The organism is Asaia sp. VD9 (genome assembly GCF_037150015.1).
In the GTDB taxonomy this organism is placed as follows: domain Bacteria; phylum Pseudomonadota; class Alphaproteobacteria; order Acetobacterales; family Acetobacteraceae; genus Asaia.
The window spans coordinates 1-55,889 of the sequence record NZ_JBBCQM010000009.1 but is presented as its reverse complement, the minus strand read 5'-3'; the positions used below and the strand labels follow the sequence as shown (position 1 = coordinate 55,889).

Annotated in this window: 54 protein-coding genes, 1 tRNA gene and 1 other RNA gene; 31 read left to right on the top strand and 25 right to left on the bottom strand. The window is 61.4% G+C overall.

Annotated features, from left to right (window positions below; translation table 11 throughout):
* Positions 1-201: 201 nt before the first annotated feature.
* From WFJ47_RS11760 to WFJ47_RS11745, 4 genes are all read right to left on the bottom strand, one after another.
* A tRNA-Ser gene (locus WFJ47_RS11760) sits at positions 202-292 on the bottom strand.
* 17 nt (positions 293-309) lie between these two features.
* Positions 310-966, bottom strand: a complete 657-nt coding sequence (locus WFJ47_RS11755; RefSeq protein WP_336763198.1) for a phosphoribosylanthranilate isomerase — start codon at positions 964-966, stop codon at positions 310-312.
* A complete protein-coding gene (pyrF, locus tag WFJ47_RS11750) occupies positions 963-1,667 on the bottom strand; it encodes an orotidine-5'-phosphate decarboxylase (protein ID WP_336763196.1) in 705 nt (234 codons plus the stop codon). The genes WFJ47_RS11755 and pyrF overlap by 4 nt, the downstream gene beginning before the upstream one ends.
* A gap of 65 nt (positions 1,668-1,732) precedes the next feature.
* The gene (locus WFJ47_RS11745; protein ID WP_127103390.1) at positions 1,733-2,077 is read right to left on the bottom strand and encodes a LapA family protein; all 345 of its coding nucleotides are present in this window, start codon (positions 2,075-2,077) and stop codon (positions 1,733-1,735) included.
* 176 nt (positions 2,078-2,253) lie between these two features.
* Between WFJ47_RS11745 and WFJ47_RS11740 the strand changes: the two genes are divergently transcribed.
* The 6 genes from WFJ47_RS11740 (at position 2,254) to WFJ47_RS11715 (ending at position 9,393) form a co-directional block, all read left to right on the top strand.
* Positions 2,254-2,544 (top strand): hypothetical protein, encoded by a 291-nt coding sequence (locus WFJ47_RS11740; RefSeq protein ID WP_336763192.1) that lies wholly within the window; start codon positions 2,254-2,256, stop codon positions 2,542-2,544.
* Between the two features lie 157 nt (positions 2,545-2,701).
* Entirely contained in the window at positions 2,702-3,202 is a 501-nt protein-coding gene (locus WFJ47_RS11735; protein ID WP_336763190.1) for a protein-export chaperone SecB, read from the top strand.
* Positions 3,203-3,249: 47 nt separating this feature from the next.
* Positions 3,250-6,237 (top strand): hypothetical protein, encoded by a 2,988-nt coding sequence (locus WFJ47_RS11730; RefSeq protein WP_336763188.1) that lies wholly within the window; start codon positions 3,250-3,252, stop codon positions 6,235-6,237.
* Positions 6,230-7,618 carry a M20/M25/M40 family metallo-hydrolase gene (locus WFJ47_RS11725; protein WP_336763186.1) on the top strand — a complete coding sequence of 463 codons (1,389 nt, stop codon included), beginning with the start codon at positions 6,230-6,232 and terminating at the stop codon, positions 7,616-7,618. The genes WFJ47_RS11730 and WFJ47_RS11725 overlap by 8 nt, the downstream gene beginning before the upstream one ends.
* Before the next feature lie 60 nt (positions 7,619-7,678).
* Positions 7,679-8,665 (top strand): 4-hydroxythreonine-4-phosphate dehydrogenase PdxA, encoded by a 987-nt coding sequence (gene pdxA, locus WFJ47_RS11720; RefSeq protein WP_336763184.1) that lies wholly within the window; start codon positions 7,679-7,681, stop codon positions 8,663-8,665.
* A complete protein-coding gene (locus tag WFJ47_RS11715; RefSeq protein WP_127103384.1) occupies positions 8,662-9,393 on the top strand; it encodes a pyridoxine 5'-phosphate synthase in 732 nt (243 codons plus the stop codon). The genes pdxA and WFJ47_RS11715 overlap by 4 nt, the downstream gene beginning before the upstream one ends.
* Here WFJ47_RS11715 and WFJ47_RS11710 read toward each other — a convergent pair.
* Together WFJ47_RS11710 and WFJ47_RS11705 are read right to left on the bottom strand one after the other, a co-directional pair.
* On the bottom strand, positions 9,374-9,964 hold the full coding sequence (locus tag WFJ47_RS11710) for a hypothetical protein (RefSeq protein WP_127103383.1): 591 nt from the start codon (positions 9,962-9,964) through the stop codon (positions 9,374-9,376). The genes WFJ47_RS11715 and WFJ47_RS11710 overlap by 20 nt on opposite strands.
* Before the next feature lie 115 nt (positions 9,965-10,079).
* Positions 10,080-10,559 carry a hypothetical protein gene (locus WFJ47_RS11705; RefSeq protein ID WP_127103382.1) on the bottom strand — a complete coding sequence of 160 codons (480 nt, stop codon included), beginning with the start codon at positions 10,557-10,559 and terminating at the stop codon, positions 10,080-10,082.
* 159 nt (positions 10,560-10,718) lie between these two features.
* On the opposite strand from WFJ47_RS11705, the gene WFJ47_RS11700 reads away from it, so the two are divergent.
* Together WFJ47_RS11700 and WFJ47_RS11695 are read left to right on the top strand one after the other, a co-directional pair.
* The gene (locus WFJ47_RS11700) at positions 10,719-10,943 is read left to right on the top strand and encodes a DUF3126 family protein (protein ID WP_127103381.1); all 225 of its coding nucleotides are present in this window, start codon (positions 10,719-10,721) and stop codon (positions 10,941-10,943) included.
* A 344-nt stretch (positions 10,944-11,287) separates the two neighbouring features.
* Complete coding sequence (locus tag WFJ47_RS11695) at positions 11,288-12,337, top strand: glycosyltransferase family A protein (protein WP_336763180.1); 1,050 nt, start codon at positions 11,288-11,290, stop codon at positions 12,335-12,337.
* A gap of 73 nt (positions 12,338-12,410) precedes the next feature.
* Here WFJ47_RS11695 and WFJ47_RS11690 read toward each other — a convergent pair whose 3' ends face one another.
* Positions 12,411-12,986: a DUF2939 domain-containing protein gene (locus WFJ47_RS11690; protein WP_127103379.1), complete on the bottom strand. Its 576-nt coding sequence runs from the start codon at positions 12,984-12,986 to the stop codon at positions 12,411-12,413.
* A gap of 211 nt (positions 12,987-13,197) precedes the next feature.
* Here WFJ47_RS11690 and WFJ47_RS11685 point away from each other — a divergent pair, with 211 nt between their 5' ends.
* The 6 genes from WFJ47_RS11685 to WFJ47_RS11660 all read left to right on the top strand — a co-directional run bounded on the left by WFJ47_RS11685 (position 13,198) and on the right by WFJ47_RS11660 (position 19,236).
* Entirely contained in the window at positions 13,198-13,998 is an 801-nt protein-coding gene (locus WFJ47_RS11685) for a HesA/MoeB/ThiF family protein (RefSeq protein WP_336763178.1), read from the top strand.
* Positions 13,989-14,363, top strand: a complete 375-nt coding sequence (locus WFJ47_RS11680) for a DsrE family protein (RefSeq protein WP_127103378.1) — start codon at positions 13,989-13,991, stop codon at positions 14,361-14,363. Before WFJ47_RS11685 ends, WFJ47_RS11680 begins: the two co-directional genes overlap by 10 nt.
* A 13-nt stretch (positions 14,364-14,376) precedes the next feature.
* The gene (locus WFJ47_RS11675) at positions 14,377-15,366 is read left to right on the top strand and encodes an SH3 domain-containing protein (RefSeq protein ID WP_336763176.1); all 990 of its coding nucleotides are present in this window, start codon (positions 14,377-14,379) and stop codon (positions 15,364-15,366) included.
* A gap of 42 nt (positions 15,367-15,408) precedes the next feature.
* Complete coding sequence (gene pyk, locus WFJ47_RS11670) at positions 15,409-16,881, top strand: pyruvate kinase (RefSeq protein ID WP_336763173.1); 1,473 nt, start codon at positions 15,409-15,411, stop codon at positions 16,879-16,881.
* 196 nt (positions 16,882-17,077) lie between these two features.
* The gene (locus WFJ47_RS11665) at positions 17,078-17,719 is read left to right on the top strand and encodes a gluconate 2-dehydrogenase subunit 3 family protein (RefSeq protein ID WP_336763171.1); all 642 of its coding nucleotides are present in this window, start codon (positions 17,078-17,080) and stop codon (positions 17,717-17,719) included.
* The gene (locus tag WFJ47_RS11660; protein WP_336763169.1) at positions 17,716-19,236 is read left to right on the top strand and encodes a GMC family oxidoreductase; all 1,521 of its coding nucleotides are present in this window, start codon (positions 17,716-17,718) and stop codon (positions 19,234-19,236) included. Before WFJ47_RS11665 ends, WFJ47_RS11660 begins: the two co-directional genes overlap by 4 nt.
* Positions 19,237-19,354: 118 nt before the next feature.
* Here WFJ47_RS11660 and WFJ47_RS11655 read toward each other — a convergent pair whose 3' ends face one another.
* Together WFJ47_RS11655 and WFJ47_RS11650 are read right to left on the bottom strand one after the other, a co-directional pair.
* Positions 19,355-20,242: a prephenate dehydrogenase/arogenate dehydrogenase family protein gene (locus tag WFJ47_RS11655; RefSeq protein WP_336763167.1), complete on the bottom strand. Its 888-nt coding sequence runs from the start codon at positions 20,240-20,242 to the stop codon at positions 19,355-19,357.
* Positions 20,239-21,294, bottom strand: coding sequence for a lysylphosphatidylglycerol synthase domain-containing protein (locus tag WFJ47_RS11650; protein WP_336763165.1), 1,056 nt, complete (start codon positions 21,292-21,294; stop codon positions 20,239-20,241). Before WFJ47_RS11650 ends, WFJ47_RS11655 begins: the two co-directional genes overlap by 4 nt.
* Positions 21,295-21,549: 255 nt before the next feature.
* On the opposite strand from WFJ47_RS11650, the gene hpnA reads away from it, so the two are divergent.
* The 3 genes from hpnA to hpnC are packed head-to-tail and all read left to right on the top strand — an operon-like array spanning position 21,550 to position 24,577.
* Positions 21,550-22,551 (top strand): hopanoid-associated sugar epimerase, encoded by a 1,002-nt coding sequence (gene hpnA / locus WFJ47_RS11645; protein ID WP_336763163.1) that lies wholly within the window; start codon positions 21,550-21,552, stop codon positions 22,549-22,551.
* Positions 22,548-23,702 carry a glycosyltransferase gene (locus WFJ47_RS11640; RefSeq protein WP_336763161.1) on the top strand — a complete coding sequence of 385 codons (1,155 nt, stop codon included), beginning with the start codon at positions 22,548-22,550 and terminating at the stop codon, positions 23,700-23,702. Before hpnA ends, WFJ47_RS11640 begins: the two co-directional genes overlap by 4 nt.
* A complete protein-coding gene (gene hpnC / locus WFJ47_RS11635) occupies positions 23,702-24,577 on the top strand; it encodes a squalene synthase HpnC (protein ID WP_336763159.1) in 876 nt (291 codons plus the stop codon). The genes WFJ47_RS11640 and hpnC overlap by 1 nt, the downstream gene beginning before the upstream one ends.
* Positions 24,578-24,714: 137 nt before the next feature.
* Here the strand turns inward: hpnC and WFJ47_RS11630 are convergent, their stop codons facing one another.
* The gene (locus WFJ47_RS11630; protein ID WP_336763157.1) at positions 24,715-25,896 is read right to left on the bottom strand and encodes a pyridoxal phosphate-dependent aminotransferase; all 1,182 of its coding nucleotides are present in this window, start codon (positions 25,894-25,896) and stop codon (positions 24,715-24,717) included.
* A 92-nt stretch (positions 25,897-25,988) separates the two neighbouring features.
* Entirely contained in the window at positions 25,989-26,405 is a 417-nt protein-coding gene (locus WFJ47_RS11625) for a cupin domain-containing protein (protein WP_127103462.1), read from the bottom strand.
* A gap of 347 nt (positions 26,406-26,752) precedes the next feature.
* Between WFJ47_RS11625 and hpnD the strand changes: the two genes are divergently transcribed.
* The 5 genes from hpnD (at position 26,753) to WFJ47_RS11600 (ending at position 33,389) form a co-directional block, all read left to right on the top strand.
* Complete coding sequence (gene hpnD / locus WFJ47_RS11620) at positions 26,753-27,622, top strand: presqualene diphosphate synthase HpnD (RefSeq protein WP_336763155.1); 870 nt, start codon at positions 26,753-26,755, stop codon at positions 27,620-27,622.
* 3 nt (positions 27,623-27,625) lie between these two features.
* Complete coding sequence (gene hpnE, locus WFJ47_RS11615) at positions 27,626-28,906, top strand: hydroxysqualene dehydroxylase HpnE (protein ID WP_336763154.1); 1,281 nt, start codon at positions 27,626-27,628, stop codon at positions 28,904-28,906.
* Positions 28,907-29,003: 97 nt separating this feature from the next.
* Entirely contained in the window at positions 29,004-30,926 is a 1,923-nt protein-coding gene (gene shc, locus WFJ47_RS11610) for a squalene--hopene cyclase (protein WP_233582214.1), read from the top strand.
* Position 30,927: 1 nt separating this feature from the next.
* Positions 30,928-31,560, top strand: coding sequence for a hypothetical protein (locus WFJ47_RS11605; protein ID WP_336763153.1), 633 nt, complete (start codon positions 30,928-30,930; stop codon positions 31,558-31,560).
* Between the two features lie 668 nt (positions 31,561-32,228).
* Positions 32,229-33,389 (top strand): iron-containing alcohol dehydrogenase, encoded by a 1,161-nt coding sequence (locus WFJ47_RS11600; protein WP_336763152.1) that lies wholly within the window; start codon positions 32,229-32,231, stop codon positions 33,387-33,389.
* A gap of 115 nt (positions 33,390-33,504) precedes the next feature.
* Here the strand turns inward: WFJ47_RS11600 and WFJ47_RS11595 are convergent, their stop codons facing one another.
* The 11 genes from WFJ47_RS11595 to efp all read right to left on the bottom strand — a co-directional run bounded on the left by WFJ47_RS11595 (position 33,505) and on the right by efp (position 48,048).
* Entirely contained in the window at positions 33,505-34,701 is a 1,197-nt protein-coding gene (locus WFJ47_RS11595; RefSeq protein ID WP_336763150.1) for a M20 aminoacylase family protein, read from the bottom strand.
* Between the two features lie 145 nt (positions 34,702-34,846).
* Positions 34,847-36,208 carry an NCS2 family permease gene (locus WFJ47_RS11590; protein WP_336763148.1) on the bottom strand — a complete coding sequence of 454 codons (1,362 nt, stop codon included), beginning with the start codon at positions 36,206-36,208 and terminating at the stop codon, positions 34,847-34,849.
* A gap of 105 nt (positions 36,209-36,313) precedes the next feature.
* Positions 36,314-37,555 carry an ectonucleotide pyrophosphatase/phosphodiesterase gene (locus WFJ47_RS11585; protein ID WP_336763146.1) on the bottom strand — a complete coding sequence of 414 codons (1,242 nt, stop codon included), beginning with the start codon at positions 37,553-37,555 and terminating at the stop codon, positions 36,314-36,316.
* Between the two features lie 49 nt (positions 37,556-37,604).
* Positions 37,605-39,662 carry an AsmA family protein gene (locus WFJ47_RS11580; RefSeq protein WP_336763144.1) on the bottom strand — a complete coding sequence of 686 codons (2,058 nt, stop codon included), beginning with the start codon at positions 39,660-39,662 and terminating at the stop codon, positions 37,605-37,607.
* 209 nt (positions 39,663-39,871) lie between these two features.
* Positions 39,872-41,422: a glycosyltransferase family 2 protein gene (locus WFJ47_RS11575; RefSeq protein ID WP_336763142.1), complete on the bottom strand. Its 1,551-nt coding sequence runs from the start codon at positions 41,420-41,422 to the stop codon at positions 39,872-39,874.
* Positions 41,423-41,460: 38 nt separating this feature from the next.
* Complete coding sequence (gene lepA, locus WFJ47_RS11570) at positions 41,461-43,263, bottom strand: translation elongation factor 4 (RefSeq protein WP_127103461.1); 1,803 nt, start codon at positions 43,261-43,263, stop codon at positions 41,461-41,463.
* Positions 43,264-43,362: 99 nt separating this feature from the next.
* Positions 43,363-44,370, bottom strand: a complete 1,008-nt coding sequence (locus WFJ47_RS11565) for a peptidoglycan -binding protein (RefSeq protein WP_336763140.1) — start codon at positions 44,368-44,370, stop codon at positions 43,363-43,365.
* 15 nt (positions 44,371-44,385) lie between these two features.
* Positions 44,386-45,558, bottom strand: coding sequence for a flagellar motor protein MotA (locus tag WFJ47_RS11560; RefSeq protein WP_127103357.1), 1,173 nt, complete (start codon positions 45,556-45,558; stop codon positions 44,386-44,388).
* The gene (locus WFJ47_RS11555; RefSeq protein ID WP_336763138.1) at positions 45,555-46,391 is read right to left on the bottom strand and encodes a hypothetical protein; all 837 of its coding nucleotides are present in this window, start codon (positions 46,389-46,391) and stop codon (positions 45,555-45,557) included. The genes WFJ47_RS11560 and WFJ47_RS11555 overlap by 4 nt, the downstream gene beginning before the upstream one ends.
* A gap of 143 nt (positions 46,392-46,534) precedes the next feature.
* Positions 46,535-47,365 carry an inositol monophosphatase family protein gene (locus tag WFJ47_RS11550; protein ID WP_336763137.1) on the bottom strand — a complete coding sequence of 277 codons (831 nt, stop codon included), beginning with the start codon at positions 47,363-47,365 and terminating at the stop codon, positions 46,535-46,537.
* 116 nt (positions 47,366-47,481) lie between these two features.
* Positions 47,482-48,048, bottom strand: coding sequence for an elongation factor P (gene efp / locus WFJ47_RS11545; protein ID WP_127103354.1), 567 nt, complete (start codon positions 48,046-48,048; stop codon positions 47,482-47,484).
* Between the two features lie 187 nt (positions 48,049-48,235).
* Between efp and WFJ47_RS11540 the strand changes: the two genes are divergently transcribed.
* Positions 48,236-49,177 carry a DNA/RNA non-specific endonuclease gene (locus WFJ47_RS11540; protein WP_336763135.1) on the top strand — a complete coding sequence of 314 codons (942 nt, stop codon included), beginning with the start codon at positions 48,236-48,238 and terminating at the stop codon, positions 49,175-49,177.
* Here the strand turns inward: WFJ47_RS11540 and WFJ47_RS11535 are convergent.
* On the bottom strand, positions 49,166-50,251 hold the full coding sequence (locus tag WFJ47_RS11535) for a lysine-2,3-aminomutase-like protein (protein WP_336763134.1): 1,086 nt from the start codon (positions 50,249-50,251) through the stop codon (positions 49,166-49,168). The genes WFJ47_RS11540 and WFJ47_RS11535 overlap by 12 nt on opposite strands.
* 52 nt (positions 50,252-50,303) lie before the next feature.
* On the opposite strand from WFJ47_RS11535, the gene epmA reads away from it, so the two are divergent.
* The 3 genes from epmA to WFJ47_RS11520 all read left to right on the top strand — a co-directional run bounded on the left by epmA (position 50,304) and on the right by WFJ47_RS11520 (position 52,515).
* The gene (epmA, locus tag WFJ47_RS11530) at positions 50,304-51,287 is read left to right on the top strand and encodes an EF-P lysine aminoacylase EpmA (protein WP_336763132.1); all 984 of its coding nucleotides are present in this window, start codon (positions 50,304-50,306) and stop codon (positions 51,285-51,287) included.
* Between the two features lie 113 nt (positions 51,288-51,400).
* Positions 51,401-51,817 carry a hypothetical protein gene (locus WFJ47_RS11525; protein ID WP_370265776.1) on the top strand — a complete coding sequence of 139 codons (417 nt, stop codon included), beginning with the start codon at positions 51,401-51,403 and terminating at the stop codon, positions 51,815-51,817.
* Positions 51,811-52,515, top strand: a complete 705-nt coding sequence (locus tag WFJ47_RS11520; protein WP_336763130.1) for a fasciclin domain-containing protein — start codon at positions 51,811-51,813, stop codon at positions 52,513-52,515. The genes WFJ47_RS11525 and WFJ47_RS11520 overlap by 7 nt, the downstream gene beginning before the upstream one ends.
* On the opposite strand, the gene WFJ47_RS11515 is transcribed toward WFJ47_RS11520, so the two are convergent.
* A complete protein-coding gene (locus WFJ47_RS11515; RefSeq protein ID WP_127103349.1) occupies positions 52,484-53,074 on the bottom strand; it encodes a thiamine phosphate synthase in 591 nt (196 codons plus the stop codon). The two genes, WFJ47_RS11520 and WFJ47_RS11515, sit on opposite strands and share 32 nt — an antisense overlap.
* Positions 53,075-53,100: 26 nt before the next feature.
* Positions 53,101-53,511, bottom strand: a complete 411-nt coding sequence (locus tag WFJ47_RS11510; RefSeq protein ID WP_336763128.1) for a hypothetical protein — start codon at positions 53,509-53,511, stop codon at positions 53,101-53,103.
* A 67-nt stretch (positions 53,512-53,578) separates the two neighbouring features.
* Between WFJ47_RS11510 and WFJ47_RS11505 the strand changes: the two genes are divergently transcribed.
* The 5 genes from WFJ47_RS11505 to WFJ47_RS11485 all read left to right on the top strand — a co-directional run bounded on the left by WFJ47_RS11505 (position 53,579) and on the right by WFJ47_RS11485 (position 55,688).
* Entirely contained in the window at positions 53,579-53,788 is a 210-nt protein-coding gene (locus tag WFJ47_RS11505) for a hypothetical protein (protein ID WP_127103347.1), read from the top strand.
* Positions 53,789-53,790: 2 nt separating this feature from the next.
* Positions 53,791-54,132 carry a cell division protein ZapA gene (locus WFJ47_RS11500; RefSeq protein ID WP_127103346.1) on the top strand — a complete coding sequence of 114 codons (342 nt, stop codon included), beginning with the start codon at positions 53,791-53,793 and terminating at the stop codon, positions 54,130-54,132.
* A 10-nt stretch (positions 54,133-54,142) separates the two neighbouring features.
* A non-coding RNA gene (ssrS, locus tag WFJ47_RS11495) (6S RNA) lies at positions 54,143-54,299 on the top strand.
* 1 nt (position 54,300) lies between these two features.
* Positions 54,301-54,876 carry a 5-formyltetrahydrofolate cyclo-ligase gene (locus tag WFJ47_RS11490; RefSeq protein WP_336763127.1) on the top strand — a complete coding sequence of 192 codons (576 nt, stop codon included), beginning with the start codon at positions 54,301-54,303 and terminating at the stop codon, positions 54,874-54,876.
* Positions 54,873-55,688: a TIGR00282 family metallophosphoesterase gene (locus WFJ47_RS11485; RefSeq protein WP_127103344.1), complete on the top strand. Its 816-nt coding sequence runs from the start codon at positions 54,873-54,875 to the stop codon at positions 55,686-55,688. Before WFJ47_RS11490 ends, WFJ47_RS11485 begins: the two co-directional genes overlap by 4 nt.
* Positions 55,689-55,889: the final 201 nt, after the last annotated feature.

The window sequence follows — 55,889 nt, the reverse complement described above, 5'->3', positions numbered from 1 at the left end:
AAGTGTTACCCCTTTGGGGCGGCAGATCCTACTTGCTTGTGGAGTTCGTCGTACACCGCTCGATGGAAACTGGCGACGCTCGAACGACGCCATGATCGCGCGGTTTGCTCAGGCTGGGTCGGTTCGAGGCGAGCCGCGGGTGCAAAAACGTGACTGCTTTTGCAGAGCGAGAACGTTCTTTGCGACTTGTTCGGAGCAAAGTGGCGGAGAGAGTGGGATTCGAACCCACGGTACGCTATTAACGTACACACGCTTTCCAAGCGTGCGCCTTAAGCCGCTCGGCCATCTCTCCAGCGCGGGCGGACCATATCAGTTTCTCTCAGGTGCGCAAGTACCCACAGACGCGCTTCGGGCGTTTTTGATGAAGTTTCGAATCAGCTCTGGTGATTTCTGGCCCGGAGCAGTTTCCACCCCAGATGAAACATCCACAGCCTGTGCCCCGGAGGCAACGATGGCGTCGGCAACGCTCTCCGGGGTGAGGCCGCCTGCGAGCATCCATGGAGCGGGCGCCTGCCAGCTGCGCATCAGGCGCCAGTCAAGGGTCACCCCGTTACCGCCCGGGCGCGTCGCGCCCGCCGGTGGACGGGGTTCGATCACATATCCATCGATGTCGGCTTCGGTCGGCAGGTCCCCTGTGCCGCTCACGGCGCGGGACAGCCAGACGGGCAGAGAAAAGCGCTCGCGGATGCTGCGCGCGCGTTCAGGTGTGTCGTAGATCTGCAGGACCGAGAGGGGGATCTCGGTCAAAGTTGCGGCGATCTCTTCATCCGTTGCCTTGACGAAAAGTCCGACCGTCTCAGGTAAAGGGGTGGAGATCGAACTCACCAGGCGTGCCGCTTGGACAGGGGTCACAAAGCGTGGTGAGCGGGCAAAGAAGACGAAGCCAATCCATTCTGCCCTCTCGTCACAGGCGGCTCTGAGCCCCTGCACCTCGGTCAGGCCACAGATCTTGACGCCTCTTTTCACGCCAATGCCAGTTCCGCCTGAATGGCCGCGGCAGCCTTTGCGGGATCCGGGGCCTGTGTGATCGGGCGACCGACCACAATCCAGTCAGCGCCTGCCTGGGCTGCTTGCCTGGGTGTCATAATGCGCTTCTGGTCATCCGCGCTGCTTCCTGCTGGACGGATGCCGGGTACGACTAGAACGGGTGCCTCGCCCAGTGCGTCGCGCAGGGGCGCAATTTCCTCGGCCGAGCAGACAAGGCCATCAGCGCCAGCCGTCATCGCGAGGCGGCCAAGGCGTACGACCTGCTCACGTGGTGTCGCGGCGACACCGATCTCGTTCAGCGCTACGCTACCCAGGCTTGTCAGTACCGTGACGGCAAGAAGGATAGGACGGTGCAGGGGCGGATAGGCGGCGTCGATCGCCTGGCGCGCCGCCCGGATCATGGCGGAGCCTCCGCTGGCATGAATGGTCAGCAAAGATGCGCCGATTGGGGCGAGGCTCGCCAGCCCCTTGGCGACCGTGTTGGGGATATCGTGCAGCTTGAGATCGAGGAAGAGCGTCCTGTCACCGGCCACGTCCCTGATAGCGGACAAGCCTTGCGCATAGGTAAATTCCATCCCGAGCTTGATTGCATCGACCGATCCGTCCAGCGCGCGCGCCCAGTCTCGGGCCTGTCCAAGATCCTGTGTGTCGAGGGCGGCAATCAGACGGGTGCGTTTCATGAGGTCTCGATCGGTATTAGCTGAGGGGATCGTAGCGGTTGCGGCTTGCGGGAGCGACCTGCCGCTCAGACAGCGGGGGCTGAGGGAACGGGGGCTGTATCATAGGGAGCGCGGCTGGGATCCGTACCCACGGTCAGGCGGTCGATGCGCTGATGCAGATCGAGTACCTGGGTTTCGAGGGCGCGCACCTGCTGCTCTGCCTTGCGGGCGCGTGAGCGCTGCTTGAACTCGCCGATCAGCATAACAAATCCGCCAATCAGGAAGCTGGCCGCGCCGACGCCGAGTACCAGCATGCCGACCGAGAACTGCCAGCCATAGGAGACGATCCAAAGCGGCTGGGCGTCGGGATTGCTCAGGGCGAAGGTGATGAGGGCCACGAGAAACACGACGATAACAAGAAGGCGCACCATCAGGGTAGTCTCCGCAGAACGGGTTGTCGGCGCAAGGATCTCGTGCCGCAGATTGAGCGTATCGCCTTACATTGGGTTCCTGCAGGCAGCAAGGTTTGTTGCCAACCCTTGACGATACTGCCCGCAACGTGATCCGCTCGCTGGCACAGGAATGAATATCCGGGGGGCGGCGATCGATGTCTCAACTGCTGATGTTCCGACAGCCTTTGCCTGCGACCGACCGGCTCTGGGCGGTTATCGCCTGGCAGGGGCGCAAGAGCCGGATTGCCAATATCCATGCCAGCCATGAAGCTGCCTGGGCGGATTGTGCGTGGCGTAGCCGGCAGGTTCAGGAATACAGGGCATTTCTGGCCTCTGAGCAAAAAGCGCCATTGCGTTATGATGTACGACAGATACGGCGTGCGGAGCTACCAAAGAGCTGGTCTCCGTTGCCCGCACTCGGGTTCATGCGCGGCCAGATCTTTTAGAATCTGTCTTTCCGGACTGTATTAAAGAATGAACGGAAGGCCTGTTTGTCCTCCCTTGGCTGGTCTTGAGCGGCAAGTCATGACAAAAGCGAGGCCTGTAAATGCTTTCTGAACAGTAAGCATTGGCGTGTTCAGGACAGCAAGAGGACGGGATATCATGTCAGAACAGGACGACCAGACAATAGCTGCCCCTGCCGAACGGACCGCCCCCGAGGCCGCCCTCGTCTGTGGAACGCAATATCTCAAAACCTCCGGAACGGTGTCATTCGGTGCCCCCGAGGTATTCTATACCCTGCCACCGCGCCCCCATATGGCGCTCCGGCTCGATGTAACAGCGCGTCAGATTGCCGAGGATCAGCCGAATTTTGAGGTGAGCCTCGCAATCTCGGCCACGGGGTATCGGCAGGCGCCGACGCCCGATAATGCGGAGCCTGATCGGCTCTATCAGATCGATATGGTCTATGCCGGGCTGTTTGCCTTGCAGAATGTCCGTCAGGACAGGGTCGAGGCCTTGCTGCTCATTGAGGCGCCGCGTCTCCTGTTTCCTTCGGCGCGTCATCTCCTGCTGAGTTTGATCCGTGAATCGGGCTTCCCGGTCGTCAATATCCAACCGGTCGATTTCGGGGCGCTTCTGCAAAGCCGACGTGCCCAGTCCTGAGCCTGTCGTTCCGATTTCCGACGTCCTAAACCTGGCATAGCAGTCCCATGACCCTGATATCCGATATCGTCTGTGCGTACGGCCCCGGTGACGAGCCCAAGGCCCATACACCGCTTTGGGCGGTCTTCGATCCAGACTGGTACCGGTGGCGCTACCAGGCCTCGATCATCGAAATTGCGGGCAGCCTGCCGGAGGATGACAGGGGACTCTACGCGTTCTGGCAGCGCGACGGCGCGCGTCACGCCCATGCACCCAACCGGTATTTCGACGAAATGTGGTACCGACGGGTTCATCCCGATGTCGAGAACGGAATCCGTATGGGTGTGTTCGATTCCGGGTTCCAGCATTATTGCGAGACGGGCCACAGAGGGCGGTCTTGCCACTGGCTTTTCTCAGAGAGCAATTATTTCTGGCTCAACCAGGATCTGACACCCGCCTTGCTCAGAGAGATGGGCTACAGCAACGGGTTCGACCATTATCTCGCGGTCGGGCAGTCGGAGCGGCGGGTCAGTTCGTGTTTCTTCTCACCCGATGTGTTTCGTTCATCGCTCGTACAGCAGCGCCTTCCGCTCGATTCCGGAATGGGCGATTTCTCGCGGATGATCGATGATCCCGATGCACGGGCGCTCCGCAGTTCCTGGTATTTTGACCCGTCCTGGTATCTCGAAACCTACCCGGAGGTTGCGGAGAAGATTGCTTCTCGCGAATTTGCCTCTCCGCTTCATCACTATCTCTCCAATGATGCTCCAACGGTTTTTTCTCCCAATCCCTGCTTCGACGAGAGCTGGTATCTGGAGGCTTATCCCGATGTGCATGACCTTGTGCGGCTTCGCGGATTCCGGAATGGCTACGATCACTTCGTACGCAACGGTCTTTTCGAAGGCAGGAGCCCGTCAGAGGGGGTGAGCCTGCCCGCGACAATGCGTGCGGGGGAAGCGCCGTCCTGGGGGACTCTGAGTCAGAATGCGTTCCTCGAGCATGTGCGTCGTCTCGGGCAGGAAGTCCCGAAAACCACCGTTGAGACGCCGCATCTGACCCAGTACGAGCAGCTCCATGCGGCCAAGGTCGAGGCCATGCTGCCGCTCCTTGCGCGTACCCCGCTCGACTTCAGGTATGTGGGCAGACCTGAGCTCAGCGTGCTGATCAGCGCGCGCGGCGGCGTCCAGCCTCTGCTCACCACGCTGGCCTCGTTGCATGAAGGCAATACGGGCGCGATGCAGGTCATCCTGATCGATGACGAGGCAGGGACGCATAGCGCCGAGATTGCCCGCTATACGCAGGGCATCGACAGGGTCATTACGTCTGAAGACATGCTCTCCAGACGCTGGCAGCGCGGTGGGGCACGGATTCTGGCGCCAGTTACTCTGGTTATCGAGCCGGGCGCGCATCTCTATTACGGTGCGCTCGCGTCAGCGATGAGCCGTCTGGATGCTCACGGCATCATTGGCGTGGCGCCTCAATGCCTTGGGCCGGATCTCAGGGTGATCGAGGCGGGGCTTTCAGTCTCGCGTGACGGAACCTGCCTCGCTCATGCGGTTGGAGCCGAAGCCTTCTCGGCGGAAACGGATTTCCTGCGTCCCTGTGACACCGTGGGTGGCGGTGCGCTCCTGTGCCGGACTGAAATCCTTCAGGCCGTGCCCATGAAGGAGGATGAGGGCGGCTCCCTGCGCAGCATTCTGCATGTCTGGGCGGTATTGGGGCTCAGCCTGCGTCAGGCGAAGCCGGAAGGGAGGATCCATTATGATCCTTCCTTCCTGTTACGGGTCACGACTCCCGATGATCCTGCCGCGCATCGACGCGATGAGGAGGCGCTCGTCCTGCGTCGTCTCTTTTCTGATCTGCTGCGGGGCAATCCCTATAAGGGGGCGGCTCTGCGCGATACCGTTCATCGTTCCGCACGGTGGGGACGACGCGTCCTCGTGCTGATGGGGGAGTGGCCTGTCGGCCGGGAGTGCCCAGCGCGCATCCGGACATTGAGCGATGTTCTGATCGATACCGGGGCGCAGGTGACTGTCTTCTCGCTGACCGGACAGGCCCTCTCCCAGGGAGCGGGCCAGGACCGCCCTGGCTCTTCCCTGCCTGAGACGGTGGAGTATCGGAGCGGATCGATCGAGCAGCTGGGCGGTCTGATCGAACGGCGTATGCGCGGATTCGATCATGTCTGGATTTGCGGGGGGCAGATTCTGAACCGGGTATTTCCGCTCATCAACGAGAAAGCTGCGCTTTTGCCTGAGGAGGGGTTCACCCTCGATCTGCGCGATATCGAGGCGTTTGGCCTGCTCAACGATCGCAGGCAGGTGGGAGACAGGCCCAGTGAGCAAGATAGAGCACTCTGCGCGGAACAGCTCGACGACGAACTCCGTAATGCCTGGTTTTGCCAGAATGTAGTGGTAAGGGACAACGCGCAGAAGCAGGGTCTGCAAGAGGCTGGACTTGTCGATCTGACGGTTCTGGGCGATTGGCATGCGCCCTTGGCCGGGAGGCGCTATGAAGCGCGCCGCAACCTCCTTTTTGCGGCGCCCTCCGCAACGGGACAGAGTTACGGCCTGCGTTTCCTCAAATGGTTCGTGCGTGACGTGTTCCCCCGGATCGAGGGACGCGTGGATGGAGCGCCCAGACTGATCATCGGGTGTGACGGGCTGCAATCGATCGATCTCTCCATGATGACCCATTATCACGGGGTCGCGCCACTTCTGGACGGGCGTCGTCCCCTGCCATCCCTTGCTGCGGAATGCCGCGTGCTGATCGTGCCTGATGACATGGACGGGGCCGTGGCCTCTCCCTGTTCATTGGCTGCGGCCTCTGCCTTGCCTTCGGTTCAGGGAGGGATGCTTGCGCAACCTGGTGTCGATGTCTCGCCCGTGGTGGCCGACCGGTTTGCAGAGGCGGTCATCAGGCTCTATCAGGACGAGAGCGCCTGGCAGCAGCTTTCGGATGAGGCTTCGGCAGGCGCCGCCGCGAGCAACGCACGGTATCGCGAGACGCTGGCAAGGCTGATGGGACAGGAACAGGTGAGGGAGAGCACACTTGACTGACAATACGGGAAAAGTTCTCGACCGGGTCGATCAGGATCTGGAACAGAGTCTCGAGCGCCTCTTTGCCCTTCTGCGCATTCCCAGCATCTCGGCTCAGCCAAAACATGCGAAGGATTGCCGCAAGGCTGCCGAGTGGTTGCGTACCGAGCTGACCGCTCTGGGTTTCGATGCCAGCGTACGCGAGACACCGGGTCATCCGATGGTTGTCGGTCATGATGCGGTCGGGCAAAGCGGCCCGCATGTGCTGTTCTACGGACATTATGACGTGCAGCCTACCGATCCGCTCACGCTCTGGAAGAGCGATCCGTTCGCGCCCGTCATCACCACCGAGGGTGATGGACGTCGCATTATCGTCGCGCGTGGTGCGTCCGATGATAAGGGGCAGCTTCTGACCTTTATCGAGGCCTGTCGGGCCTGGAAAGCAGTGCATGGCACATTGCCGCTGAAGGTCTCGATCCTGATTGAAGGCGAGGAGGAAAGCGGCGGCGCCAATCTCATGCCCTTCCTCGAGGCCAATGCGTCGGAACTCAAGGCGGATGTCGCGCTGATCTGCGATACGGGTATGCCGGATCGTCGCACCCCGGCCATCACCACGGGCTTGCGCGGTCTGGTTGGTGAAGAGGTCGTGATCGAATGCGCAACGCATGATCTGCATTCGGGCATGTTCGGCAACGCCGCGCGCAATCCCATCGAGCTGCTCTGCAAGGCGCTTGGGAGTGTTCGCGATGCCCAGGGACGGGTGACGCTGCCTGGATTTTATGACGGCGTTAGCGTCCCTTCCGAGACAGTGCGCGCCCAATGGCGGGCAATCTTCCCAGATGACGCGCTCACCCTCGCGCCTGTCGGCCTCAGCAAGGCGGCCGGTGAGGAGGGCTTTACGGCGATCGAACAGATCTGGGCGCGTCCGAGCTACGAGATCAATGGCATTTCCGGCGGGTATGAAGGCGATGGATTCAAAACCGTCCTGCCTGCCCGCGCCATGGCCAAAGTCTCGTTCCGCCTCGTGCCGGGACAGGATCCGCAGGCTGTCCGCGATGCCTTCCGTGCCCATATACGTGCCGTTCTCCCCCCGGACGCGAGAGTCAGCTTCACGGAACACGGTGCCTCGACGGGATTTGCCGTGCCGGAGGATGGCCCGCTTCTGCGCACGGCGTTGGGAGCGCTTGGCGAGGAATGGGGTGTGCCAGCCGTCTCCATCGGGTGCGGCGGGTCGATTCCGGTCGTAGCCGAAGTCAAGGAGGCACTGGATATGGATTCCCTGCTCATCGGATTTGCGCAGGATGATGATCGTATCCATTCCCCCAACGAGCAATATGGCGTGGACTCCTTTCACAAGGGTATTCGCTCCTGGGTGCGTATCCTGGACGCCTTCGCTCGGTAACACGCCCGGGGGGCGGCTGTTTTTGCGCCCTGACATCTGATCGGGTCGATAGGAGGCTTCATGCTGCCTGCTCTGACGATGGGGGATCCTGCCGGTATAGGCCCGGATCTGACAATCAAGGCCTGGGAAACGCTCAGAGGACGAAACGAGGCTTTTCTCTGGATTGGCGACCCCGCGCTGCTCGAAGGGCGGGCGCCTTTTGCCGTGGTTGAAAATGTTGATCAGGCCTTGGCAGTTTTCGACGAGGCTCTCCCCGTTCTCCCCTGCCTTCTTCCCGGGAAGGTCATTCCGGGCCAGCCCGATACGGCGATGGCGGGGGCAGTCATCGCCTCCATCGAGCAGGCGACGCGTCTCGCCTTGCAGGGAGATGTGACTGCGGTCGTGACCAATCCGATCAGCAAGCTCGTGCTCAAGCAGGGCGGCTTCGGGTTTCCCGGCCATACCGAGTTTCTCGCCTCGCTCTGTGGCGTGCCGGGGGAGGAGATCATGATGCTTGCCTCCCCCCGCCTGCGCGTGGTTCCGGTCACGGTGCATGTGGGGCTGCGTGAGGCGCTCGATACGCTCTCGACGGTGCGTATTGTCGAGACCGGGCGTGCCCTGGCCCTGGCCTTGCGACGCAATTTCGGGATCACTTCCCCAAGACTTGCCGTGGCGGGGCTGAACCCTCATGCGGGAGAGGGCGGTGTGATGGGCAGCGAGGAGCAAACCCTGATCCAGCCGGCAATCGACCTGCTGCGAGCCGAAGGGATCGCAGCGACTGGGCCCTATCCACCGGACACGCTGTTTACCGATCTGGCGAGGCCGCTCTATGACGCAGCGCTATGCATGTATCATGATCAGGCGTTGATTCCGCTCAAGACGCTGGATATGGCCAGCGGTGTCAATGTGACGCTGGGCCTGCCGATCGTGCGGACATCGCCCGACCATGGAACGGCCTTTTCGATCGCAGGCACCGGAACCGCCGATCCGGCCAGCCTGCTCGCCGCGCTGCAGATGGCGCGCGATCTCGGCGCGAGACGCGCCATGAGCAAGGAGACCTCTTCATGATCCGATTGGGTGTGAATATCGACCATGTGGCGACTGTGAGGAATGCGCGCGGGGGTATGCATCCCGACCCCGTGGGCGCGGCGCTTCTGGCAGCATTGCATGGCGCAGATGGCATCACTGCGCATCTGCGCGAGGACAGACGGCATATTCGTGACGAGGACATGCTGCGCCTGCGCCGTGAGTTGACCGTGCCGCTGAATTTCGAGATGGGGGCCACAGAGGAAATGGTTGCGATGGCCTGTAGCCTGCGCCCTCACGCCTGCTGTCTGGTGCCTGAGCGGCGCGAAGAGGTCACGACCGAGGGCGGGCTGGATGTGCGCGCTCAGGAGGAAGATCTGCGCAGGAAAGTGGCCCGGTTGCGCGATGCCGGTATTCGCGTCTCACTCTTCGTCGATCCCGATCCGGCGCAGATAGAGGCTTCGGCCCGCATCGGCGGCCAGGTTGTCGAGTTGCATACCGGAGCCTACGCCCATGATCCGGGGGAGGCCGAGTTCGGGCGTCTCTATGCCGGAGCGCTGGCCGCGACCGCGCATGGGCTTGAACTTCACGCAGGTCATGGCCTGACCTTTGCCAATGTGGGGCGCGTGGCGGGTCTGCCGGAATTGACCGAGCTCAATATCGGTCACTTCCTGATCGGTGAGGCGATTTTTCTTGGACTCCCCGCTGCGATTGCCCGCATGAAGCAGGAAATCGCGACAGGGGCGCTGTTCAAGGTCTCGGGACGATAACCGGTTTGGTCGGGTCAGTGTAATTGGGCACTGTCTCGCCGGACTGCGTATTATAGGTCGCCGTCGTGCTCTGGTTCGGGGCGGCCGGCGAGTGGAAGGCCGAAACCGGTCCGAACGGGCCGCCGCTGACCTTGCGCATGCTGGCTTCAGGCTGACGGGCGCATCCACGGGTGATGATCGAGCAGATACCGTCCGATCCGATGATCTCGTCATCATCTCCCGTGTAATGGACTTCTGAAACACGGTCATGATCGAGGCGAATGACGGCTTTGCAGGTCGTCCCTGCTCCGCCAAGCGTCACCTGCGTCATGTTCAAGAGTTGTTGAACAGGGATGATCGTCGAGTCACTTGCCGTGGGCAGATTCATCGTTGCAGTATACTGATAGATCTGGGTCGTATTATTGAGAACCTTGGTCGAGGCAGGAATGCCGGCGCAGGCCTGGAGGTCGTTAGAGGTCATGCCGATCATGGCGATCTGGGCACGGTGGGCTTCACGCGAATCGAAATAGCCACAGGCGGACAGACCTGCCAGAGGCAGGACGCCCAGGATGAGACGCAGGGTGGAAGTCAAAGATTTTCCTCGATGCGGAATTGGAAAGCACGACGTCCTGCAGGCAGGATTCATGATGCAAACAGAACGACGCGGGAATAGTTCTCTGTGCCTGCTCTTTCCGATCGATTCAACGTCAGGAATGTAACCGTAATGCCTTGAGGCATGATTCGCGTTGCAAGGCGTAAACGATGTCATGGGTGGCCATGACGCCCGGTCCTACCTGATGTTTCCATCGTGCTTCCCCCCCACCGCAGATGATCCGGCCCGAATAGGGGCTGTGCGCGACCGGAGACAGAACGGCCAGTCCGGCCAGGGGGTCTTTTTGCAGCCTTTGGCGCAGCGCTTGCTGCATGGCGCCCTGTTCATGGCGCGGCGCGTAATCGAGCAACGCCCGCAATGTGGCCGAGCTTAATGAGGGGTCATTCTTCGCTATCGTCGTTTCCACCTGCGTCCAGTCATGGCGGAGCGTCAGGTTCCATGCCACGGCGCGTGGGCCGTCGCTCGAAATCTGACCCGAGAGCCGTGTACCGAAATGAGCGGGTGCGCCCGCTGCCATGACGGAAACAGGGATGAGCAAGGTGAGGGCCACGAGGGCAAGAAGGATGCGATGCATGATTCTCCCGGGGCGATGAAGGGTGGCGAGAGCCTGCGAAGGAATCATGGCAGCAGAATGGCCGATCACGGCGGAGAGAGCCGGTGTTGTCAAAGGAGGTTTCGCCCGCAGGCGGGATGCTCTACAGATCGCACAACCTGCCAGAACCCAGGAGTGATCATGGCCACTATCCCTGCTTCGGAACTGACCCGTCTGCAATCGACGCTGCGTCGTCTGCTCGGTTCGCCGAACCTGAACGTCAACCCTCCGGCGCGCGCCGGTCATACGGTTGAGCTCGCTGTCAATGACGAGGTGATCGGCACCGTTCATCGTGACGATGATGAAGGTGAAGTCTCCTACGCGATTCATATCACAGTGCTCGAGGAAGACCTCCCTCCCGCTTGAGACAGGCAACGCGGTGGGCCTTGCCCGGAGCTTCCGGAGGCGCTCATCATGAGCGGAAGGGCGGAAATTCCGTCTCGCCACCAACCAGATTCGTTCATGGGCAGCGGAAGCTCGCCTTTATGAACGGGTTCGGATCCCGGTGAGGCGAGATTGCGGTGACGTGTCGCTCACGCCCCGCCGGGGAAATAGCGCTCCGAGGCCACCCCCCGATTCCGCGCCGGGCTGCGCGGACACTCTCTCGGGATACAGACAGATCCTGCCCGGGACCTATTCACGGCCGGTCGTGAGAACGCGCATCAGCTCTATGCGGGCGCCATGCCAGCCTCAGAAGGACAGCGCATTCCATGACCGAAACTCGGCGTCAGACCGTCGCGGTGATCATCCCGTTTTATAACGGCTCCCGTTACATCGAGCGGGCTATCAAAAGCGTTCAGGCCCAGACGATACCGGCAGATGAATTTCTGATCATCGATGACGGCTCAACGAGCGACGAGGCGGAACGCCTTGCAACGATCGCGCTTGCTTATGGCGTCAGAGTGGGACGCCAGGAGAATGGGGGGCAGGGGAGCGCCCGCAATCACGGTGTCTCGCTTACGCAATCCGATCTGATCTGCTTCCTCGATCAGGATGATTTCTTCCTGAAGAATCATATCGAGCTTCTGCTGAGGCACATCCCCGAGCGCGATCCGCATTTCGGATGGGCCTATGGGGAATTGATGGAAGGCGACGAGGAAGGGCATATCGTCGCGACTTCCATCGCCTCACGCTATAGCAAGCATCCCAAGCGCTCCATTGAGGATCTGCTCGAACGTGACATGCATATTCTGCCCTCAGCCTCGATCATCAGCCGTGAAGCCTTTGAGGCCGTTGGCGGGTTCGACTGCCAGTTCATGGGCTATGAGGATGACGATCTGTTCCTGCGCATCTTCCGGGCAGGCTATACGAGCACCTTTTTCGACACGCCAGTGACGGTATGGTGCATCAACAAGAACAGCACCTCCTACTCGATCCGCATGAGTCGAAGCCGGATGCTCTACATCCACAAGCTCTGTGCGCTCTTCGCGGCGGATCCTGAGCAGCGCAGCGTCTATATACGCGACCTGATCTTTCCGCGTTTTTGCAACCTGATTGCGGGTGAGGCCTTCAAATCCATCTACTTCGCGCGCTATCCGCACGAGATCCGGATGGCGCAGCATCGCGACGAGCTGGTGGGCATGCTTGACGAATTTGCCGGGATCATGGGCCAGAATACGCGTCTGCGTATCGAAGAGAGAGCCAGGCTGAAGCTCTTCAGGCTGTGCCTGCGTCCCCAGTCGCGTCGCCTGCTGGTTGTGCCTTATTTCTTTGCCCGTGTACTGCGACGTCTTGGTCTGGGCTTTGGCCGACGAGGCTAAGAGGCCGGTGCCGAGACATAGTCAGGACCGGGCCCGCAGCGGCCTCGAGCTCCCGCTTACGCTCGGCTCGGGATCAGATAGCCTTGGGAAGATCGAGGCTGGTGATCTTCCAACGCCATTGTTCGAACTTCATGTGTACGATCGTAGGCTTTTGGCCTGGTGTCATCACCATCCCCGCGTCGAAGCGGGTTGGTGAGGTAAAATGCGCTGACAGGCGCTCGTACAGGCTCTTGATGGAATAGCTCCGGGTAGGGGCTGCCGTACCAACCATCTGGGAGGCCATGGTCATCATCAGTTCAGGTGTGAGATGTGTGTCGATGGCATGGGAAACGGCGCCTGTTGCGAAAGAGGACCCGAAATCCGGCAGATCATCCGCGGCGGGAGGCGGTCCTATAAGCGCATCGATTGCCTCTGCCTTGAGATTTGTACTCAGGGCGCTCCAGTCGATGTGCTGGGCAAGGCTCATCGTGTCGTGGCTGCGCAGGGCCGAGGAGATGGACCAGAGAGCGAGATAGGGAGACAGCGCGTAAATGCATGTTAACGCGACCAGCAAGGCGCCGAGTACATGGGGTGTCCGCTTGGCTGAGGGCCACGTCATACGTCCCGAAAACGCGGCGAACTCGAAGGGCAGTCCTGCTGGGTCTCTCATTTTTATTTCTCTGTAACTGGCGAAAGGGACTTGCACGCGCAGGGCTGCGCGCGTCGTTATCGATCAAGCCGGCAACAAGCTTGGTTCCGAATGGCAGAAGCCTCTGTTTTCTTCACTGAACAGGACTATGCTATGGGATCGGAATGGCTTTTGTCATCTAAATCCTGAGGACCTTCAGAGTTTTCTTTTCCAACCGGATTTTCTCTTCCCGATGGCGGCAAATTCCCTTGATCTGAGCTTCACCGATGACGCCCTGCATCGCTATTCGCGGCACATTCTTCTGCCCGAAGTCGGCGCGCTGGGGCAGGCCCGGCTACGCGACTCGTCGGTGCTCGTGATCGGAGCTGGCGGGCTCGGCAGCCCGCTCGCCTTGTATCTCGCAGCTGCCGGCGTGGGGCGCATAGGGGTGGTCGATGACGACCAGGTGGAACTCAGCAATCTTCAGCGACAGATCCTGTTCGACACGGCAGATATTGGCCATTCCAAGGTTGATCGGGCGCGCAGCCGTCTTGAAGCGCTCAACCCGGATCTGGTGATCGCGTCTCATTGCCTGCGCGTGGATCGCACTGTGCTGCCCGATCTGATTGACCAGTACGATCTGGTCTGCGACGGCAGCGATAATTTCGCGACCCGCTACGCCGTCGCCGATTGCTGTTGGGCGCAGGGCAAGGTGCTTGTTTCCGGCGCGGTGCAACGCTTCGAGGGCAGTTTGTCTACCTTCACGCCGCCCGGGAGCGGGCGCAAGCAAGGCCCCTGTTATCGCTGTCTGTATCCCGAAGCCGACGAAGAAGCGGCCCTGAGCTGCGGACAGGCCGGAATCTTCGGCGCCGTGACCGGCGTGATCGGCACACTCATGGCGACCGAAGCCCTCAAGGAACTGCTTACTCTGGGGGAAGGGCTGACGGGGCGTGTGTTGCTCTGGAACGCGCTCGACGCGTCCTTCCGTCGGTTCGATCTGCCCCGTGATCCCGAGTGTCCCTGCTGCCGAGAAGGACAGGCTTCATGCGCATGATGGCGATCATCCTGGCCGAACGGTCCTTTGAGCGGGCTCATCACGCTTTTGTGCTCGCTGCTGGCGCGCTGGCTCTGGGGCGCGAGGTCGTGCTGTTTGCCGGGGGGCTGGGGGTTGAGAGCCTGTGTCGGGACTGGTCCTGTCTGGAAGGGGCTAGTCTTGACGCACAGTTCCAGGCGCGGGGTGTTGCGGGGTTCGAAACCCTGCGTTCCGCCATTTTCGAGCTCGGCGGGACGGTTCTGGCTTGTGAGGCAGGGCTTCGGGCATCAGGCCTTGAGGCGACCGATCTCATTGAGGCGACCCAGATCTGCGGCGTTACCACCTTTCTCGAGCGCACAGCCGACGCGCAGATTATCAGTTTGTAAAGGCGTCGCCCTCTTGCCCCGCACGTCACAACTTGGCACCCATGCACCCATGAAGACACTCCGCATCGTCTACGGTATCGGGCTGACGATTCTGCTGCCTTTCAGCGCACCAGCAGAAGCCGCGCCCCAGACGACAAAACACGCGACCCATCACCACAAACATCCCGCCAGCGCGGCGCCCACCAGTGTGAAGGGCAAGGCAGCGCCCCATACTGGCGCGCGCAAGGCAAAGTCAGGCGCGGCCAGGCACAAGGGGGCCCATACAGCGACCGAGGCCAGCACGGCCAAGCCGCATCATGGCGCCAAGCATCATGCCCGTGCGGCTGCGGTGGCGGCCGGCGCCGTCGCGGCGGGTGCCGCCGCCGCTTCATCTGCGGCCCCGCCGGCAAATCCGGACGAAGCGGCGGCTGCTGCCGCGCCCGATGCGCCCCCGCAGGACAAGGGTACCAATACTGGCCTGCCGCTTCCGCGCTTTGCCGCAATGCGTGCGGACAAGGTATTCATGCGCAAGGGGCCAGGTCAGCGTTACCCCATCGAATGGGTCTATCATCGTCGGGGCCTGCCGGTTGAGGTCGAGCGCGAATTCGATGTCTGGCGCCTGATCGAGGATTCCGATGGCATGAAGGGCTGGGTGCACCAGGCCACGCTTGTGGGCCAACGCACTTTCGTGATTCCCGGTCAGCCGCCGGAAGGTCATGCCGCTGCGCTCGGTGAGGCCTCGGCCAAATCGGGGGACGTGATTGGCAAGGCCGATGCGCGCGTACTGGGCTATGTGCCGAGCGAGACAGAAGCCCGGCAGCGCCAGGGGGATACCCTGCTCTACAGTCAGTCAGATGAAAACAGCGCCGTCGTGGCCGTGTTGCAGCCTGGAACGGTGGGGACGCTCAAGCTGTGTCCCCCAGGTTCGACATGGTGCAAGGTGGTGGTCAAGGGCTATACGGGATGGCTTCCCAGACGTGTGTTCTGGGGGCTGTTGCCAGGAGAGACGCTTCAGCCTAGCTGAAGCTATGATATGCAACGTGCAGCAAATGGATCGGAGATCAGTATGACGTCCTCACCTCAAGCAGCTTCGGCGCAGGGTACGGGAGCGAAAAAAGAGGCCGAACAGCGCCGCACGAAGATCGTCGCGACCCTCGGACCGGCCTCCTCCACGCATGAGATGATCCGTACCCTGGCGCTGGCCGGGGCTGACGTGTTTCGCCTGAATTTCTCGCATGGCTCTCATGAGGATCATGCCAAGCGTCATGCGACTATCCGTGATGTTGAGGCTGAACTTGGCCGCCCGCTTGCTATTCTGGCTGATATGCAGGGCCCCAAGCTGCGTGTTGGCACCTTTGCAGAGGGCAAGGTCGAGCTGATCGAAGGAGCGCGTTTCCGTCTGGATCTGGATCGCACGCCGGGCGACGCCCGTCGCGCCTGCCTGCCGCATCCCGAGATCATGCGCGCCGCCGAGCCGGGCAGCCGCCTGCTGCTTGATGACGGCAAGATGCGCCTGCGAGTTGTCTCCTGTGATGAAACCCATATGGAGACCGAAGTCGAGGTTGGTGGCTGGCTGTCAGAGCGCAAGGGCGTGAATGTGCCTGACGTTGTGCTGCCGATTCCGGCCCTGACCGAGAAAGATCACAAGGATTTTGCCTTCGCGCTCGACCTTGGTGTCGAATACGTGGCGCTCTCCTTCGTGCAGCGTCCCGAGGATGTGCAGGAGGCGAAGGATATCGCCAAGGGCCGCGCCTGGATCATGACCAAGCTCGAGAAGCCGCAGGCCATGGAGCGTCTGAGCGATATCATCGCGCTTTCAGACGCTGTTATGGTGGCCCGTGGTGATCTGGGTGTCGAGCTTCCTGCCGAGGAAGTGCCGATCGAACAGAAGCGCGCCATCCGCGAAGCCCGTTTCCAGGGCAAGCCTGTCATCGTGGCGACGCAGATGCTCGAGAGCATGATCACCTCGCCCACACCGACGCGCGCTGAAGTGTCCGACGTGTCCAATGCCGTGTTCGACGGCACGGACGCCGTGATGCTCTCGGCCGAAAGCGCCGCAGGCAAGTACCCGCGCGAAGCCGTGGAAGTCATGGCTCGTGTGACGCGCCGCGTCGAGAACGATCTCGAATGGCGCATGCAGGAAGAGGCCCTGCGCCCCGATAGCGATGGCACCACCGGTGGGGCTATCGCCGAGGCCGCGTGGCATGTGGCGCAGTCGATTTCTGCCGCAGTCATCGTTGTCTATACCCAGAGTGGCCGCGGCGCGCTGCAGATTGCGCGTGAGCGTGCGGACTGCCCGGTTCTGGCCCTGACGCCGGATGACGAGATCGCGCGTCGCCTGAACATGGTCTGGGGCGTGCGTGCCATGTCGGTCGGCCAGGAAACACCTGTCTACGGCGTTGAAGGCGTTGTGGATCAGGCAGTCGGTCTGGCCGTTTCCGAGGGCTATGCCGAGAAGGGCGACAAGCTGGTTCTGCTCGTCGGACTGCCCTTCGGCCAGCAGGGTTCGACCAACACGCTGCGCGTCGTCACGATCTGACCCTTTCCCTGCGGGGCATGATCGGCCCCGCAGAGTCCGTCTCAGGCGGCTTTCCAGTAAGGGAGCCGTCACGAGCGGCTCTCTTGTTTCCAAGTGATTTTGCGAAGCATTCTCAATGACTTGCTGAACTATCGTCTTGGCAACTTTGGCCTGTCCGGGCATGTTAGAGGCGTCATCACGGTTTTGGGAACGCACCATGAGCCAGACGTCACTCCCCCCCGCCATAGAGCCTGATTATCTGGCCCTGCTCGATTCTGATCGCATCTCGGGTCGCACCCGACAGATCATGGAGGAGCGTGCCCAAACGAGCGATGCGGGCTACACGCCGCGTCATCTCTCGCCCCAGGCTTATGAGACACTGAGCGCCCTTACGGCGCGGGTCCTTCCTCAGGCCAGTATTCTGTCCGACGCCTGTGTTAATCTGGCTGCGCGTATCGATGCACGGCTTGGCACCCCGGGCGATGGCTGGCGCTTTGCTATCCTGCCCTCGGATGCCGAGGCTTATGAACAGGCTCTGACCGGTCTGGATGCGGAATCGCGTACTCGCGAGGGGCTGGGATTTGCGGCTCTCGATACCGCGCGTCAGGACGGGCTGATTGGTGCGATGGCGGAGGGAGAGCTTGCGACAGGCAAGCTTGACGGCACGCAGATGCGCGCCTGGTTCGCTGATCTGCGCGCGGACTGTGTTCAGATCTTCATGTCTCATCCTGCGGTGCAGGCGCAGCTCGGCATCGATGCGATTTTCAATGGTGGCGATGGCGTGTTTCAGGGGTTCTCGGCCATGGGCGAGGGGGTGAACGAGCCTTGGGAGCCGGAGATCAGGGGGGCACATCCATGAAAACCCGACGCTACGCGGATCATGAGGTCGTTGATGTTGTCGTTGTGGGCACTGGTGCCGGGGGGGCGCCACTGCTTGCAGAGCTGGCCCGTGCCGGGATGAAAGTGGTGGCTCTGGAAGCAGGGCCACGTTTCGATCCGAAGCAGCACACGCCCGATGAGGCAACCGCTTCGGAAATCTACTGGCTGGAGGAACGCCTTTCAGGTGGGGCAAATCCCATGGCGTTCGGCGGTAATAACAGCGGGACCGGCATCGGGGGATCGATGCTTCATTTCGGCGCTTTCATGCCGCGTATCGACGCACGTGACATGCGATTGCACACGGAAACAGGCAAAGGTGTGGACTGGCCTTTCGATTTCGGCACCCTCCTGCCCTATATCGAGCGGGTCGAGCGCGAGATTGGGGTATCAGGACCCGAGAATTATCCCTGGGACCCGTCCCGTCGCTATGCCTATCCGCCGCCGCAGCGTAATGGCGCGGCTCAGGCCATGGCACGGGGCTGTGAAGCGCTTGGTATCCGCAGCGCGGATGGACCGACGGCGCTGATCACCCGTGACTGGGGCGATCGCAAGGCCTGCGTCGGCTGTGGTGCATGTCATCAGGGTTGTCGCAATGGTGCCAAGTCGGGCACGGATGTGACCTATCTTCCCGTTGCGGCGTCGGCCGGGGCCGATATCCGGCCCAATTGCTTCGTTCACGGTATCGAGCGTGACAGCGCAGGTCGCGTGACCGGCGTGGTGTATCGGGAAAACGGCGAGGATCGCAAACAGCGATGCGGGGCGCTGGTTCTGGCCGCGGGTGCGGTAGAGACCGCCCGTCTGCTGCTTCATACCGGGTTGTGCAACCGGAGCGGTCAGGTCGGGCGCAACTATATGGCGCATATCTCGACGCAGGTCTGGGGGCGATTTGACGAAATCATCAGGCCTAACAAGGGCTATCCCTCGCTCACTATTACAGAAGATATGATGCGGCCACGCGACGCCGATTTTGCGGGTGGTTATCTCATCCAGTCCTTGGGCATGATGCCGCTGACCTGGGCGACCGGTGTCGCGCGCGGGCGTGGTCTGTGGGGTGACTCGCTGGCGCGTTACCTGCGTCAGTACAATTTCATGGCGGGGCTGGGGGCGCATGGCGACTGCCTGCCAAATGACGATAATCTCGTGACGCTCTCGGATGAGAAGGGGCGGGCCGGTGTGCCCAAGCCGAAGATCACCTTCAGCTATGGCCCGAACGAGCAGGCGATGCATGAGCATATGGCGCGTACGATGACGGCCATCTGGGAAGCGGCCGGGGCGCACGATATCTGGGCGATGGATCGTGCGGCCCACATGATCGGGACCTGCCGTATGGGTACGGACCCCGATCATTCGGTGGTCGACCCCTTCGGACGCAGCCACGATATCGAAAATCTGTGGATCAGCGATCACTCGGTCTTCCCGAGTGCAACGGCGGCTAACCCGGCGCTGGCAATCATGGCGCTGAGTTTGAGAACGGCGGAAGTGCTGAAGGCGCACTGACCGGAACAGCGGTCGAGCGGGCAGTACTCAGGTCGGAGAGGAGGTCTTTATGGCCCCCTTTGTCCGACCTGTTGGACTGGCGTGATCCTCAGGACTTGAGGCGCTTGCCCTGTCAGAGTCAGGCCTGACGGTTTTCCAGCAGGGAACGACGTATACGACGACCGCGAGAGATGGTCTCGACGATGGTGTGCTCGTCGCCGTCGCGTATGGCCTGTGCCATGGCGGCGGCATCCTGACTGAACCGGTCGAGCACACTGAGTAGTGCATCGCTGTTGTTCAGGAAGATATCGCGCCACATCGTCGGATCGGATGCCGCGATACGGGTGAAATCGCGGAAGCCGGAGGCGGCGAAGTCCAGCACCTCGGAGCGCATATCCTCGGCAAGCGTATCTGCCGTGCCGCAGATAGTGAAGGCGATCAGATGGGGCAGATGGCTGACCATCGCACAGATCGTGTCGTGGTGATCCACATCCATGACACGGATACGCGCACCCATGGCGCGCCAGAACGCTGAGACGCGTTCAATCTGATCCTGCTGGATGCCGGGTTCGGGGGTCAACAGGCACCAGCGGTCCTCGAAGAGCGTGGCGAACCCCGCATCCGGGCCAGAATGCTCGGTACCCGCCATGGGATGGGCAGGAATATAGCTGATATCGTTGCGCAGATGCGGGGTAAGGGCATCGACCACGCTCCGACGTGTGGAGCCGACATCGGTCAGAATGGCTCCCGGCTTCATATGGGGCATGATCGCTTCGGCGACAGGCGCGATGGCCCCAACCGGGACGCAAAGCATCACGCAATCTGCCTCACCGACAGCCGCAACCAGATCATCGGTGACGATATCACCTAGATCGAGGCAACGCACACGTTCCAGTACGGCTGGATCACGGTCGGAGACGACCAGGCGCTCGACCAGGCCCGGTTGCGCGCGCAGGCGTCGCAGGACGGAGGAGCCGATCAATCCAGGGCCAATGACGCATAAGGTGCCGAAAAGGCGATGGGTCATGACATTTCGCTCCGCGACGAGGCGTCGCTGTAATCGAGAGAGGGGGCAGCGGCCTCCTGCTTCGACGAACGCAAGCGCCGCATTTCCGAAATCTGCCACAACGCCATGACTGGAATGCCGATGGCGATATCACGGCCACGGCGCAGCAGTGACAAGCCGAGCGAGATTTCAGCCTCGATCCCGAAGAAATAGCCCAAAGCGACATAGGCGGCTTCCTGCACGCCCAGAGCGGCCGGAACCAGAAAGGAGGCGGACATCAGGCCACAGACCACGCCCTCGATGGCGATTGCCCCCATGAAGCCGATATGGGCGCCCAGCAGTTCGAGTGAAAGCCAGGTAACGCCCGCCCCGCCGATCCAGCACGCCAGATGGATCAGCGCACCGGCTGCTATACGCCCGGGACGTGCCCAAAGCAGGTCGAGCTCAGCCTGGAAATTATCCATGTTATCGATGAGGGAGTTGCGCCAGCCTTCGGCGATGTGACGCCCCAGAAAACGTGCAGCATGGTGAATGGCAGCACCGCCGCGTTGCTGGGTCCAGATAAATCCGGCGATGCCGATAGCCAGCAGCCCCATTCCGCCAAGAACCGGCCAGGTGAACTTGTTCGTCCCCGTATGATCGAACAGGCAGGCGAGAGCGACGATGACGAAGACGATCTGGCCCAGAACCTCGGTTGTGATATCCACGATATTGGTAGCGACAGCCGCAGGCCATTGAAGCGGGCCGAGTTTGCGGGTCAAGGTCGGGATACTGCATGTGGCGCGTATACCGATGACCATGCCGCCGAGCTGGGAAAAGGGCAGGCAGTTGCCCGCCGCGTCGCGGACGGCGCGTGAGGCGATAGCGCGGAACAGCCCGATCTTCGGGCAGGCGCAGAACCACGAAACACCGAGCCCGATATCGACCAGCACCTGACCGCCGACAATGGCGAGGAAGCCACCGATCCCGATGCGTTGCATTGCGCTGAAGACATGGCCGATCCCGAGCCACGCCATGATTCCCGTCAGAAGCGCGAGGCCCATGAGGGTGAGAATGAGAGTGAGGGTTTTCAAGGCCAGTCTGATCCGAACGACGCAGGGGTTGCGATGGCGCATCGCCCTGTCGGGAAGGGGACGAACGATGCTTCTGCGGCATTGCGAGAATATGTCGCGCTGTCGAGTGTTTGCGGCTGTCTACACCAGACAGTCCGGTTTCGCTACTCCAAGGCTGAATATGACGAAAAAGCCATCACCGGCAGGTTGCTTGTCCTTGCGCGGGCGGTATGGTGCGTTATCGATTTACAATTAATGAAAGCACCAAGGCGTATCATGAGTGAATACACGCTGATTACCGGTGCAACCGGCTTTGTTGGCTCGGCTGTGGCGCGTATTCTCAAGCAGCGCGGACACAAGATCAGGCTGATGGTGCGTGCTGGTGCCGATCTCTCCAACCTCGAAGGGCTCGACGCCGATCTCGTCATCGGTGATCTGACAGCACCCGAGAGCTTTGCACCGGCCCTCGAGAATTGCCGCTATCTGTTCCATGTGGCTGCCGATTACCGCCTCTGGGTGCCTGACCCGGCGGTCATGATGCGGGCCAATGTGGAGGGGACGCGCCGGCTCATGATGGCGGCCCTAGAGGCCGGGGTGGAGCGTGTCGTCTATTGTTCATCGGTCGCTGCACTGGGGCTGACGAAGGACGGGACGCCCGCCAATGAGGGTACGCCCGTTACCGAGCATGACGTGATCGGCGTTTACAAACTGTCGAAATACCGAGCTGAGCAGGAAGTCCTGCGGCTGGTGAGAGAGAATGGCCTGCCTGCAGTCATCGTCAATCCCTCCACACCGGTCGGGCCGCGCGATATCAAGCCAACCCCTACGGGGCAGATGATTGTCGATGTGGCCTCTGGCAACATGCCAGCCTATGTCGATAGCGGGCTGAACATTGTCCACGTGGATGACGTCGCCGAGGGGCATGCGCTGGCGCTCGAGAAAGGGATCATCGGCGAGAAATACATCCTGGGCGGCGAGAACTACATGCTGGGAGATCTCTTCGCGTTGATTGGCGAGGTGGCCTGCGTCAAGCCCCCGCGCATCAAGCTGAAGCAATCCTGGCTTCAGCCCGTGGCCATCGTCTCAGAATGGATGGCGCGCGGTTTCGGCATCGAGCCACGCGTCACGCGCGAGACGCTGGCTATGTCCAGGAAGATGATGTTTTTCACCTCTCTCAAGGCGCAGGAGCAGCTTGGTTACGCACCGAGACCTGCGCGTGAGGCTGTGGCCGATGCGGTCACCTGGTTTCGCGAACATGGGCGGATCGCCACGAAATGATCAGGAATGTAATGGCAGCCTCGGCATTGGCAGCCTGGGGCAAATTGCTTTTCGCTCATGGCCGCTTCTGGCGCACCGGGACGCGCCTCACGGCGGCGGCGGCTCCGGAGCAAGCGCTCTGGCCAGATGTTGCCGTGATTGTCCCCGCCCGTGACGAGGCGGAGTCGATCCAGTCCTGTGTGGCGACACTGCTGCAGCAGGATTATCCGGGAAAGCTGAGCGTGGTCGTGGTTGACGATGGCAGCACGGACGGAACTGGCGCTCTCGCCCGCGATGTGCCTGATCCGCACGGGCGCCTCACGGTCCTGACCGGTCGGGAACGCCCGCCTGAATGGAGCGGCAAGCTCTGGGCCGTGCATCAGGGGGAACAGGTCGCGCTCGACAAGATTGGCCCTGAGGGATTCATCTTGCTCACCGATGCGGACATTCTTCACTCGGCGCTTCACCTGCAGACTCTCGTTGAGAAGGCCTTGCGTGACGGGCTCGACATGGTGTCGGAAATGGTGGTGCTGAATTGCGAAAGCGCCGCAGAGCGTCTGCTTGTGCCTGCTTTCGTCTATTTCTTTGCCATGCTCTATCCGTTCGACAAGGTGAATGACCCGACCTCTGCCGTGGCCGGTGCAGCAGGGGGGACCATCCTCGTGCGTCGTACCATGCTCGAGCGTATCGGCGGTATCGAATCGGTGCGCGGTGCGCTGATCGATGACTGTTCCCTGGCGAGCAATATCAAGCAGGCGGGGGGAAGGCTCTATCTGGGCCACAGCACGCTTGCATGGTCGATCAGGCCCTATCGCGGCGCGGCGGAGATCTGGCGCATGATCGCCCGCACCGCTTATGTGCAGTTGCGCTACTCGCCTGTGATCCTGCTTTGCACCATTCTCGGCATGGCACTGGTCTGGCTTGCCCCGTTGTATTTTGCCTTGTTCGGGCGCGGACGAGTGCGGGTCATGGGGGGAGCGTCCATGCTCCTGTGCATTCTCTCGTTTCTCCCCACGCTATCGCGCTTCAAGCTATCGCCTTTGCGCGCGCTTACTCTGCCGGTGGTGGCCGCCTTCTATATGGCAGCCACGATCGGCTCCGCTGTCGATCATCATCGCGGCCGCGGGGTCCAGTGGAAAAGTCGTTTCTACACCGAGGAGACTCACGCCTGATGACTGCTGTGAGCAAGACTGTCGATCCTGTCTGGGGTGAACACGATGTGACATCGGCCAAGGGAGCCTCGGACGAGAATTTCCCTGTCGGATCGCTGCTTTTCGCGAGGACCAATCGCGCGCATGTCTCGGCCTACTACAATTTCGCCCGCGTCATCGACGATATGGTCGATAACGCGCAGCTATCCCCTGAAGCGAAGATCGCGCGGCTTCGCGGGATGGAAGCGGTCATCCGTGGGGAGGCCGAGGCTCCTCATCGAGCCGATGCCCAGACTGCCGTTATCCTGCGTCGTCATCTGCTTCAAACAGGTGTGCCGCTGGAGACTGCGACTGACCTGATCACGGCTTTCTGTCAGGATGCGGTCAAGAACCGCTATCGGAACTGGGACGAATTGCTGGGGTATTGCCGTTTCTCGGCCAATCCGGTCGGCCGCTTTTTGCTGCTCTTGCATGGCGAGCGCGCCGAAACACTGCCTCTGTCGGATGCGCTCTGTAGCGCGCTGCAGGTGATCAATCACCTGCAGGATGTCACCTCCGATCTGAGGACTCTCGATCGTTCCTATCTTCCGCAGGACATGCTCCAGGCGGAGGGGGCAAAGGTCGAAGACGTTCTCCTCGCGCGGAGCAAACCCGGCCTACGCCGCGTTCTTGACCATTTGCTGGACGAGGTCGACCATCTTAATCGCCAGGCCGTTCACTTGCCGGGACTGGTGCGCGATCGTCGCATGCGGGCCTATTGTGCGGTTGTCGTGGCGCTTTCTCACAGCCTCGCCGCCCGTTTGCGTCGCGAGGACCCGGTGGCCGGGCGGGTCAAGTTGGGGCGTGGGGACGCTGTGTTCGCGCTGTTACGAGGGGGCAAGGCCCTGATTGGCTGAGCCGCGTTCATAACGGTTTCGTCCCGCCCTATAGACTGGCGCTTGATCCTCTAAGCCTCATCGTCGTGAGAGGTTATCGCGGAGTGGTAGCCTTTTAAAAAGAGTCATGGGGCCGAGAGCCCCATGACCAGTGAAGTTCAGGCCAGGATCTGATCGAGAGCGGCGCAGAAGGCTTCCATATCTTTCATGGAGCCGACGCTGACGCGCGACATGGTGGGCCAGATATCCCAGTTACGACCGATTTCCACCTTCTTGGCAGCAAAGGCTGTCTTCATCTGCGAGGCAGGCTTCTTCCAGTCCACGAGGAACATATTGGCCTGGCTGCCGGGCACGATACGGATATTGCGCTTGGCGAGATGGTCGAAGGTCATGCTGCGCGCAGCGATCATCTCGTCACGGCGGGCCTTGATGGCATCGGTCTGGGTCAGACTCACGGCGCCTGCGGCGAGGGCTACGATGTTCAGCATCGAGATCATGTTCGGGCCGTCATAGCGCATCATGCGCTTGTGCAGGTCCGGACGGGCGAAGGAAAGACCAAGGCGCAGGCCAGCCATGGCGAACATCTTGGAGAAGGTGCGCAGAACGATGACGTCCTTGCCCTGCTTGACCAAGGAGATCGCGCTCGGAGCGCCCGAGAAGTGGATATACGCCTCATCGACAATGATGACCGAGCCAGCGGGCTTGTTGTCAGCCAGCCAGGCGATGTCTTCCAGCGGGGTGACGGTGCCTGTCGGGTTGTTGGGCGAGCAGATGTAGTAGGCGCCCGCATTCGGGTCAGCCTTGAGCATGGCCCGCACGTCTGTGGCGTAGCCGTTATGGGCCGAGAGCGGCACGCGGGTGAGCTTGATCTTCATCCAGTCGGCGGTGCGCCAGGCGGCTTCGTAGGTCGGGTTGGCCGTGACCAGTCCACGTTCGGGTGAGCAGAAGGTCACGACCGAACGACAGAGAGGATCGCTGGAGCCGGGCCACGGAAGGATGTGCTCTTCAGAGATGTTCTCGACCGAGGAGGCTGTGCGCAGGAGGGTGGAGCGCAGATGATCGGGCTCGTAGCGGTTGCCGAAAGGCACCTGCGCCTGGCCGGCGGTGACAGCGCTCGGGAAGGGACCGGTCCAGCATTCATTGCTGCCGATGCGCACCATATCGGGATGACCCACGAACGGATCATCACCAGGCGCCTTGATGGCGGCGAAGGCTGATGAGCCGAACTGGGTCAGGGCAGCGCTCATGCCGAGCAGCGTGGTCAGGCGACCGAAATGGCGACGTGAATACCCACGTTCCAGCAGGTCTTCCTTGGCTTCCTGTGTGAGGGGCGCGGTCATGAGCGTGTCTCCGGTGGATCAGATACCGGCAAGGAAAAGGCCATTCGTTTCGCTTGTCAAATCATTTTCGAAACGGAATTGCGCTCGAACCCTCAGTATTCATTCTTCTCGCCTTTCAGGGGGATCGACGTCGGAAGATTATTGCCGCCCGCATAGGTGAGGATGAGAATCGTAGGCGTGTCGCCCGACACGCCGCGATGGGCGTCGTCGACGCTTTCAGCAAATGCCTCGCCCTGGTGAAAGACGTGACTTGCGCCGCTTGCCTTGTCCTGGATGGTGAGCTGGCCAGAGAGGACGTATCCCGCATTCGGAACGGGGTGGGTATGCCAGGGCAGGGCCGTGTGCGGCGGAATGGTCAAGCGGATCATGCTCAGCGTAGGAGGGCCGGGCGGATAATTCGCATAGGGCTTGCCATTCCAGGAGCGGTCGGCCTTGAGCAGATGATCGGCGTGGGCGGAGGCGGTTTGCTGGGCGTGGGCAACGGAGGACGTCAGGGGCACGAGGCTCATGGAGGCCGCTACGGAAAGTGCGACGCATGCTGCGCTTTTCCCCCGGCGAGGCGGCCAGGGCGCGATAAGGGGCGGAAGTGTCGCGAGAAGCGTCCGAACCGTATAGTGTTTCGGCTTTTGCATTGGGGCGGCAGGGGCAACAGGGCGCATGGTCCATCTCCGTTGGGTAGAGGCATCGGGAACGGAACGCAGGTCGGCCGGAACGGATTTTGCTGTTTGATTTTTTGCGGGTAAAAGGCCCTGCACTTCGATGGTGCCGCGCTGGAACGACGCGGCATTCGGACAAATCTGGCTGGGACAAGGCCGCGCGGCCGAGGCGCCGCGCCAGAGGACACAGGGATGAAGCGGTGAGCGGGTTTCAACAGGAAGCGGTGCTGGGCTGTTCTTCGGCCGATCTGGAGCATGTCCGCTCGATCGTGACCCGTGCCGGAACGTCTTTTGCCAAAGGAATGAAGATCCTGCCTGCCGAGCGGCGCTATGGCATGTTTGCCGTGTATGCGTTTTGCCGGGAAGTGGATGACATCGCCGATGGCGATGTGCAGGTACCCGATCGGGATCTGGCCCTCAAGGAGTGGCATGAGCGTCTCGACCGGCTGTTTGAGGGCACCACGCAGGATGCGCTTGACCGGGTTCTGGTCGCCACCATCACGCGCTTTTCCCTCCGCAAGGCGGATTTTGCCGCCGTGATCGACGGGATGGCGATGGATGCTGCCGGTCCGATCGTGGCGCCAGATGAGGCCACGCTCGATCTGTATTGTGACCGGGTTGCTTCTGCCGTCGGGCGTCTCTCGGTACGGGTCTTTGGTGATTCCTCAGCAGAAGCCGATCGCGTGGCGTATCATCTGGGTCGGGCTTTGCAACTGACCAATATTCTGCGCGATCTGCAGGAGGATGCCGATCGGGGGCGTCTGTACCTGCCGCGTGAATTGCTGCAGCGCTACAATGTGCCGCTGGATCCACAGGAAGCGCTTTATGCGCTGGGTCTCGACCCGCTTGCCCGCATCCTGGCGGTGCGGGCTGCCGATCATTTTCGGGAGGCACGCCGTGCCATGCAGAAATGCGATTCGGTTGCCATGCGACCGGCACGCATGATGGCGGCTTCCTACCGGCCTGTTCTCACGGCGATGCTGCGTCGTGGCTGGCGCCATCCCGAAACCCCGGTGAAGGTCAGCAAGGCTGCGCGCGCATTGCGTTCCCTGCTTGCCTATTATGGCTGAACCATGACGCATGTTCACATCATCGGCGGTGGGCTCGCCGGGCTATCTGCGGCGGTCGATGTCATCGGTCGAGCCGGTGTCACGATTTATGAGGCAGGCCCGGCCTGCGGCGGGCGTGCACGCTCCTATTACGACAAGGCGTTAGGAGCACGGATCGATAACGGCAATCATCTGCTGCTCTCGGCCAACAAGGCGACATTCCGGTATCTGGGGCTGATCGGGGCGGAGAAAACCCTGACCGGGCCGGGAGCGCCCCTCTTTCCCTGGTTCGATCTCTCCGCCAATCTGGGCTGGACATTGAAGCTCTCGAAGGGGCGTGTGCCCTTCTGGGCATTTGCCAGGAATCGCCGTGTGCCTGGCATGAAACTGTCAGAGCTGGCCATGCTCGGGCGTATTCTGAAGGCAGGGCCGGATGCTACGGTCAGCGAATATCTGGGCGATGGCATGATGAGCCAGAGATTGCTCGAGCCATTTGCGATTTCGGCTCTCAATACGCCTGTTAAGACCGCAAGCGCTGCCCTTCTGGGCGCGATCATGCGCGAGACACTCGCTCTGGGCGGGGCCGCCTGCTGCCCTTGGTATCCGGCAGAGGGCCTCTCGGAGAGCTTTGTAGACCCTGCGATTGCGCATATCATGCGGCTTCAGGGCGAAGTGCGCTGCGGTACGCGCGTGTCGGGGGTGGATGTCACCCAGGGGCGCGTCACCGGGCTGCGGATCGGCAATGAGACGATCGCGCTTGGACCTGAAGACAAGGTGGTGTTTGCAGCCCCCTCGCCCGTGGCACGGACAGTGCTGGAGGCTCATCTGCCAGGGTTCGAAGCGCCCGATGCGTATGAAAGCATCATCAACGTCCATTATCGCCTGCCGGGGCCGGTTCAGGCGCGCGGCATGCTCAACAAGGTCGGGTTTGTCGGTCTCGTGGGCGGGGTAGCAGAATGGGTGTATCTCAAGGGCGAAATTCTTTCCGTGACTGTCAGCGCGGCAAATCGCTATGCTGATCGCGATAATGACGAACTGATCGCGACGATCTGGTCGGAAATCCGTCAGGCCGTCGGGCCGGTGCTGGTCGAAACCCTGCCGGTTGCCGTGCCGCCTGTGCGTCTGGTCTGTGAAAAACGGGCGACCTTTGCCGCGACCCCGGCACAGGATCGCCTGCGACCGCAGGCCCGGACAGCGCTGGAGAATCTGGCCCTGGCCGGGGACTGGACCCAGACGGGTTTCCCCTCGACCATTGAGGGGGCGATCCGTTCTGGTTCAGAGGCCATCAGGGCTCTGGGCCTCTGACAACGAAACCGAACTGCAAAAAGGACAAGGGCGGGCAATGTTGATCTATTCCGACGTTCTGGAGCGTCACGAAGCCGAAATTCCGGCCGAGGCGGATATGGGCCAGGTGCGTCAGGCTATCGATTCTGCCCATGCCGCGCTGTCCGACAGGCAGAATGACGATGGACATTGGGTTTTCGAGCTCGAAGCCGATGCCACCATCCCGGCCGAATACGTGCTGCTCGAGCATTATCTCGACCGGATCGATGACGCCAAGCAGGCGCGTATTGGCGTCTATCTGCGCCGTACCCAGGGGTCTCATGGTGGCTGGGCGCTTTATCATGATGGCGGCTTCGATCTCTCTGCTTCCGTGAAGGCGTATTTCGCCCTGAAGGCGATCGGGGATGATATCAACGCCCCGCATATGCAGCGCGCCCGCGAGGCCATTCTCGACCGTGGCGGTGCCGCGCGGGCCAATGTCTTTACCCGCATTCAGATGGCATTGTTTGGTGAGGTTCCCTGGCGCGCGACGCCGGTCATGCCGGTCGAACTGATGCTGATGCCCAAGGCGGCCCTGTTCTCGATGTGGAACATGTCCTACTGGTCACGCAGCGTCGTGGCACCCATGCTGGTCCTCCGGACCCTCGAGCCGCGCGCCATCAATCCGCGCAACATCCATATCCAGGAACTGTTCGTCACCCCGCCTGAAGAGGTGAAGGATTGGATTCGCGGACCCTACCGGTCGATCTGGGGTCATGTGTTCAAGAAGGTCGATACGGTGCTGCGCCCCATTGAGCCGCGCTTCCCCGCAGCGCTGCGTAAGAAGGCTGTCAAGGCCGCTCTCGACTTCATCGAGCCCCGTCTGGGCGAGGGCGGGCTGGGAGCGATCTATCCTGCCATGGCCAATGTCGTGATGATGTATCGCGGTATGGGCGTTCCGGATAACGACCCGCGCGTGGAACTGGCCTGGAAGGGCATTCAGGATCTGCTCGTCACCAATGGCGACGAAACCTATTGCCAGCCTTGTGTGTCGCCGGTCTGGGATACGGGTCTTTCCGGGCTTGCCATGGCTGAGGCGGCGTCGGGTCCGGATGCGACACGCCCGAAGGAAACGAGAGAAAAGCTCCAGCGCAGCATGGACTGGCTGCGCAAACGGCAGATTCTGAACGTGAAGGGAGACTGGGCGATCAACTGCCCGGATGTCCGTCCAGGCGGATGGGCCTTCCAATATGAAAACGACTACTATCCCGATGTCGATGATACGGCCGTTGTGGGCATGCTGCTCAATCGCGAGGATCCTGACGGCAACAAGGAAGCAATTTCCCGCGCCCGTGAATGGATCGTGGGAATGCAGAGCACGAATGGCGGCTGGGGTGCGTTCGATATCGATAACGATCTCGATGCGCTGAACCATATTCCGTTTGCTGATCATGGCGCGCTGCTCGACCCTCCCACCGCCGATGTCTCGGCCCGTTGCGTGTCCTTCCTGTGCGAACTGGGGTTTCCTGAGGATCGCCCGGTGATCGAGCGTGGCCTCGATTATCTGCGTCGCGAGCAGGAGCCGGAAGGATGCTGGTTTGGCCGTTGGGGCACCAACTACATCTACGGTACCTGGTCGGTTCTCTGCGCTCTCAATATCGCCGGTGTGCCGCATGATGATCCTGCCGTGCTGCGTGCTGTGGAATGGCTCGAGAGCGTCCAGCGTGAAGACGGTGGCTGGGGTGAGGATTGTGCCTCTTACGAGGGGGCCACACCGGGGGAGTATGACAAGAGCCTGCCGACTCAGACAGCCTGGGCCGTTTTGGGGCTGATGGCAGTCGGGCGTCGCGAGACACCGGTCGTCAAGCGCGGCGTGTCCTATCTCGTTGCGCAGCAGAATGGTCAAGGTGAGTGGGAAGAACAGCCCTATAATGCGGTCGGTTTCCCCAAGGTCTTTTATCTGCGTTATCACGGCTACAAGCAGTTCTTCCCTCTCATGGCCTTGTCGCGTTTCCGCAATCTCGGGTTGAGCAATTCCGGTCGGGTCGAGCACGGTTTCTGACATGCTGGGTATTCTGGTTGGTCTGAAGGCTGAGGCGCGGCTGATCAGGCCGTATAGTCCCGGCTCACCCATCGCGATCAGTGGCGCAACTGCAGAGGGGGCACGTCAGGGCGTCGAGCGGCTTCTCGCGGCAGGAGCGACTGCGCTGCTGTCATTTGGTTGTGCGGCGGGCCTTGCTCCTGACCTGAGGCCAGGAGCCCTGATCATTCCGCAATGGGTGCTCGTGGACGGAATGCCGGCGAAGACCGAGGGGGCGCTGTCGCGTCGTTTTGGCGTGGGGCACACCGGCGTGCTTCATGGTGGGCTTTTGCATAGCGACGGACTGATCGCCACGGCCGCGGAGAAGGAGCGCCTTCATGCCCGCACGGGTTGTCTGGCTGTCGATATGGAGAGCGGGGTCGTTGCCCGAGCTGGGCTGCCTTTCGCGGTGCTCCGGGTTGTGTGCGATGATTCGCGCCGCGATCTGCCTCCTGCGGCTTGCGATGTGCTGGAAGGCGGCGGTATCTCGCCGCTCAAGCTGGCCGCCAGCCTGCTGCGTAAGCCCGGTCAGATTCCAGCGCTGATGGCGCTGGGACGCGATGCGGGAGCGGCGCATAAGGCCATGGCGGCGTTCCTGGCCCGCCAACCAGCATAGCTCTGGCGCGGAGCTCAACACACCAGCGCAACGTATTGGAGTGGCCGCAGGCTCGCAGGCATTGTTTCGCGGCGCGTCATGGCATTGATGGGGATTTTTGACCCCGGTCGTTCATTAATTTTTCAAAAACGACTATAAATCGTGGGCGATACCGGGGAAGTTTTGCATCACGCTCCCGGTATCACCCACATTATGGACGAAAATATTGTGTTCAAAAATAGGCGAACACTGCGTTTGTAAAAATATTTTAGATTTTAAGCGTAATAATAGGGAAAAATACAGGAGAAATGGACGCTGCAGCAGATGCGCCCTACCAGCGCCGTGCCTCATGTCTCGCCGTTGCAGAGCCGGTGATACGACCTGAGCAGGGACGCGCACGGGTCGCGGGTTCTCCTGGGGGCGTACGGCGTGGCTGAGGCGGTGAAGGAAGTCACGATTGTCTGAAGCTGACTGGTTTCACGTGCGTGGTGCGTGTCGGCGTGGCACGATCGATCCCGTGATTTTTCCTGATCCGTCACGGCGTCCCATGCAAAGGCGGGTCATCCGAGGCAGTGTTCGTATCGAAGCGGGGTTTTCCCACTCCCGGCGCTCAAGGTCGAGGCGTTTCGCCGTGTTGTGTCGGGGGCGTGCTTTGCGCTGCCAAGCCAGAGGGCGAGGGAGTATCGATCATGTCCATCAAGCCATTCACATTCGAGACGGTGCCCAAGATCACCATGGAGTGGGGGGTTGCCGGTCGGATTGGCGCCGCCCTGCGTGCTCAATGGGCTATACGCCGTGTGTTGTTCGTCACCGATTCCGGTCTGACGCGCTCAGGGCTTGTCGCGCCGCTGATCGAGTCGCTCCAGGAGGCAGGATTCGAGGTGACGCTTTATGATCAGGTTGTCGCCGACCCCTCTGAAGCGATCCTCCAGAATTGTGTGGCGGCCGGGGAGGCGGCAAAGATCGAGGCTGTGCTCGGTGTGGGCGGTGGGTCATCCCTGGATGTGGCGAAACTCGCCGCAATCCTGATGGGTGCGAAGCAGCCTCTTTCCGAGATGTATGGGGTCGATCAGGTCAAGGGGGGGCGGCTGCCCTTGATTCTGGTCCCGACGACGGCGGGTACAGGCTCGGAGGTTACGAATGTCGCGGTGATTACGCGGGAGGGCACTCACAAATCAGGGGTCGTTTCTGCACCGCTTTTCGCTGATCAGGTCTTTCTGGATGCTGAGCTGACACTCGGTCTGCCTGCGTCCCATACGGCTGCGACTGGTGTGGATGCCATGGTCCATGCGATCGAGGCCTATACAGGACGCGTACGTAAAAATCCTGTTTCGGATCATCTTGCACGTTCGGCTCTGGCTCTGCTCTTCCGCCATCTGGTTACAGCCTGTCGTGAGCCCCGTCATCGTGGCGCACGCGAAGCCATGCTGCTGGGTGCCATGCTGGCAGGGCAGGCTTTTGCAAACTCGCCCGTTGGGTTGGTCCATGGCATGGCCTATCCTCTGGGCGGGTATTTCCATGTGCCTCACGGTCTGTCCAATGCGTTGATGCTTGCCCCTGTCCTGCGTTTCAACGCGCGCGCATGTGCAGCGCTCTACGCCGAGCTTGGCGATGCCATCGGCCTTCCCTCGGAGGGAGACGTGTCCACGCGTGCGGAGGCCTTTATCAGCGCACTGGAGGCTCTGATGGACGCGGCCCAGATGCCACGACGGCTCCGTGATGTCGGTGTGACTGAGGAGTATCTCCCAATTCTCGCCGCTGATGCCATCACCCAGCACCGTGTTCTGGTGAACAACCCGGTAGCTATCACCGAAGAGGAAATGGTGGGACTGTATCGTCAGGCCTTATGAACCGTCAGGCGGAATATGTGCTGCTGCGAGCGCCATTCCGCGGAACGCGCAAGAATTGAGCGCGAGAGTGAAGGGCTGGCGTCATGAGCCAGCCCGGGGGCTCCTTGCAGGGGGATCAGCCCTGCGGTGCAAGATATCGCTCGACCAGACCGACGAAGAGCGCGGCGCCGGGAAGTATATTGTCGTCGTTGAAGTCGAAGCCGCCATTATGAAGCGGCACGCCGTTGCAGCCCTCGGTGCCATTGCCGATAAACCAGTAGCAGCCATTGGGGTGCGCCTCGAGCATGAAGGCGAAATCCTCGCTTCCCATGAATGGCGGGCAATCATGACAATGATCCGCCCCGACGATGTCCTGTGCCGTGGCGCGCGCGAAATCGATCGCGCGTGCATTGTTGTTCAGTACCGGACTGCCATTGAGATGCTCGATGGTGGCCTCGCATTCGAAGGTTTCGGCAGTATGGGTGGCAATGGCGCTGATGCGGTCGAGGACGCGCTGGCGCACATCTGCCGTCATGGTCCGCACAGTCAGAAGAAGCGTGCCTTTTTCGGGAATGACATTGGCGGCACTCCCCGCGTTGAGGGCGCCGATCGTGACGACGGCGGGCGCGAACGGGTCGATATTGCGCGAAACGATGCTCTGCAATGCCATGACGAGTTGTGCGCAGGCGAGGACCGGGTCTTTCGCTTTCTGGGGCATGGCCCCGTGTCCACCCTTGCCCGCGATCGTGATCTTCACGGTGTCCGAAGACGCCATGGCGGCGCTTTTGTGGAAGTAGAAGTTGCCGCTCGGAAAGCCCGGCATGTTGTGCTGGGCAAACAGGATATCGCACGGATATTTGGCAAAGAGTCCGTCATCGATCATGCGACTACCACCGCAAAGCAGTTCTTCGGCAGGCTGGAAGATCAGGTGCAATGTGCCGTCGAATGGGCGTTTTTCCGCAAGATATTTTGCGGCGCAGAGCAGCATCGTGGTGTGCCCGTCATGGCCACACATATGGGATACGCCTTCCTGGGCGCTCTGCCACGCCACGCCGGATTTTTCGAGGATCGGCAAGGCATCCATTTCGGCGCGTAGACCAATGACCTTCCCGCCGGCTCCCTGGCGCAGGGTCGCCACAAGTCCGGTACCGGCGAAGCCACGCTCAATCGTATAGCCCCAGTCCTGCAACTTGGTCGCGACAATGTCGCTCGTCCGCTTTTCAGCGAACCCCAGTTCTGGATGGGTATGGAGATCATGGCGTAGCGCGACGAATTCCTCGCGCAGAGGGGCGAGGGCCTTGAGCAGGGGAGAGGCGGTTACGGGGGATGACATAGGGGCAAGCCTTTTTCATTGCTGCGGGACTCCTGGCGGGGCGTCCCTGCTTGCCTGTGTCAACGATCTTCGGGAGGCCGCGTTACGTTCCCCCTCCTTCACAACATGACGAGCACGGCCGTGATGCCAGGGCCGCGCCTTGCGCCTAGCCGCCTTGTCCGATCCCGGTGTGGCTCGTCAGCACGAGATAGAAAATGAAGACAGCGTCCAGTCCGAGGACCATGGGCGTGAGGCGGACAAACTGCCGGGTGACCAGCAGCAGCAGAGAATAGAAGAGCAGGCCAAGAGCGAGGCTGATCATGAAATTGCCGGTCAGGACGGCAATGAGAAGCATGAAAGCAGGCGTCAGGAGTGCCTCCTGAGAGCTGTTGGCGGCCTGTCCGAGCGCCGAGAGCATGGAGAGCCCTACCAAGATGAGAACAGGGGCCGTAGCTTCGGCGGGTATCATCACGATCAGGGGCCAAAGTACGGAGGACGCCGCGAAAAGCAGGGCGACGGTCAGCGCCGTAAGTCCCGTGCGGCCACCTGCCTCGACCCCGACCAGGCTCTCGACATAGGCGGAGACGGTGCTGGTCCCGAGCGCGGAACCGATGATGCTGGCCGAACCATCGGCCGCGAAAGCCGCTCGACCGAGGAGGGTGGTGCCATCCGGCTTGGTCAGTCTCGCACGGTTGGCCACGCTGTACATTGTGCCTGTCGCGTCGAAGAAATCGCTGATCAGGAAATAGAGGGTGATCGGCAGAAGCAGATCGAGATGTGAGAAGAAATCACCAAAATTGAACGGGAAAAGAAGATGGGTCGGATAATGCGGCCAATCCATGAAATGCTCGGGCAGGCTTGCCACGGTGTGACCGTTCTTGTGGACAAACAGGCTGGCGAGAGTCACCGCAAGAATGGCGATCAGCATTCCAGCCGGAACGCGTAACACGAGGAGGACGCTGGCGAGGAACAACCCGAACAGGGTGAGCAGAACCGAGGGATCGGTCAGCGCCCCGAAATGAAATCCATCGGGCGCACCTACGGCCAGCCCGCCCGTGACCATGCCCAGGCGGGCGATGAAGATCCCGATCGCGACCTGAATGCCCAGAACGATCGGTTCGGGAAAGGCCTGGATGATGCGATGGCGCAGACGTGTCACAGAAAGGGCGGTGAAGGCGATCCCCCCGAACAGGACGATCGTGAATGCCGTGCGTACGTCGACATGCATCTGATGTACGACGATCTGCGCGAAAATGGCGTTGCTGCTCATGGCAGGCGCGAGAGCGATCGGCATGTTGGCAAAAAGGGCCATCAGCAAGGTGCCACAGATGGCCGCTGCGATGGTCGTCATGATCATGTCATGCGGAAGAAGGCCCGCCTTGGCCATGATCGCCGGATTGACGGCCATAATATAGGCCATGGCACCGAAGGTCGTGAGTCCCGCCAGGATTTCACGCTGGATTGTCGAGCCTCGTTGAGCAATCCGGAAGCGGCGATCCAGCCAGGTAGTGAGGGGAGAGGGGGTCACGGGATGGCGGCTCCGGGCAGGGGTCAGGCGTCGCGCCCTTCTAGGGGGGGAGTGGCCCTGGCGACAAGAGCCTTGGCCTGTCTGCAAGGGGCAAGCTGGATGAACCTACTGAATGGCACGATAGCTGTCGCGCAGACCGGCCTGAAGCGGGGCCAGAGAACCATCGGAGTTCTCGGGAAGCAGGCCAAGCAGCATCATGGTCAAAGGATAGACATCCACATTATCAATCGTGGGCAGTACCCGATGCGACTGGAAAGCAGGACCGGACGCTATGAAGCTGGCCAGCATGTCCGGAGAGGCATTGTCATAGCCATGGCCTCCGGCATTGACGTGTTCATGGGGTTCGCGGGTGAGCGTCCAACCGGTCTCGGCGAGACAGAGCCAGGCCGGTACACGTGGGTTGGTGCCATAATGAAGCCGCTCTGGAATATGGGCGCGCGGCCAGCAGGTGACATGGTTATGAGGCGCAGAAAGCGCGCGTGCCAGATCCCGTTCATGACCCGGCACGGGGTTGATGCCGGCATAGGGGCCCGAGGTCACGACCGACATGCTTCCTGAGGGGGCGAGGTTCGTCAGGGGAATGACACGCTGCGGGCTGAGGGCTGCCATCCCGTGATCGGAGACGATGAGGATGTTCGCAGCGATATGACGCTCCGCCAGACCAGTCAGAAGGGTGGCAAGGGCAGTATCGACCTCTTGCGTGGCCGCTCTGGTCTGGGGAGAGAAAGGACCCGTCTTGTGCCCGGCATGATCGACACCGTCGAAATAGAGCAAGGATAGAGCAGGGCGTTTCTCCACGGGGCGGTCGAACCACGAGAGTACGGTTTCGACCCGTTGGGCAGGACTGCGCCTTGCGTCGAAATGGTACCAGATATCCGGGCGTGTATTGAGGATGGGGACATCCGAGCCCGGCCAGAACATGGAGGCTGTCATCAGACCATGCATCTGGGCGGTGACCCAGGCGGGGGTTCCGTTATCCCACCAGCGGGGATCATCGAGCCCTGTCTTCTGGCTCACGCTGAAGGTCTCGCCGGGAATATCCGGATCGGTCATGGTATTGCCGATCACGCCATGATGGTCAGGGCGCAGACCGGTGACGAGTGTATAGTGATTGGGAAACGTTACCGAGGGGAAAGACGGGCGCATGGGGGCAGATACGCCTCTGTCTACCAGAGCATCCAATGTGGGGGTTTGGCCCGCGTGCAGGTAGTCAGGCCTGAAACCGTCGATCGAGATAAGGATGACCGGCGGCAGGCCGGAAGCCGTCTCGGCGCGGGGCGCGGAAGGTGCGGTCTCGCAACCAGCCAGACACAGGACAAAGCTCAGAAGAAAAGGGAGGCGCGCCATAGAGCCAGACTGGCAGGATGGCGCGCGCCGATCAATCGTCTTGATCGCCTCAATTCTGTTTCAGACGGTTCTGCCAGACCGAGTGGACCTCTTTGCGGCTCAGCTTTCTCGCCGGAACCGCATGCCCCTGAGCAGAAGGCGTTACCGTTGGGGCGCCGCTGCCCGTCGTGGCACCGGGCTTGATCCCGGCAGCAGGCGCCGCATTAGCCTGGCCGAGGGCGTCCTCACAAGCGCTCCCCTTGCCAACGCCAAACTGGATGGTGGGCAGCAGGGCTGCGGGCGGGAAGGCGATAGCGAGCCCTGCGGTGGCCGCCGCACGACCGATGATTTCGGCACCGGGCATGATGTTCGGGCTCTTGAGCGGGCCTGTGATGTTCACCCGGCCTGGGAAGGACAGAATGTTGAACGAGGTCGAACGCGTGGTGACGTGATAATCCAGCGTTTCGTTGCGCATGTTCACGGTGCCACCACCGAGTGTCCGGGTGTTGTTTGTCATGAGCAGGAGCGAATTCGTGCTCAGGATGCCCTGACGCAGGGGCATGTCGGCGATGAAGCATTTGAGGTCGGAACGCTGCGGAATGCCCAGTGCGGAGAGAATGGCGCTGCCTACCTTGAGGCCCATCAGGTCGGGGAGCAGCGCTGATACATCGCCGCCGTGATCGACCACCAGCGTTACGCCGCCATCGCCATTCGCCAGAAGCGAAGCGATGGAATTGCCGGTCGCAGCGAGGGTAATGTGGCCGCCAAGCGTGCCCTGTCCCTTGAAGGTTTCGGTCGCTTTCATCAGACGCTGGATCGACAGGCGGGAGACATCGACCCTGAAATGGGTCTTGAACTGGCCGTTTGCCGTGGGGTCAAGCGCACCGGAGAGGCCGAGCGTTCCGTCGCCGACGGCGAAATTGAGCTTGTTGATGGTGATCGATCCATCCTGCACCGCGATATCCGCAAGGATATTATCGAGCGGCATGTCCTTGTTCTCGATGCGATCACCTTTATAGACCAGATGGGCATTGACCGAGTTGAGCTTGGGCACATTGATCGGGGTTGAGGGCAGGATACGGTCGCTCGCTGAGGCTGCCTTGCTCTCCTGATGCCCGGGCTTGGCACCGATGAATCCGCCCAGATCCTTGAGATCCACATGATGCGAGAAGAGATTGGCATCAACTGTGATCGGCTTGGTCTGCGGGTCGACCGATATGGTACCGCCGATGTCGGATGACCCCATCTTGCCGGCGAAATTCGTGAAGCGGATATGGGCGGCTGTGTAATCGAGGTTACCCGAAACGCTGTACGAGGGCGTCTGGGGGATCGGGATACCGGTCAACCCGTAGAGCAAAGCCATATCGGGTCCGGCGAAATGCAGGACGAGCTTTGTGCCCTTGAAGTGCAGCGGATCATCCACTGTACCGCGAAGCGTCACATAGGTTGGACCGTTTTCGAGACGCGCATCGATCGGATAGGGACGGCTCGAATTCGTAAGGGTCAGAAGGGATCCCCCAACGATATGGCCGCTGATTGGCGCCTGGGCGTAGCGCCCCTTCAGGTCGATGACAATGCTGCCATCCTGGTCGCCTTTGGACGGGGTGGTGTGCAGAAGCACGTGCATGTCCGTCTTCAGCTTGGCCAGGGCCACACGGATATCACCATCAGTGATGATCACGTCGCCGATCTTGGGCAAAGGGGCGGCCTTGCTCTGGGTGGCAGGTGCGGGCTTCGCGTCGGGATCGGTGAAGCTGTAATTGTTCCTGCCATTTGCCAGAGACACGATATCGCCTCTGGGCGTATCGAGGGCAATCAGGGGGATTTCGAGCCCTTTATTCGTCAGGTAGTTCCAGACATTGACCGAGACGGTGGCCTTGCGCGCGCTGGCGAAAAGCTCTTTCTCGCCCTCGAACCCTTCCGGCTGGCGAATCTGCAGATCATCCACCGAAACGGTTGTTGTGAATCCGAGCCGGACATGTAGATGGGCGATGCTGACCGGACGATGCAGGGCGGCACTGGCACGGCGGTCCACAAGGGGAACGAACCAGTCCCAGTTCCAGAACACGATCAGCAGAATGATGAGCCCGGCGAGTGCTCCTGTGCCTATGGCAAAGGCGTGGCGCACGGGGTGTCGTGGTGCCCTTTGGGGGGATGTTCCGGGTTCTGCCACGTGCGCTGCCTTTCTGCTGTGTCATGGTCGAGGCGGTAGGATGCGCGCTGTGATACCGCGCGCCAGGCGCGGCAGGGCGCTCCCGGACCCCAGACAATCGTCGTCCCGTGATTACGAACTTGCGAGAAAGGAGTTCCGATGGGCGGTGCGCGCCCGGACCGGGCCTAGGGCGTGGTCAACCAGAGGGGGATGAGCCCTGTGTAACGTGTCTCGAGCATGTTGCGGGCAGCGGGGTCGAGATGGGCGATGGCGCAGGCCATGGCCTCCGGCTGAGGCGTACGCAGCAGATCGATCCCGAGACAGAAATCCCGGAAACTATTTCCCTGACTCCGTAGTGCCTGATAGGCGCGCAACGCTGCGGCGAGGCTATGCTGCGGCGGGACTGGCCGGGGAATGAAGTGCAGGGGCTGCGGTGCTTCGAGTGTGATCGCGCCTTCCCCGTCCAGCCCAATGGCATGGGCGGTAAGAGGAGAGAACAGCACGAGTGCGGTCATGTCCCCGGAAGAGTATTCATCTGACCCGTCTGAGCCGTGTGCGGAGGCGAGGCGGATATCGACCGGATACCAGTTGGTCAGAATCTGGCTGTGGGTGAGCGGAAAGCCTTTACCGCTGTCCGCCAGAAGCAGACCGGTCTGGCCTGGACCGCGCGGCGGCTGGGCGCTCTCATCGGCCTCGATCTCCTCGGAGATGAGCCATACCGGCTCGTGTGCCGTCCCGCTCTGGCCGGGAGAGCGCAGAATGAGGGCCTGTGTTTCACGGTCGATGGCGAGGATCTGGCCGTCTTCCGTGCTCAGCATCGCATGGCGCAGGCTTGACGGGGCAGGCACGCTCTCATGGTCACGGATCGCGAAAACGGTCTGAGGCAGAAAGCTGGCGCTATGGTCGCGTATATCCGCGCGGATGCGCCAGAAAAGCGTTTCGAGCATGACATGGGCGATACGCGCCGCATGGTGGCGTGTAGCCGCAAGAAAACGCTGCGCGGCGAGGTCTTCCTCATCGTTGCGATCAAAATGGCCCCACAGATCGGGAACGTCGGTCTGGTTGGTCAGATGCGCGCGCCGACGGGAGTAATGGGTTCTGTTGCGCGCGACATAGTGCAGAATACGCGCCCCCTCCCAGACGGGAGGCGCTTCAGGCGAGAACGCCAGACCAGTGGCATGGACATGCCTGCCGGGGCTGACGGCCCAGTGACAGCCATCGATAAAGTGGTCGTGGACGCATTGGGGGCGAAGAAAGGTCTTGCCCAGTCGATGATCGGCGAAATCGAGCGGTGCGCGCTTCGTGTAGGCTGCGATGGGGGCTTCACGGGTTCGGGCAGCATGGCCGTTCGCGCCGAAAATCGACCAGTTGAGGGTGACGGCATCGGCATCGGGGAAGCGATCGAGGAATGCGCCTATCCGGTCTTCCGTTTCCGGCAGCACGTATTCGTCGCTCTCGAGGCAAATCACCCAGTCGAACCGGGAGCGGCAGGCTGCAATGGCTTGCGTATAGGCGGTCGAGCGACGATCGCGATAGCTGTCTTCCGAGGCCGGCACACGATGCGCTTCTATCGGATAGAGCTCGGCAGCGGCACGGATGATCTCCCAACTGCCATCGGTCGAGCGATCATCATGGATGATGAGCGTGTCGAACCCTACTGCAAGATGATAGGCGATCCACCAACCGATATCGTCAGCATCATTGCGGATGAAGAGGATGGCGGCAGTGGAAGCCATGACAGAATCCTTTTTTGGTTTTGTTGGACCCTTCAGGGTCAGTCCATCTTGAGCGCGGCAAGGAAGGCGCTTTGCGGGATTTCGACCTTGCCGAACTGACGCATGCGCTTCTTGCCTTCCTTCTGCTTTTCCAGAAGCTTGCGCTTGCGCGAGATATCGCCACCATAGCACTTGGCCGTCACGTCCTTCGACAGCGCGCCAAGCGTTTCACGCGCGATGATACGCGAGCCGATGGAGGCCTGAATCGCAATCTTGAAGAGCTGTCGGGGGATCAGATCCTTGAGCTTGCCACAAATGGCACGGCCACGCGTCTCGGCAACCGTGCGATGCGCGACGAAGGCGAGCGCATCGACCGGCTCCTGATTGACCAGGATGGAGATGCGCACGAGGTCGCTCTCCTCATAGCCATCGATCTGGTAATCGAAGCTGGCATAGCCGCGTGTCAGTGATTTGAGGCGGTCATAGAAATCGAACACGACCTCGTTGAGCGGCAGGCGATAGACGGCCATGGCGCGGTTGCCGACATAGGTCAGATCCATCTGGATGCCTCGACGCTCGCTGCAGAGCGTGAGCACGCTGCCCAGATACTCGTCCTGCACCAGTATGGTCGCCTTGATCCACGGCTCCTCGATCTTCTCGATCTTGCCGGGGTCGGGCATGTCGGCCGGATTATGCAGATCTTCCTGAGTGCCGTTGGTCAGATGCATCTTGTAGACGACGGACGGTGCAGTCGCGATCAGGTCGAGATTGAACTCGCGCGACAGACGCTCCTGGATGATCTCCAGATGCAGCAGACCGAGGAAGCCGCAGCGGAAGCCAAAGCCGAGCGCGGCCGAGGTCTCTGCTTCGAAATGGAATGACGCGTCGTTCAAACGCAGCTTGGCGAGCGAGTCGCGCAGCTTTTCGAAATCATCGGCGTCGATGGGGAAAAGGCCGCACCACACCACGGGAATGGACGGCTTGAATCCCGCCAGAGGCTTGTCGGCAGGGGTACGATCGAGGGTGACGGTATCGCCCACTGCCACATCGGCCACGGTCTTGATGGCCGCGTTGATGTAGCCCATCTCGCCAGGGCCGAGCGTTTCGACCGCCGTCATCTTGGGCAGGAACACGCCCACCTGATCGACATGATAGGTCGAGCCCGCCTGCATCATGCGGATCTTGTCGCCCCGCTTGAGCGTACCTTCCATGATGCGCACCAGGATGATCACGCCGAGATAAGGGTCGTACCAGCTATCGACCAACAGGGCCTGGAGCGGCTTGTTGGCGTCGCCTTTCGGCGGGGGCAGGCGTGTGACGAGGGCCTCGAGCACGCCTTCGATGTTCAGTCCGGTCTTGGCGGAGACCTCGACGGCGTCATCGGCGGGGATGCCGACCACTTCCTCTATCTGGGCGCGCACGCGCTCGACATCGGCGGCGGGCAGGTCGACCTTGTTCAGGACCGGGACGATCTCGTGATTGGCGTCGATCGCCTGATAGACATTGGCCAGCGTCTGGGCCTCGACACCCTGGGACGCATCGACGACCAGAATGGAGCCTTCGCAGGCTGCGAGGGAGCGGCTGACCTCATAGGCGAAATCGACATGGCCCGGCGTGTCCATGAGGTTCAGGATGTAGGTCTTGCCATCCTTGGCCGGGTAGGTCAGGCGCACGGTCTGCGCCTTGATGGTGATGCCGCGCTCCTGCTCGAGCTCCATATTATCGAGCACCTGCTCCTTCATTTCTCGTGCCGTAAGCGCACCGCAGGCCTGGATCAGACGGTCAGCCAGCGTGGACTTGCCGTGATCGATATGGGCGATGATCGAGAAATTGCGGATCTGGGAGAGGGGCGTGCCGGTCATGGCGCGATACATAAGCGATTGCGCCGTTCTTGTCATTGGGGAGAAACCGCTGCCAAGCGATTTCTCCCTGACGTTTCCTTGCCCGGACGGGCCGTGTTTTCAGCGATCTGTGAGGCGGAATTCGATACGACGGTTTCGGGTGTAGGCGGCTGCCGTATTGTGCTGATCGAGGGGCTGATAATCCGAGAAACCGGTGGCGGCGAGATGATGCGGATCAACCCCTTCACGGATCAGCACCTTGACCACGGTGATCGCGCGTGCGCTCGACAGCTCCCAGTTGCTCGGGAAGGCCGTATGGATAGGCTGCTTGTCGGCATGGCCGTCCACCCGCAAGATCCAGGGAATATCGGTCGGGATCTGGCTTGAAACCTGTTTGAAGGTATGGGCGAGCGCTGCGATTTCCTTCTCGCCTTCCGGCGTCAGATCGGCGCTTCCCTGGGGGAAGAGAATGGAACTCTGGAATACGAATCGATCGCCGACGATTTCCACGCCTTTCTGGTTCTTCAGGATGTCCTGAAGACGGCCAAAAAACTCTGACCGATAGCGCTTGAGCTGATTCACCTTATCGGCGAGCGCCACATTGAGCTTGTTGCCCAGATCGGTGATCTGCTGGTCGCGCGCACTGACATCCTTCTTGGCGATATCGAGTGCCTGCCCGATGGCCAGGAGCTGCTGGTTCAGCTGCTCGAGCTGCGACTTGAGCTGGGCTATGGTCGCCTGATCGGATTGCGTCGCCTGACCGGCAGCGGCGAGGGCCTGTTCCTTTTCGGCAATGGTGCCATTCAGCGTGGCGAGCTGCTGGGTAAGGGCATCGGCCTGGCGCTTCGCGCTGTCTCTGTCGGTGGTGAGGCTGGCCACCATGGCGTTGAGCTGGGTGTTCTTGGCTTCCGTCATCGAAAGCGTCTGCTGCAGGGCAGCCAGCTGTTGACGCAGCGTATCGAGCGAGTGCGTCCGCTTGCTCAGGGCGACGGAGAGAAATTGCTGGCCGAGCACGAAGACGAGCAGCACGAAGGTGACGACCATGAGCAGGGTGGAAAGCGCATCCACATAGCCGGGCCAGGCATTGAGTTCTCCCCCATGGGAGCTGCGTCGGGAGCGTCGAGCCATGAGAGCCTCCCCGTCTTACTGTGCTGCCGGAGGAATGGAGGTCGAGCCTCCGGGGCTGGTGGCGGCGATAGTGCGGGCCAGAACACGCAGATCATTGCGGATCTCTCCGGCCATCTGCGCCCGCCCGCTATGGAGTTCGTCGATGAGGCGTATGATATGCCCCTCGATGCGGCCGAACTGCTCGCGGCTGTCCTTGGCGTCATTGAAGGCGGCGGTGCCCGGGGTGGTAGCCTCGCCCACATGTTTCAGGAAAGGCCCAAGCAGGGCCTGCTGGTCGGCCACACGGCTCATCATCTTCTGGTTGGACTGAAGCAGGTCGGTCATGGCCTTGAGGCGCTCCTGCAGTCCGTCCATGACCTGAAGCTGCTGCATGCGGCTTTCCTCGCTGCGCGAGACGACATTCTGCAGGGTCTCGAGGTTCTCGGCGGTCTGTTCGAGGAGGGCCTGCACATAGGCCGGTACGGAAGCATCGCCCCCCTCGATCAGGGCGCCGCCCTGCTTGGTAATGCCGACGAGCCATTCCTCGACTTCATTGAAGAAGCGGTTTTGAGCCTGGCCGGCATTGAGGTCGAGGAAGCCGAGGATGAGCGCGCCTGCCAGACCGAACATCGAGCCCGAGAAAGCGGTGGACATGCCCTTGAGCGGCTCTGCGAGGCCTGATTTCAGCTGGCCGAACATGGCGTCCAGATTGCCATCACCCACGTTCATGCCGCCGATCACCCCGGCGATGGAACTGACCGTGAGCAGCAGCCCGTAGAACGTGCCGAGCAGGCCCAGATAGATGAGCAGGCTGGTCATGTAGCGCGAGATATCACGCGATTCGTCCAGACGACCCGAGAGACTGTCGAGCGTCGCCTGAGCCGATTGGTGCGACAGGCTGAGGCGCCCGGTCGTGGTGCGCGCTGCCAGGTTGCGGGCCAGCGTGCCGAGCAGGCGCGGCGGGGCAGGCTGGGCGAGGCCGGTGCGATTGACGCGCAGCTGGTCCACCCATTTCACTTCCGGCATCAGCCGGAGGACGATGCGCAGATTCCACAGGATACCGATGACGAGTACGCCCAGGATCAGACCGTCGAGCATAGGGTTGGCGAAGAAGGCGGCGTAGAGCGTCTTGCCAAGAAGGGCGGCAACGGCAGCGACAAGGATCAGGAAGATCCCCATGCGCAGAAGATAGAGCGTCGGGCGGGTCATGGCGTGGAGGTCCTCGGTTCGGTTCCGAACTGTGCTTCTGAAGACGGGGCGGGAACGCTCCCTTCGGCAACAATGTCGAGCCGGTCGGGCGGGTTGGAGCCCGGCTGGGCCAGGCCGGTTGCGCGTGGGTAGATACGCGTTGTGGCCACACCCTCACGGATTAGGATCGAGCGCACGGCAAGCGCGCGCGCAAGCGCGATGCGACGCGGCGTTGAAAGATCTTCTGTCGAGCCACTCGCCGAGGACCAAAGCGTAATCCGCAAGGTGGGCTGCGTGGCGAGCTGTCGGGCTTCGCTCTGTACCGCTTCGATCATGGCCGGGCTCATGCCGCTGCTATTGGCATCGAACAGGACACGAAGGCCTTTCGCCTGTTTTTCAACCTTGCCCTTGGCCTCGGGGTCCGGCTTGATTTCTTCAGGCGGGACGGGAGGATGGGTTGGTACTTTCACGCCGGGAGGCGGAATGACGACCGGGCGCGGAGGTTGAGGGGGAACATCGGGCGGTGCACCGACACGCTGGGCGGCGGGAGCATGGGAGGGTGCAGGGGCCGGTTTGACGACAGCCTTGCCGGTCGGCGCATTCTTTTCTGCGGGGCTCGGGGATTCATCATGCGCCTGCGCTTTATGCGGGGACGTATGGGCAGGCTTATCCGCATGGCTCTTGCCCTGGGCAGGCTTTTTGGCCGCTTTCTGGGCTGCAGGCTTTGACGCGGGTGCCGCTGCGGGCAATGCGTCATCATTGGATGTGACCTGGGCCATCGAGGGCGCAGAAATCAGCAGGGCAGCCGGAAGACCGGCCGAGAACAGGAGGGAGAGGAGGATCGGCCGTTTCATGACCGGGCGATCCTAATCGCGCTCCCCCTGCGCAAGCAATGGGGAATGAAGCGTTGTTTCCGGCCCGGTTCCCGTGGAATGCACCTGTTTTTGAACTTCCCCTTCCGGCTCCGGCGCGGAAGGGGGTAGACACGAGATCGGTGTCAGGCCTTGCGTGTGAGGGCGTCGAGCACGATGGTCCGGATAGGACCATGGAGCTGGGCATTGCCCGCAACAAGCGTGACGTCGTTATCGAGGTCGGTGATTTCCAGACCTTCGGGATCAGTCACATAGCCGCCTGCTTCGCGTACGATCAGCAGACCGGCAGCGCAATCCCACGGCTTGAGTCCGATTTCCCAGAAAGCCTCATAGCGTCCGGCGGCCACCCAGGCGAGGTCCAAAGCTGCCGCGCCGAAGCGGCGGAAACCGGCGACATGGGGCATGAGGGCGGCGAGGGTGCGACCGAAAGGCAGGCGTCGATCGGCGGGCGTCTTGGCGAACGGAATGCCGGTTGCGATGAGCGATTCCGAAAGATCGCGACGCGCGGAGACGCGGATACGACGCTCGTTCAGGAAGGCCCCGATGCCCTTCTCGGCCCAGAACATCTCATTGGCTGCCGGGTTATAAACCATGGCGGCTGCAATTTCGGTCGATCCATCGGGATGGCGGCGCTGCAGGGCGATTGAAATGGCCCATTGCGGGATGCCGTGCAGGAAGTTCGACGTGCCGTCGAGCGGATCGACGATCCAGCGCCACGTCCAGTTTTCGCCGCCAGAATTGCCGCTCTCTTCCATCAGGAAGGCATAGCCGGGGCGGGCGCGGGCGAGTTCCTCACGGATTGTCTGCTCGGCACGCAGGTCGGCCTGAGAGACGAAATCGCCGGGGCCCTTGATGCTGACCTGAAGCTGCTCGACTTCGGCGAAATCGCGCAGGAGGCGCTTTGCTGCCTTTTGCGCAGCATTCTGCATGACGGTCATATGCGGCGAGAGACGCATGGCAATAATCCTGATGAGAAACTGTGAAAGAGCAGGGTCGTCGTGTCTTGGCAAAGCCCGACACCGGGCCTTGCGATCGGGGGCGCGACAGGAGCGCGTCCCCGGCGGTGGGGTGATCAGGCCTTGGCGCGTTCGACGTACGAGGCGTCATCCGTGCGCACGACCACGCGTTCACCTGCTTCGATGAAGGGCGGAACCATGGTCTTGACGCCGTTGGACAGCAGAGCGGGCTTGTAGGACGAGCTGGCCGTCTGACCCTTCACAACCGGATCGGCTTCGGTGATCTCGAGCGTGACATGCGGGGGCAGGGAGACGCCGACCGGGTCGCCTTCGACCAGCTTCACGTTCAGTTCCATGTTGTCCTGCAGGAAGGGCAGCTGGTCACCGAAGATATCCTTGTGCAGCATGACCTGTTCGAAGGTTTCGGGGTCCATCAGGACGATGTTGTCGCCGTCCGTATAGGAATAGCTGTAGTCCTTGTCTTCCGTCATCAGGCGCTCGACGGTGTCGGCGGTGCGCCAGCGCTCATTGGTCTTGTTGCCCGTGTTCAGATCACGCATCTCGACCTGGATGAAGGCGCCACCCTTGCCCGGTGTGATGATCTGCTGCTTGAGAACCGTCCAGCGACGACCGTCATGCTCAATAACCTGTCCGGCGCGAATCAGGTTTGCCTGCTGCTTCATGGAAGAAAGATCCCGGGAATCGTGATGTGGATACGACGGGTCCGTGCCGCCGTGAAAGGCGGGGTTTTAACGAAGCGGACGCGCAAGAGCAAGCGAGATGGAGTCTGCCCCGGGGCGGCATGTCGTGCCCGCGCGCCAAGCAAGGGCGTTGTTGTGCGTTTGCCAAGCGGAAGCTAGGAGCCGAAGCATGATAATGCGCACCTTCCTGAATTCCCCCCTGCTGGTCGTGGTCTCAATGCTCCTGACCGGGGGCATGACGTCGGGACCGGTATGGGCTGAAGGAGTGCCGGCTTCAGGATCTGCCGCTGTAAGACAGGGTACTCTCATTGGAAGTGATGAGGCTTGCCCGCAGGATTTCTACAAAGGTGTTCCGCCCGTCGTGGCGGCCCCGGTGCCGCTCGCCCGTATGGTCTTTCTCTGCAACACGGATTTTGCGGTTCTGGTATCGGGCGTGACTCACGAACCGATCTGGGTTGCGGAACATCTGACCCGTGAGGGAATACGCCGTGCCCAGCACGCCCTGCGCGAAGGCAAGTTCCATGAAGAGACGCGCCAGCCTGAAGCTGATCGGGCAAGATTGAGCGATTACCAGCGTTCCGGTTTTGACCGGGGGCATATGATGCCCAGTGGTGATGCGCCAGACCGTGCCTCCCAGCAGGAGACATTCTCGCTCGCCAATATGGTACCGCAGACGCCTGACCTGAATCGTGGTTTGTGGGCCGGGGTCGAGAAGCGTGTGCGTGAGCGCGTGCTGGCCGAGGGGGAAGCCTATGTGGTGACCGGTCCGGCGTATAGGACGGATATGCCGGTGCGTATTGGTGTGCAGGAACTCCCTGTGCCGAGCTCGACCTGGAAGGCGGTTTATCTGCCTGGCCGTCAGGCCGTCACTGTCTATGTGTGCAAGAATACGGTCACTCCGAGCTGTACCCAAGTGCCGCTTGTCACGCTCGAGCGGGTGACGGGGGTCAATGCGTTTCCGCTGCTCACGGGAGCCCTGCGTGATCATATTACCGAGCTGCCGGCCCCGCAGGCCGAGCCTTATCATGTATCGCCGCAATTGCGCCGCCTGACCCTCTCCGTGCTCAGGCGCTTCCTCAATTCCATGCTCTCGGGGTCCTCACCCCTCTGAAGCACGCTCTTGCGAGGGCGCGGTGTCCAGCGTGTGACTCTGGCCATAGGGATCGCGTACGAAACCGGGATGGGTGTCGGGGCGGTAGTAATCGGGCCCGAGCGGGACTTTGCCCGCGCCTCCCGGGATGTCGAGTACGTAAGTAGGCCAGGCCAGCCCGGTCACGCGGCCGCGCAGCCGGGCGAGCAGCGCGCGCCCCTCATCGATCGGCACATGAAAATGCGCCGTGCCCGGCGCCGGGTCGAGCTGATGCAGGTAATAGGGCTTGATGCGTGCGGTAACGAAAGCGCGCAGCAGCGCCTCAAGCGCTTCCTCAGTGTCGTTGACGCCCCGCAGCAGCACCGACTGGCTGAGGACTGGGATCGCGCGGCTCTGGATCAGTCTCGTGGCGGCGCGGGCCTCAGCGGTCATCTCGCTGGCGTGATTGGCGTGTAGCACCACCCAGAGGGCGCGGTCCGTCTCGAGCGCGTCGAGCAGAGCGGGCGTAATCCGTGCCGGATCGGCCACCGGCACGCGGCTATGCAGGCGTATGGTCTGGATATGGGGCATGGCCGAAAGCGCCCCGATGATATGGCGCAGGCGGCGTGGGCTCAACATCAACGGATCTCCCCCAGTGAGGATGATCTCGCTGATAGCCGGATGATTGGCAATCCAGTCGAGGGCGCGCGTCAGGTCTTCTTCCGAGAGCAGACCACCATCGGGGCCGACATGCTCGCGCCTGAAGCAGAACCGGCAATAGAGCGGGCAGACCAGCAAAGGTTTGAGCAGGGCGCGATCAGCATAACGATGCACGATGCCAGGCACGGGAGAGAGAGCGTCGTCGCCGATCGGGTCGTGGAGTTCCCATGGTGCGGTGTGCAGTTCGGCCGGGGTTGGAACGACCTGACGGGCGATCGGGTCGTCAGCGTGTGTGATCAGGTCATGGAACGCAGGTGGGATGGCCGTCGCAAATTGCCTGGCGACAGCGTCGAGCGCCTCCTTTTGCGCTTCCGGCGCGAGCCCGTGGGCGACGAGTTGTGTAACGCTCCGCAAGACGGGCCGGGATGCGGCTGGGGGATTGACCTTTTCTGACATCAGGGCGCTGTACTGCAAGCCTATCAGCTTTCGCAACCAAAGAGCACAGATCATGGCCCGTAGAGACGCGGTTTCAGACAAACTTCCGCTCATGCAAAGACGCATTCTTTTGCAGCGTAGCCTGAGGGCGTTTTTCGAGGCGCGGGGTTATCTGGAGGTTGAGACGCCCTATGCCGTGACCTCACCGGGTGAGGAAATCCACCTCCGATGTTTCCGGACAGAACTGGAAGCACCGGACGGGACACGGATGACGCGGTTCCTGCATACGAGCCCGGAATTCGCCATGAAGCGTATCGTGGCGGCGACGGGACTGCCGGTGTTCCAGCTCGCGCGCGTCTGGCGCAATGGGGAGCAGAGTGCGCTCCATGCGCCGGAATTTACCATGCTCGAATGGTATCGGCCTGGCGCAGGGCTCCTATCGCTCATGGACGAGACTGAAACGCTTCTGCGGCGTCTTCTTCCGCCCGAGGTGACGTATGGCGGGACCTGCTTGCGTATTGATCAGCCCTTCGAGCGCCTGACGATGGCGGAGGCGTTCACGCGTTACGTCGGGGTCGACCTGCTGGCGATAGGGGAGGATGCCCCTCGCCTGGCCAGGGAGGCGCAAACAGTCCTCCGCGCCGGGGAGAACTGGGAAGACCTGTTTTTTCGGCTGCTTCTGGAACGTGTCGAGCCCCGCATCGGGCGTGACAGTCCCACCTTCCTGACGCACTGGCCTGCGGCTCAGGCCGCCCTGTCGCGGCGCGATCCCGAAGATCCACGCGTTGCTCTACGCTTTGAGCTCTACGCGGCCGGGATCGAACTGGCCAATGCGTTCGAGGAACTGACCGATCCTGACGAACAGCGGGATCGCTTCGAGGCGGATCGGGCGCGACGGCTTGCGCTGTACCCGGATCAGGATTGGCCCCTGGACGAGGCATTTCTGCGGGATCTTGAGGGTTTACCCCCTTGTAGTGGGATCGCGCTGGGCTTTGACCGGTTGGTCATGCTGGCTACCGGTGCCCCTCGGCTCTGTGACATTCTGTGGTTTTCTTAAACCTTCGGATAGCCATGAACCTTTTCTGGGGGCAAACTCGTTCTCATGGCCTAGAGTGGCGCCAGCTTCGAACTGATCCGGCAGGCGGCTTCAGCTTCGGAAAGGGTAACAGGATGATGAAGAAAACAGTTTTTCTGTCGTTTGCTGCTTTGCTGACCCTGTCAGCATGCGATGTACCGACGGTTCAACAGCGCAAGGTGCTGGATTCCATGATCGGCAAGACCGACGTGGATGTACTCAGAACCTTCGGCGTGCCCACGCGCACCTATCAGGCCAGCGGCCATGACTTCCTGGCCTATATCGATAACGAGACCAATTACTCGCCCGGCACAGGGGGGTGGGGTTGGGGTTGGGGTGGCGGTCCCTGGGGCGGTTATGGCGGCTGGGGCGGCGGCTGGGGTGGTTATGGCGGCTATGGTGGTGGTTTTGGCGGTTTCCCGCCCAGCTATTACAATACAACCTGTCAGACGACTTTCGAACTGACCAATAGTCGTGTGGTCGGCTGGACCATGCGTGGAGATGGATGCTGAATTCAATGGCGCTGCTGGACACAACAATAAAAAGAACAACCACGATCGGTGGCGCCATACTGGCGGTTACCCTCGCAGGATGCGAGAGCCGCGCGCGCCAGGATCCGTTTCCGAGGGCCAATTCGCTCTCTGCGGTCCAGATGCCTGCGGTCAGCAGCGCTCATATGTATCATGCCTCGACCAAGACAGAGACGTCGAGCCCGGTGGCTTATCATGAGCCGCCCACTTTCTCCTTTGCTGACCGGCCTCTGAGCGAGAACATCACGACGGCGTTAGAGCTTGCCGATTATCGTCAGGCCCTGCGTCAGGCGGGCATGTTCCCTAGGCTTGGTCGCAACGGGCCCTTTACGGTTTTCGCGATGCCCAACGAACCGTTCGAGCGCTACGCGGCTCAGATTCCGGGCGGCCTGATGGCGCCTGCCAATGCTCGGCAGCTCCAACAGCTTCTGGGCTACTCAATTATCCGTGGTAATTGGACGCCTCAGAGACTGACCCGGGCGATGGCGCGGCTGAAGTCCGACAGGATCGGCCTCAAGACCCTCTCGGGCGATATGCTGATCATTCAGCGTGAGAGCGCAACCGGGCAGTTCGTGTTGTCCAATCAGACCGGGCGCATCGTCAAACTCTGGCTCAACGGCGCGCCTCAATCCAATGGTACGCTCTATATCACCCAGGATATTCTGCCGCCGCGCGGCTGATGATCGCTTCCAGCCGCGCCCCGGCTTCGTCGGCATCGACGAAGCTGAGTGGCACGGCCAGGAAATCCGCATTGGCCTTGATCATGGCCGAGGCCTCTTCTGCGGTTTCAATACCCTCCGCGATAACCGGCAATTCCATCATTTGTGACCACCACGCGACCAGGTCCGGCGCGTTGGGGGCAACTGATATATAATCGGCACCGAGTTCGCCTGCGTGCATGGCGTCATCGCGGCTGGTGCCGCAATAGACACCCAGTTGCAGGTCCCGCCCGAGCTCTTCACGCGCGGTCAGGCACTGGGCGGGGCTGCTCGTGAGATGCACGCCGTCACAGCCGAGTTCGCTGGCCAGGGCGGGCAGATCTGTCAGGATCAGGGCGGTCCCGAGAGACTGCACGGTTTCACGAATGGCCTTTACGCAGTGACGAGCGCGGTTCTCCTCGGACGTGCCCAGTCTCAGGGCTGCCGGTGTCCAGCGTTCGAGCACCTTGACCAGATCGTTCAGTTCACGGGACGGGTCGAAATCCGGCATCGTGACGAGATACAGTTCGCAAGGCAGCATGGGCAGGGTCCGTAAAGGTTGGGCGCTCAGCTTTCACGCGCCAGATATCGGGAGAGCTGAGTCAGTCGGTAGGCGTTATAGGGTGGTCTGCCAAGAGTGAGTGCGTCCGGGCGGCTTGTCAAAATCTGGCCTCCGCAAAGGGGAGCGAGAGCCCTGATCGTCTCAAGAGCGGGTCCACGCGCCGTACAGATAACCCAAGCCACGCCCTCGCGCAGAGCCAGCGCCGCCAGAGCAGGTGCCGAACCGGCATCGAAGAGCTTCGGTCCGTGCAGGTCCCGCGTCAAAGCCAGCCACCAGGGCAGGCCCATGATAGGCCCGAGACCCGGGGCAGGAATAACAGCGTAGGGAGGGGCCTCGTCCGGCGGAGGCAGATAGGCGAGGAGTGACCTGTCATAGAGGGCAATCACCCTCCTCGGGAGCAGGGCCTCGGGCTTCATGCTTGACCTCGCGACAGGTTAGGGGCTTCCTTGTGAAAGCGGAAAATGCGGTGATGAAGAGGGTGTTTTGACGGATCAGATCGAGACTGCAAAGGGGTCTGTCAGACCGGAGGCGCGGATCGAGGAAGCGCTCGACCGTATTGCCTATGCCTTGCATCATGCCAGACACGCGCCGGAACAAGGCCCTGACTGGCAGCCATTGGCCGCGAATATAGAGGCTCTGCGCCTTCGGGTTCGAGACCTTGTCGCACGTCTTGATGATGAGGATGAGGCATAATCATGGCCCAGATATCCCTCCGACTTAATGGTTACTCCTATACGATCGGCTGCCAGGATGGCGAGGAGCGCTATCTGCAGGAGCTCGCGAAGCAGGTGGAGCGCCGCATTGAGCGTGTTCGGAGTCTCGGGACACAGGGCGGCGAATCCTGGACTCTGGTCATGGCCGCATTGCTCATGGCCGATGAACTGCATGATCTGGCCAAGGAAATCCTGCCCAGCACCACCAGCGAGCGGGTGCAACGGGCTGATCGGATCATCACCGAGAACGAGGCGCTTGAGCAGAAGCTTAATTTATTGGCCGAGCGCGCCGAAGGCATTGCAGGCGAGCTTGAGAGTGCCTAGTTAGTGACGGGTGGGACTGCCCGGTACGTCAGGCAACTCAACCCCTGGGCCGATAAGCACTTCCTTAGGGAGCTGGCTCTGTTGTGATCGTGGTCATGATATCTGGCGCCCACCTGCGTGAGCAGGTCCGGGAGGGCTGAAAGACCGACGGCCAGGGTGGTTCCACACATGATGATAGATCAGCAAAAGCAGGATCTGCGGCGCATGATGCGCCAGCGCCGGGCCGATACGGTGGCTCCTCCCCATTCTCTGGATCTCCTGAACAAGCGCCTTGCTGCAGCGTTGCTTGTTGAGCCTGCTGCGCGCGCGATTGGGTGTGTCTGGCCTTTGCCTGACGAGCCGGATCTGCGCCCGCTCTGTCATGCCCTGTTTGCTGCCGGGCGCGACGTGCTTCTGCCAGAGACAACTCCCAAGGGGAGCGCGCTCCTGTTCCGGCGCTGGACACCGACCTGCGCGATGCTCACAGGCCGTTTTGGCACAGTGCATCCTGACGGAGTTATCGGGCGTCCAGATGTGCTGCTGGTGCCTCTTCTGGCTTTTGACAGGTCGTTCAATCGGCTGGGCTATGGCGGGGGCTATTATGACAGGACGCTTGCGGCTCTGGGCTGCCGGGGGATCGGGTTCGCTTTCGCGTGGCAGGAAGTGGCGCATGTACCCATCGGGCCGTATGACGCGCCTCTGGACCGTATTGTTACCGAGCAGGAAATCATCACCCCTAGGGCCGGGAAAGGCAAAGCAGAGTGAGACTACTTTTTCTTGGAGATATCGTTGGGCGTTCAGGGCGGGAGGCCGTGATAGCCCGTCTGCCGGAGTGGCGTGAGTCGCTCAAGCTGGATGTCGTGGTAGTGAATGGAGAGAATGCCTCCCACGGTTTTGGACTCTCCACCGCGATCGCGACCGATCTGTTCAAGGCCGGGGTTGATGTGATCACGCTGGGCAATCACGCTTGGGACAAGAAGGAATTGCTGCGGGATATCGACTCCGAACCGCGTATCATTCGACCACTCAATTTCCCGCCTGGGACCCCGGGGCAGGGATCTTTCGTGATCGTGCTGCCGAACGGTCGCAAGGTGCTGGTGATCAATGTCATGGGGCGCCTGTTCATGGACCCGCTCGACGATCCTTTCCGCGCCGTAAGCGAGTGTCTTTCGCGTCACAAGCTGGGGATGACAGCCCACGCCATTATCGTGGACCTGCATGCGGAGACAGGCAGCGAGAAAATGGCCTTTGGTCATTATCTGGACGGGAAGGTTTCTCTCGTGGTTGGCACGCATACCCATGTGCCGACCGCAGATTATCGCGTGCTCTCCAAGGGAACGGCCTATCAGACCGATGCCGGAATGTGTGGCGACTATGACAGCGTGATCGGTATGGGAAAGGAGGCCTCTCTGTACCGCTTTGTGCGCAAGCTGCCGGGTGAGCGCCTGCAGCCTGCAGAGGGAGAGGCGACTGTATGCGGGGTTTTCGTCGAGACGGATGACCGTACGGGGCTGGCCACACGGATCGAGGCTGTACGGCAGGGGGGACATCTCAGCCCTTCTTTCCCGGTTTTGTGAGTTTTTTTGGATTAATTTGTTTGTGGTGTGTTGGTTGATGGGGGTGGGAATCGGGATTGGCCTATGATTGGCGTGGGTTTTGGGTGTTTTGAGGAAGTGTTTGACAACCCCCCCTGGTTTCCGTAAAAGCCCGTTCACCGCAGCGGACGATGCTGGGGTGGCTGCCTGAAAGACTGAGTAAGATCAGTAGTTTAGGTAGGG

Excerpts from the sequence above, each read along its gene's own strand:
- pyrF (WP_336763196.1), bottom strand. The coding sequence starts at position 1,667 with ATGAAACGCACCCGTCTGATTGCCGCCCTCGACACACAGGATCTTGGA.
- WFJ47_RS11745 (WP_127103390.1), bottom strand. The coding sequence starts at position 2,077 with ATGGTGCGCCTTCTTGTTATCGTCGTGTTTCTCGTGGCCCTCATCACC.
- WFJ47_RS11740 (WP_336763192.1), top strand. The coding sequence starts at position 2,254 with ATGTCTCAACTGCTGATGTTCCGACAGCCTTTGCCTGCGACCGACCGG.
- WFJ47_RS11735 (WP_336763190.1), top strand. The coding sequence starts at position 2,702 with ATGTCAGAACAGGACGACCAGACAATAGCTGCCCCTGCCGAACGGACC.
- WFJ47_RS11730 (WP_336763188.1), top strand. The coding sequence starts at position 3,250 with ATGACCCTGATATCCGATATCGTCTGTGCGTACGGCCCCGGTGACGAG.
- pdxA (WP_336763184.1), top strand. The coding sequence starts at position 7,679 with ATGCTGCCTGCTCTGACGATGGGGGATCCTGCCGGTATAGGCCCGGAT.
- WFJ47_RS11715 (WP_127103384.1), top strand. The coding sequence starts at position 8,662 with ATGATCCGATTGGGTGTGAATATCGACCATGTGGCGACTGTGAGGAAT.
- WFJ47_RS11705 (WP_127103382.1), bottom strand. The coding sequence starts at position 10,559 with ATGCATCGCATCCTTCTTGCCCTCGTGGCCCTCACCTTGCTCATCCCT.
- WFJ47_RS11700 (WP_127103381.1), top strand. The coding sequence starts at position 10,719 with ATGGCCACTATCCCTGCTTCGGAACTGACCCGTCTGCAATCGACGCTG.
- WFJ47_RS11695 (WP_336763180.1), top strand. The coding sequence starts at position 11,288 with ATGACCGAAACTCGGCGTCAGACCGTCGCGGTGATCATCCCGTTTTAT.
- WFJ47_RS11690 (WP_127103379.1), bottom strand. The coding sequence starts at position 12,986 with ATGAGAGACCCAGCAGGACTGCCCTTCGAGTTCGCCGCGTTTTCGGGA.
- WFJ47_RS11685 (WP_336763178.1), top strand. The coding sequence starts at position 13,198 with ATGGCGGCAAATTCCCTTGATCTGAGCTTCACCGATGACGCCCTGCAT.
- WFJ47_RS11680 (WP_127103378.1), top strand. The coding sequence starts at position 13,989 with ATGCGCATGATGGCGATCATCCTGGCCGAACGGTCCTTTGAGCGGGCT.
- pyk (WP_336763173.1), top strand. The coding sequence starts at position 15,409 with ATGACGTCCTCACCTCAAGCAGCTTCGGCGCAGGGTACGGGAGCGAAA.
- WFJ47_RS11665 (WP_336763171.1), top strand. The coding sequence starts at position 17,078 with ATGAGCCAGACGTCACTCCCCCCCGCCATAGAGCCTGATTATCTGGCC.
- WFJ47_RS11660 (WP_336763169.1), top strand. The coding sequence starts at position 17,716 with ATGAAAACCCGACGCTACGCGGATCATGAGGTCGTTGATGTTGTCGTT.
- WFJ47_RS11655 (WP_336763167.1), bottom strand. The coding sequence starts at position 20,242 with ATGACCCATCGCCTTTTCGGCACCTTATGCGTCATTGGCCCTGGATTG.
- hpnA (WP_336763163.1), top strand. The coding sequence starts at position 21,550 with ATGAGTGAATACACGCTGATTACCGGTGCAACCGGCTTTGTTGGCTCG.
- WFJ47_RS11640 (WP_336763161.1), top strand. The coding sequence starts at position 22,548 with ATGATCAGGAATGTAATGGCAGCCTCGGCATTGGCAGCCTGGGGCAAA.
- hpnC (WP_336763159.1), top strand. The coding sequence starts at position 23,702 with ATGACTGCTGTGAGCAAGACTGTCGATCCTGTCTGGGGTGAACACGAT.
- WFJ47_RS11630 (WP_336763157.1), bottom strand. The coding sequence starts at position 25,896 with ATGACCGCGCCCCTCACACAGGAAGCCAAGGAAGACCTGCTGGAACGT.
- WFJ47_RS11625 (WP_127103462.1), bottom strand. The coding sequence starts at position 26,405 with ATGAGCCTCGTGCCCCTGACGTCCTCCGTTGCCCACGCCCAGCAAACC.
- hpnE (WP_336763154.1), top strand. The coding sequence starts at position 27,626 with ATGACGCATGTTCACATCATCGGCGGTGGGCTCGCCGGGCTATCTGCG.
- shc (WP_233582214.1), top strand. The coding sequence starts at position 29,004 with ATGGGCCAGGTGCGTCAGGCTATCGATTCTGCCCATGCCGCGCTGTCC.
- WFJ47_RS11605 (WP_336763153.1), top strand. The coding sequence starts at position 30,928 with ATGCTGGGTATTCTGGTTGGTCTGAAGGCTGAGGCGCGGCTGATCAGG.
- WFJ47_RS11600 (WP_336763152.1), top strand. The coding sequence starts at position 32,229 with ATGTCCATCAAGCCATTCACATTCGAGACGGTGCCCAAGATCACCATG.
- WFJ47_RS11595 (WP_336763150.1), bottom strand. The coding sequence starts at position 34,701 with ATGTCATCCCCCGTAACCGCCTCTCCCCTGCTCAAGGCCCTCGCCCCT.
- WFJ47_RS11585 (WP_336763146.1), bottom strand. The coding sequence starts at position 37,555 with ATGGCGCGCCTCCCTTTTCTTCTGAGCTTTGTCCTGTGTCTGGCTGGT.
- WFJ47_RS11575 (WP_336763142.1), bottom strand. The coding sequence starts at position 41,422 with ATGGCTTCCACTGCCGCCATCCTCTTCATCCGCAATGATGCTGACGAT.
- lepA (WP_127103461.1), bottom strand. The coding sequence starts at position 43,263 with ATGACCGGCACGCCCCTCTCCCAGATCCGCAATTTCTCGATCATCGCC.
- WFJ47_RS11565 (WP_336763140.1), bottom strand. The coding sequence starts at position 44,370 with ATGGCTCGACGCTCCCGACGCAGCTCCCATGGGGGAGAACTCAATGCC.
- WFJ47_RS11560 (WP_127103357.1), bottom strand. The coding sequence starts at position 45,558 with ATGACCCGCCCGACGCTCTATCTTCTGCGCATGGGGATCTTCCTGATC.
- WFJ47_RS11555 (WP_336763138.1), bottom strand. The coding sequence starts at position 46,391 with ATGAAACGGCCGATCCTCCTCTCCCTCCTGTTCTCGGCCGGTCTTCCG.
- WFJ47_RS11550 (WP_336763137.1), bottom strand. The coding sequence starts at position 47,365 with ATGCGTCTCTCGCCGCATATGACCGTCATGCAGAATGCTGCGCAAAAG.
- efp (WP_127103354.1), bottom strand. The coding sequence starts at position 48,048 with ATGAAGCAGCAGGCAAACCTGATTCGCGCCGGACAGGTTATTGAGCAT.
- WFJ47_RS11540 (WP_336763135.1), top strand. The coding sequence starts at position 48,236 with ATGATAATGCGCACCTTCCTGAATTCCCCCCTGCTGGTCGTGGTCTCA.
- WFJ47_RS11535 (WP_336763134.1), bottom strand. The coding sequence starts at position 50,251 with ATGTCAGAAAAGGTCAATCCCCCAGCCGCATCCCGGCCCGTCTTGCGG.
- epmA (WP_336763132.1), top strand. The coding sequence starts at position 50,304 with ATGGCCCGTAGAGACGCGGTTTCAGACAAACTTCCGCTCATGCAAAGA.
- WFJ47_RS11525 (WP_370265776.1), top strand. The coding sequence starts at position 51,401 with ATGATGAAGAAAACAGTTTTTCTGTCGTTTGCTGCTTTGCTGACCCTG.
- WFJ47_RS11520 (WP_336763130.1), top strand. The coding sequence starts at position 51,811 with ATGCTGAATTCAATGGCGCTGCTGGACACAACAATAAAAAGAACAACC.
- WFJ47_RS11515 (WP_127103349.1), bottom strand. The coding sequence starts at position 53,074 with ATGCTGCCTTGCGAACTGTATCTCGTCACGATGCCGGATTTCGACCCG.
- WFJ47_RS11510 (WP_336763128.1), bottom strand. The coding sequence starts at position 53,511 with ATGAAGCCCGAGGCCCTGCTCCCGAGGAGGGTGATTGCCCTCTATGAC.
- WFJ47_RS11500 (WP_127103346.1), top strand. The coding sequence starts at position 53,791 with ATGGCCCAGATATCCCTCCGACTTAATGGTTACTCCTATACGATCGGC.
- WFJ47_RS11490 (WP_336763127.1), top strand. The coding sequence starts at position 54,301 with ATGATGATAGATCAGCAAAAGCAGGATCTGCGGCGCATGATGCGCCAG.